This window comes from Pseudogemmobacter sp. W21_MBD1_M6 (assembly GCF_052119585.1).
Taxonomy (GTDB): domain Bacteria; phylum Pseudomonadota; class Alphaproteobacteria; order Rhodobacterales; family Rhodobacteraceae; genus JBGQOJ01.
The window spans coordinates 1-57671 of sequence record NZ_JBGQOJ010000020.1; the positions used below are offsets into that span (position 1 = coordinate 1).

Genomic DNA, 57671 nt, shown 5'->3' on the forward strand with positions numbered 1-57671 from the left:
TGACAACCAGCCTCCATCTCACACTGGCCCAATGTCTACACCGCCGTCAGATCAGGCGCAATTTTTAGAGGTGCCCTGATGTTTTACCGCAGCCTCATCGGCATCGTTCTTGTCCTGACAGTCGGCACGGTCACGGGCAGCCTGCGGCAAGTGACCACGCGCAGCCCGCACATCCACTTTATCCGCAACCTGTCGCATTTCGCGGGCCAGAACCTGTGGTTCTTTGCGATCACCGTGATCCCGCTGGCGCAGGTCTTTGCGCTGGAATTCACCTCGCCGCTTTGGGTCACGCTGCTGGCGCCGCTGGTATTGCAAGAGCGTCTGACCCGCACACGCGCGATGGCGGCGGTTCTGGGGTTCATCGGCATCCTGATCGTCGCGCACCCCGATCCGTCGAACCTTAGCCCCGGTGTGATCGCCGCCGCACTGGCCGCCGTGGGGTTTGCCGGATCGGCGCTGTTTACCAAGCTGTTGACCCGCACCGAAACCATCACCTGCATCCTGTTCTGGCTGACCATCATGCAGGCGGTGTTCGGCCTGATCTGCGCGGGCTACGACGGGGACATCGCACTGCCCTCTGCCACCACGGCGCCCTGGCTGCTGTTGATCGGTTGCGCGGGTCTGATTGCCCACTTCTGCCTGACCAAGGCCCTGTCCGTCGCCCCTGCCGTGGTCGTCATTCCCTTCGACTTTGCGCGTTTGCCGGTTATTGCCATCATTGGTATGGCTGTCTACAATGAACCACTAGATATGGCGGTTTTCTTAGGTGCCGGCCTTATATTCGCCGCAAATTATTCGAATATTCTAGCTGAATCGCGCAAACGGGTCGTGACGTGACGGCAGTCTGCCATATGACGAAGTCGTGACGCGGCGTTACGAATTGACCGAAGAAACGGGCACACTGTAGGTTTTTGGCATAACTATAAGTCTTGATGGGGATGAGGACATGAAGAATGTTGTAACCGGGGCAGTTGCCCTAGTGGTATCAGTAGGCGCGGCACACGCGGGAGGCATTGACCGCTCGGGGCAATCCGTCGCGGTTATTTTCGAAAAGGGCAACTACGCAGAATTGAGCTTTGGTTCGGTCAGCCCCGAGGTGTCGGGAACGGCTGTCGCAGTGCTGGGAGGCTTTTCGTCCGGCGATATGGCCGACAACTACAGCCAGGTCGGCGCCGCCTATAAGCACAGCTTTGGCAACGGGCTGGACGCGGCGATCATTTTCGACCAGCCATACGGTGCAAACGTCGTCTATCCGACAGGCACCAGTTACTACGCCACAGGGTCGACAGCAGAGCTGAAATCGAACGCGATCACCGGCGTTCTGAAATATACATTGCCGTCGAATGTCAGTGTTTATGGCGGCCTTCGCTACCAGACATTCGAGGCACAGGCAAAAATCCCGTTCGTGAACAACTACTCCGCAACCAGCAATAGCGATGCAGGCACCGGTTATCTTGTCGGTGCGGCATACGAGCGCCCAGACATCGCACTGCGGGTGGCGTTGACTTACAATTCCAAGATAAAGCACAACATCGAAACAACTGAAGGCACCACCGCGTTCGGTCAGGGGCGTGTTTCAAACACAGCTATAGAAACACCGCAATCGCTGAACCTTGAATTTCAAAGCGGCGTTGCGGCGAACACACTGGTTTTTGGTTCGGTGCGCTGGGTTGACTGGTCCGAATTCAAGATTTCACCAAAGGACTATGGAACGGTCACCGGCGGCACGTCGATCGTGTCCTACGATGACGACACAATCACCTACGCCCTTGGTGTTGGCCGCAAGTTCAACGATGCATGGTCCGGTGCGGTCACGGTCGGATACGAGAAGGCCGCCAGCGGCTCTTCCTCCAATCTCGGGCCGACCAACGGCAACAAAAGCCTTGGCCTTGGCGCCACCTACACCCGTGGCAATATGAAGATCACCGGCGGTGTGCGCTACGTCTGGATCGGTGACGCATATACCGAATTGGGTGCAACAAACCCTGCCGCCAACTTCACCGACAACCACGCGGTCGCTGTCGGCCTCAAGGTCGGGTATACCTTTTAGGCCAACCGCAAACCCAAGCCCCGAAAGCCCCGCCCGAACGCGGGGCTTTTTTTGTCTGAAACAGTGACGGACCAACCCCGGCGATCCTGTTCAGCCGTCTTTCCCAAGGCGCAAATCCCTGATAACAGGCAGGAAATGCCATCAGGGACCGCCACGATGATCTATGAAACTGCAACCGACTGGACCAGCGCCACCAATAAGCGCGTGCTGTTGTTTGGCATGTCAGGTCTGGGAAAAACGCATGTTTCCAATACCTTGCGCGCCTCTGGCACCTGGTTTCACTATTCCATAGATTACCGCATCGGCACCCGCTACATGGGCGAGCACATCGTCGATAATTTCAAACGCGAGGCGATGAAAACGCCGTTTCTGGCCGATCTTCTGCGGTCGGACAGCATTTACATTGCCTCGAACATCACCTTCGACAACCTTGCGCCGCTGTCCACCTATTTGGGCAAGCCGGGCGATCCGTCCAAGGGCGGCGTGCCGTTCGACGAATACATGCGGCGGCAGGAACAGCACCGTGTGGCGGAAACTGCGGCGCTGCTGGATACCGCCCATTTTATCGCGCGGGCCAAGGATCTGTATGGCTACGACAACTTTGTCTGCGACAGCGGCGGGTCGATCTGCGAAGTGGTCGAGCCTGACAATGCCGCCGACTCCGTCCTGACGGCCCTGTCCGACGCGACGCTGATGGTCTGGATCAAAGGCTCTGATGCGCATACCGCCGAACTGATCCGCCGCTTCGACAAAGCGCCGAAGCCTATGTATTATCAGCCCGACTTCCTGCGCCTTGCATGGAAGGAATATACATTTGAAAACAATGTGTCAGAGGACAAAGTTGATCCAGATGCCTTTGTCCGCTGGACCTACGCCCGTGCCCTTGCCCATCGTCAGCCGCGCTATGCAGCCATGGCCGAATGGGGCGTGACCGTCACCGCCGAGGATGTCGCCAAGGTCCAGACCGCCACCGATTTCGAAGCGCTGATCGCCGCCGCCCTTGAGGCGCGTTAACACATATCCTATCTACCCTGTCCCAAACCGGAGCTTTCGCCATGCCGATCAAACTTCCCTCTGACCTGCCCGCCTATGACATCCTGTCAAACGAAGGCGTCATGGTCATGTCGGACGATCAGGCGGCACATCAGGACATCCGGCCGCTTCAGATCGGCCTGCTTAATCTGATGCCGAAAAAAATCCAGACAGAAACGCAGTTCGCCCGCCTGATCGGGGCGACGCCGCTTCAGATCGAACTGACGTTGATCCGGATGACAGAGCATCAGACGCGCAACACATCGGTCCAGCATATGGATGCGTTTTATCAATCGTTTCAGGATATTAAACACCGAAAGTTCGACGGATTAATCATCACCGGTGCCCCGATAGAACATCTACCCTTCGAGGAGGTGACCTATTGGGACGAGCTGATCGAGGTGATGGAATGGACCCAGACCAACGTGCATTCGACCTTTGGCGTTTGCTGGGGCGGCATGGCGATGATCTATCATTTCCACCGAATCCAGAAACATATGCTGGATGCCAAGGCGTTCGGCTGTTTCCAGCACGCCAACCTGAACCCGGCGTCGCCTTATCTGCGCGGGTTCTCGGATAATTTCGTGATCCCCGTCAGCCGCTGGACGGAAATGCGCCAACCCGAGATCGACGCGGCGAAAGGGTTGAACACGCTGCTTGGATCAGAGGCGGCGGGCCCCTGTCTGGTCGAGGATTCCGCGCATCGCGCGCTCTATATCTTCAATCATTTTGAATATGACAGCGGAACCCTGAAAGAGGAATACGACCGTGACGTTGCAGCGGGCACGCCGATCAACGTGCCGATGAACTACTACCCCGATGACAATCCCGCGATGCCGCCCGAAAATCGCTGGAGAAGTCACGCGCACCTTCTATATGGCAACTGGCTGAACCAGATTTACCAGTCAACTCCATATGATGCGGAACACATTGGCCTATAACCTGATCACCATCACCCTTGCCGCTTCGGTCATTTCCGGCTGCGCCTATGTCGACAAACGCGCCACAACCCGCGAGACCGCAGCAGAACTGGCCTATCCGCCCGATGGCCGCATCCTGACGGTAAACGGCTCAAAGGTGCATGTGATTGTCACCGGATCGGGGCCGGATCTGGTGCTGATCCACGGTGCCAGCGGCAATACCCGCGACTTCACCTATGAATTTGTCAACCGGGTCAAGAACGACTACCGCGTCATCGTGTTCGACCGCCCCGGTCTGGGCTGGACCGACCGCCTGCCGGGTGCTGTGGGGCCGTTCAATACCAAATTTGAATCGCCCTACAATCAGGCTGATCTGCTGCATGCGGCGGCGCGGCAACTGGGTGTGAAAAAGCCGATTGTGCTGGGGCACAGCTTTGGCGGGGCGGTTGCCTTGGCCTGGGCGTTGCATCACCCCGAGGATACGGCAGCGCTTGTGCTGGTCTCTGCAGTGTCAAACCCCTGGCCGGGAGATCTGGGCGCGCTTTACACGATCAACGCCAGTGCGCTGGGGGGTGCTACAGTTGTGCCGCTGATCACCGCCTTCGCCCCGGATACGATGATCGAGGGCACCATCGCCAGCATCTTTGCCCCGCAGACCGCCCCTGACGGCTATGCGCAATTTGTGGGGGCCGGATTGACCGTGCGCCGCGAAAGCATGCGAGCGAACGCTCAGCAGGTGAACAACTTGCGTCCGCAAATCATTGAAATGTCAAAGCATTACGGCGAACTCACTATGCCGGTGGAAATTCTGCACGGCACCAAGGATACGATCGTTCCGCTGGATATCCACTCTGCCCCTTTGTCACACCAGATTGCCGGTGCGCATCTTACGCGACTGGACGGCATCGGCCACATGCCGCATCATGCCGCGCCACAGGCAGTGGTCGACGCGATTGACCGCGCCGCGCATCGCGCCGGATTGCGTTAGACCGCCAAAGCGCAATACTGTGGGGCCAACAATCACATTCAGGGGGCTTTCCCATATGCCAGTTCCATTCGACGGCGCCATCACCGAATATTTCGAATCCGAAGCCCCCGCCGATGTCCGCGTGGCCATCAAGACCACCGACAAGGACAATATCCTGTCGGATGATTTTCCCTATGACGCGCAAATGTCAGGCAAGAAAGCCGCCAAACAGATAGAGGCGCTTCAGATCGAGCTGACCAAATTGCAGGCTTGGGTCAAGGACAGCGGCGCGCGGGTCTGTATCGTGTTCGAAGGTCGCGATGCGGCGGGAAAAGGTGGTACAATCAGTCGGTTCTCAGAGTATCTTAATCCTCGTGTGGCCCGCGTTGTGGCCCTTCCAAAGCCTTCTGACCGCGAGGCGACACAATGGTATTTCCAGCGCTATGTGCAGCAATTGCCCGCCGGCGGCGAGATCGTGATGTTCGATCGGTCGTGGTATAACCGCGCTGTGGTCGAACATGTCTTCGGGTTCTGCACCCCGACGCAGCGCGATCATTTCTTTTCGCAACTTCCCCAGTTCGAAAAGATGCTGGTGGACGAAGGGATCTATGTCTTCAAACTCTGGCTGAACGTGGGCCGTGCAGAACAACTGCGGCGGTTCCTGAAACGCGAAAAAGACCCGCTGAAGCAATGGAAACTCAGCTGGATCGACATCGAGGGCTTGAAACGCTGGGATGCATACAGCGCGGCGATTAAGGAAACCTTCACCCGCAGCCATACCGGTCACGCGCCCTGGACGATCATCCGGTCCGACGACAAGAACCGGGCACGGATTGCGGCGATGCAAACCGTGCTGTCGGCGATCCCCTATGCCGAAAAGGACAGCAGTATCGCCTGTGCGCCCGATCCTGCGATCTGCGGCGGGCCGGACATCTGGAATGTCTAAACGCGGCTACCATCACGGCAATCTGGCAGAGGCACTGGTGAAATCCGCCCTTGTCCTGATTGAGGAAAAAGGCCCTACGGGCTTTACCCTGTCAGAGGCCGCGAAACAGGCGGGCGTCACCCCCGCCGCCGTCTACCGCCACTTCGAGGGCCGCGAAGACCTGATCGCCGAGGCCGCGCGTCAGGGCTACGAGATTTTCGGCGACCTGATGGAGCACGCCTACAACGGCGGCAAACCAACCGCCCTGGGTGCATTCGAGGCGACGGGCCGCGCGTATCTTGCCTTTGCCCGCCGGTTTCCGGGGCACTATGTCGCGATGTTCGAAAGCGGTATATCGGTCAACCGCACGCCGGAACTGGCCCGCGTCGCCAAACGCGCCCTTGGCGTGCTGGAAACTGCGGCGACAGAACTGTCGCAACATATTCCCGCCGACAAACGCCCCCCCGCCGCGATGTTCAGCGCGCATATCTGGGCGTTGAGCCACGGGGTGGTAGAGCTGTTCGCGCGGGGCAGTCCAGGTACGAAATCGCCGTTTCCGCCAGAGGATTTGTTGGAGACCGGCATCGGGATCTACCTGCGCGGGCTTGGCCTGATCGCCCCCGACGATTAGAAAAACCCCTGTCCGCCCATATCGGCAAAGCGGAACCCTTTGCGGTGAACCCGCGACAGAATATCCGGCAGCGCCGCCGCCCGATCGGCGATGCAGTTGTGATGTAAGAACCACGTCAGATATTTGGTATAGGGCCAGTGGCGCCCCAGCGCCGCCGTCAACGCCCCCGCCATATGTGCCGGATCTGTCAGGGTAACGGCGTTGTGCCAGAAATCGGTCTGCGCGGCCAGGATCACCGGCGTTTTGTGCAGGAACGCCTCGAACCCGACAGCAGACGACAAGGTCAGAACCACATCGGCGGCGGCCAGAAGATCATGGATGCTGGCCTGCGTGAAATACACGCCGTTTTCGGGCGCATGATAGGCGCGCAGCTTTGCAAGGTCCGCTTCGGGCTGGTTTGGGTGGGCCTTTATATACAGCGCACGCGCGCCTTTGACGGCAATCGCCGCCCTGATCATGTCATGCGCGGTCATGTAGTCGGGATAGTCGCGCGGCGGCCTGAAATCCTGTGCAAAGAACGCAAGACACCCCACCTGAATATCCGCCCCACGATCCGCTTGGGCATATTTCGAGAAATTGGTCACCACGAACTGCTCGACCAGCTTTTCATGAAACCTGTCCGCGAAGCTTTGGCTCATGGGGCGCGGATTGAACGGCAACAACCGGGTCGACGAATTATTGCGCGTCGCAAGCTCGTCAAAATACCAATATCCCCGCAGGTAAGCAGGCACGCAGTGGAAACAGTTCGGGGCAAAAACGGGCCGGTCTTCCATGAAAACATGCAAATGCTGGCGGGCATCAATCAGCCCGCGCGACGCCTCTGACGTGTGCAGCACCTCGACCCCGCGTCCCTTCCCCGCCGCGTATTCCGCAAAAGCGCCAAGCAGTTTGAAACGCCCCGCCACCAGCGACGTCGCCAGTTTTGGCCGCGCATGAAAGAACACCGATGGAGCAAGTGCCGCAAGATGTCCGGCGTTTGCATCCGTCACGGTCCAAGGCGTCGAGAAGGAAGTCACCCAAATAGAACCAGCGACCGCGCGTCCCATGTCACGCGACAGCGGTCGCCCCGTTCCAGAACCTTACGCCCGACAAGGTTCTTCATCGAGATCACCAGCGGCTTTTCCACACCGTCGAATTTGACGTCGTAATAGGTCATGTCGCCCAGATATTCGACCTCGGTCACCTGCCCTTCGGCAATGCGCTTGGCGGTGGTCTCGCCCTCGAACAGGATCGACATCATTTCAGGGCGGATGCCGATGCTGGCCTCGTCTTCCGGCACGCCGCCGGGGCATTGTTCCTCGTCCAGATCGACGTGGCCCAGCCCTTCGACATCGACCGAGACCATGCGCCCTGTCTGCCCCAGCACCCGGGCCTGCAAAAAGTTCATCACCCCGATGAAATCGCCGACCTTGCGGTTGACCGGACGGCGATACAATTGCTGCGGACTGTCCAGTTGCGCGATAGAGCCCTCGAACATCACCGCGATCCGGTCCGACATGATCAACGCTTCCTCCTGATCGTGGGTGACCAGAATAAAGGTGATCCCGACCTGCCGTTGCAAACGCCGCAGTTCCGATTGCATCTGCTCGCGCAGCTTTTTATCCAGCGCCGACAGCGGTTCGTCCAGCAACAGAACCTTCGGCTTCAGGATCAAGGCTCGGGCCAGCGCCACGCGCTGCCGCTGCCCCCCCGAAAGCGCATGCGCCGCACGCGCGCCGTAGCCCTTCAGGCCGACCATCTCCAGCGCCTCGTCAACGGCAGCGGCGATCTCGACCTTGGATTTCCCGGATTTGCGCAGGCCAAATCCCACGTTCTGCCCCACGGTCAGATGCGGGAAAATCGCGTAGGATTGGAACACCATATTGGTCGGTCGCAGGTTCGGTGGCACCCTGTCCATATCCTGACCGTCCAGCAGAACAACCCCGCTGGACACATCCTCGAATCCGGCAATGGTGCGCAGCAAGGTGGTCTTGCCGCAGCCCGACGGCCCCAGCAGCGAAAAAAACTCTCCCTCTTCGATGTCCAGCGTAATACCGCGCAACGCGTGGTAATCGCCGTAATATTTCTGCACATCGTGCAGCTCGATCAGCGGGCGGCGGGTGGTCATTGTATCCTTCAAAGGAAACCTCCGGTATCTTTGCCGCCCGCACGGCGGATACCGCGGCGACGGAAGTATTCAGCAACGGTCAACAACACGACAGAGGCCACGACAAGGATCGTGCCAAGCGCCATGACCACAGGGATTTTCGCGGGAAACCGAAGCTGGCTCCACAAATAGACGGGCAGCGTTGGTTCTGTGCCGGTCAGGAAAAAGGCGATGATGAATTCGTCCAGCGAGATGGTGAACGAGATCAGCAAGGCGGAAATGATGCCGGGCATGACCAGCGGCAGCGTGATCAGGCGGAACGTCGACCAACGGGTTTCGCCAAGGTCATAGGCGGCCTCCTCGAGCGAGGCATCGAGATTGCCGAAGGCAGAGTTCAGGATCGCGATGCAGAACGGCGTGCAGATCAACACATGCCCCATGATGACGGTCCAGCGCGTCAGGTCCAGCCCCAGTTGCAGCAGCACCACCAGCAACGACACCGCAACGATGATTTCTGGCAGAACCAGCGGCAGCATGATGAAACCGATGATGCTTTTCTTCAGCGGAAAGTTATATTTGGTGGCGGCGCGGGCCGCGCAAATACCCAATGTGACGGACAAAACAGACGTGATAACAGCGATATACAGGCTGTTCTTAACCGCACCATGCAGGGCGGTGATCTGCGTCAGTTCGGTGAACCACTGGGTTGTGAACCCCCTGAGCGGAAAGGCGATAACGGTCGCGTCGTTGAACGCGAACATCGGCAGCAAAAGGATCGGCAGGTACAAAAAGACCAGATAACCGATGGTGTATGATCTAAGCCAACCGCCGCCCTTCATTTGCGCCCCTTCAGGAATTTCCGGTTCACCACGATGAACGCCAGCGAAATGGCGGTGACGATCACCATGGCGATCACCGCCAGCGTCGCCCCCATCGGCGCGTTGTTCAGGCGCAGGAACTGGGTCTGGATCATGTTGGCAATCATCAGGCCATCCGGCCCACCCACAAGGCGCGGCGTTACATAGTCGCCGATTGTCGGGATGAACACGATCAGCGTCGCGGCCACCACCCCCGGCATCGCCAAAGGCAGCGTCACCCGCAGGAAGGTGACAATATGGTTCTCGCCCAGATCGCGGCTTGCCTCGAGGAACGAGCGGTCGATCTTTTCCAGCGCCACAAAAATAGGCAGAATGGCGAAGGGCGCATAGGCATGGGCCAGCGTGATCACCACGGCATTGGCGTTATATAGGATAAAGGTCAGCGGCTCGTCGATGATCCCCAGCCCCAACAGGCCGGAATTCAGCACGCCGTTATAGCCCAATATCACCTTCCACAGGAACACGCGGATCAGATAGCTGGTCCAGAACGGGATGGTGATCAGGAAAATCCACAGCGACTTGCGGTTCACTGGCACGTGGAAAGAGATGAAATAGGCCACCGGGAACGCCAGGATCACCGTCACCGCCGTGACCGCCAACGAGATGAATACTGACCGCCACATCAGCTGCATATACAGTGGATCGGTCAGCGCCTCGGTGTAGTTTTTCAAGGTGGGCGTCTTGTCGAAGGTCAAAAAGTCCTGCGTCCAGAAGCTGACGACGAAAATTGCGCCTAGCGGCACAAGCAATAGCAAAAGCGCGTAGATGGCCGTGGGGCTGACCAGCAAAAGCCCCGATGCGGCCTCTGTCCTGCTCCACCGTCGCAGACGTTCGCCAAGTATCATGCGTCTGGTTTCCCCTGCGCCGCCACTGTGACGCCGCCGTGGCGTCCGGTGCAAAGCATGTAAGGAATTCGCGACAACCTCAAGGGCTTAGATGCGGCTGCGCGCTATTCCCTTGCGGCCGCCTGAATTTCAGGCCGGCGTCAGGCGAACAGCTCGTGGCACAGCTCCAGCGCGTCGATCAGTACATCGACCTCGTCCACCGTGTTATACATGCCAAAGGATGCGCGGCAGGTGGCATTCAGCCCCAGATGCGTCATCAACGGCCCCGCACAATGCTGCCCCGCGCGAACTGCCACACCCCTTTTGTCAAGCACGGTAGAAATGTCATGGGCATGCGCCGCGCCGTCCAGCGTGAACGAGAATATCGCCCCCTTGTTTGCCGAATTTCCCTGCACTTGCAGCCAGTTAAGGCCCGAAAATCTGGACTGGGCATAGTCCCGCAACACGCGTTCATGCGCCGCGATATTGTCCATGCCGATGTCCATCATATAGGTCAGCGCCACGCCCAGACCGATGGTCTGCACGATACCCGGCGTCCCCGCCTCGAATTTCATCGGCGCGTCGTTATAGGTGACGAAATCCTTCTGAACCTCGCGGATCATATCGCCGCCGCCAAGGAACGGGCGCATCTCGGCCATCCGCGCGGCTTTGATATAGGTCGCGCCCGACCCCGACGGGCCGTATAGCTTATGCCCGGTCACCGCATAGAAATCGGCGTCGATATCACGCACATCGACCGGCATATGCACCGCCGCCTGCGACCCGTCCACCAACACCGGCACGCCCTTGCCATGGGCCCCCGCGCAGATGGCTTTCACATCCACCACCGTGCCCAGAACATTAGACATATGGGTCACCGCCACCAGCTTTGTCCTGGGGCCGATCGCGTCGATCACCGCCTGCGGGTCAAGATCGCCATTGGCATCCACATCGACCCATTTCAGCACGACACCCTGCCGCTCGCGCAGGAAATGCCAGGGCACGATATTCGCATGATGCTCCATCACACTCAGCACAATTTCGTCGCCTGCTTCCATGCGGGGCATGGCCCAACCATAGGCCACCAGATTGATGCCCTCGGTCGTGCCGGTGCCCAACACGATCTCGTCCTCAAGCCCTGCGTTCAGGAACCGCGCCACCGTGCCGCGCACTGCCTCGTATTTCTCGGTTGCCACATTAGAAAGATAGTGCAAGCCCCTGTGAACATTTGCATATTCATGTGAATAGGCATGGGTCACCGCATCAATGACACCCTGTGGCTTCTGCGAGGATGCGCCATTGTCCAGATAGACCAGCGGCTTGCCGTTCACCTGACGCGACAGGATCGGAAAGTCAGCGCGAATCTTTGTGACATCGAACATGGGTCAGACCCCTCCGGGAACAGAAAGCGAGATGAGCGCCAACAAAAGGCTCAGCCCGAAAATGACGCCGAAAATCGCGGCAATAATGATGATGAAAACCGAAGGAAGAGATTTAAACCCGTGAATCAGCGCCACAAAATGGGTCAAAAGCCAAAAGAATAAGACGATGCTGGCCAACCCCAAAAGCCCCGCCAGCATCGGCGCGATCGGCAACAATGCGGTCTGGATCACCTGCACGCAGACCATGATGAACTGCAACCAGATCACCATCGCCAGCGCGTCGTCGAACGCCGCCGTCCCGCCCATCGCGCGGCCGATCCAGTAAACGCAATAGACCATCAGAACCAACAGCCCCACCTGCACCACCCCCGTCAGCACAGGAGAGCCGATCACCTCGGTCATCAGCAGCGAGGTTCCGGGCATCAACATCACGCCCACATGCGTCAGCAGGGTGCTGATGACCACGGTCAGCACCAGCATCTTCCACAACACATCGCGCGGCAGGTTCAGATCAAGAACCTGCTGCGCCCCGTCGCGCGGATTAACTGCGGTGTAACGCGCCAGTCGCAGAAGGTTGGTCAGGGAAAAATCCATAAACGAGGCCTATATTGACGCAGGATCAGTGGAAGGACCGGACGGGAATTCCGCCTCAAGTAACCCGACCAACCATATGTAAAGAAATGAAATTCCCGTAACTGATCCGGTCAATGTCAAGGCAGCCCCCGGCCCGACGAACCCCGCGACCAGCCCGTTCAAAAGCCAGAACGGCGACGCCGCCAGCAGCGCCCAGAACATGGCAAGCCGGGCGGAAAACCAACTGCCCCGACCGCCAAACACCCGCATTATCGCATGGCTGAGCGCGGCCAACCCGTAAAACACCAAAGGAGCAAGGAACAACCATCCCAAAAGCGCGCTGGTGATCAACAGATCCAGCGTCAGTTCCGGCGTCTCGAAGGCCTGGCGTGCCAGACGCGGCCATTGACCCACAAAGATCAGCAGGCAGCCGACCATCAGGTAAACCAGCGCGCGGTCCTCTCTTGGACCTTGCCGCAACAGGTCGCGCACCACCGCGCGCGGAGCACGGTAACTGCGCAGGATATCCGTTGTCACCGGCATCGGCGCTTAACGACGACGGCGGGCAAGCCAGCCGTCCAGACGCCCCAGTATGTCGGCGGAAATATCGGGATCCTCGATCTCGTCGATCGCCTCGGCCAGAAATGCCAGCACAAGAAGATCCTGCGCCGCCGCCTCCGGCACCCCGCGAGAGCGCAGGTAGAACAGTGCGGTATCGTCGATGGCGCCAGTGGTGGAGCCATGGCTGCAAATCACATCATCGGCGTAGATCTCCAGCTCTGGCTTGGCGTAGAATTGACTGTCATCGTCCAGAAGCAATGACTGGCTGATCTGGTAACCATCTGTTTTCTGGGCATCTTTTTTGACAAGAATCTTGCCCTGAAACACGCCGACCGCGCCGTTGCGCAGCACCTTCTTGAACACCTGACGGCTTTCGCAATGCTGGGCGTCATGGGTGACAAAGACGGTGTCGTCATGCACGAACATACCGTCGCCGACCGCCGCACCGGCCACATGGGCCACGGCGTGATCACCAGTGAACTCGATGATCGCCTCGTTTCGCGTCAGCAGGCCGTTGACCGTGACGGTAAAGGATTTGAACGTCGACTCTGCACCAAGACGGGCGAACATATGCGTGACCGCACGGCGTTCGTGGTCGCGACCCTGGGCGCGAATGTGGTGAAAGGACGCGCCGTCGGCAACATCGACTTCCATCACCTTGTTGAGCCGCGCCGCCGCCGGACCGTTTTCAAGCAACGTCAGGTCAGCACCCGCATCAAGCTTAATGCAATGATGCAGGATCGCGTCAGAAGTCTCTGATTTATGGAGATAAACCAGCGAGACGGGCTTTGTGGCCTTCCCCGTCGCACGGATCACAATACCGTCCGAGGCAAAGGCCGTATTCAGCGCCGCTAGCGGGCGATGCACGGGCGTCTGGCCCCGTGTTTCCAAGGTGCCGTACAGGTCCTTGACCCAGTGAATATCGGCCGCCATCGCATCGGACAGCCGCTCTATCTCGATCCCTGCCAGCGCCAGATCATCCGACGCATCGGCGTCAAATACGCCGTCGACAAAGATGATCTTCAGCCGGTCGATGCTGTCGAAAACGGGTGTTTCTTCGGCCTTCAGCACAGCCGCACGCCCGGCTTCGGCGTCAACCAACGTGGTCGGGTTGGTGAATTTCCAGTATTCGTCGCGGCGCGACGGCAAGCCCATGGCCTGAACCCGCCCCAGTGCCTCGCGACGCAACGCCGTGGCCCAGGCCGCGCCTTCGGGCAAGGTCAGCGTGGCAAGCCGCGCGTCGGTTGCGTCCTGTTTGACTTGCGGCAGCGCCATTACACCGCCTCCGTCAACAGATCCGCATAGCCATTGTTCTCGACCTCCAACGCCAGTTCGGGTCCGCCGGTTTTGATGATCCGGCCATTGGCCATAATATGCACGACATCAGGTTTAATATGGTCGAGAAGCCGTTGATAATGCGTGATAACCAGAAACGACCGGCCCTCGGATCGCAGGGCGTTCACCCCCTCTGACACCAGCTTCATCGCGTCAACGTCAAGACCCGAATCCGTCTCGTCGAGGATGCACATCCTGGGCTCCAGCATCGCCATTTGCAGGATCTCGTTGCGCTTTTTCTCGCCGCCGGAAAAGCCGACGTTGACCGGACGCTTCAGCATCTCGGCGTCGATCTTCAGCGTTTTGGCTTTTTCGCGCACGACCTTCAGGAATTCGCCCGCCGACATCTCTTCTTGGCCGCGCGCCTTGCGTTGCGCGTTCACCGCGGTGCGCAGGAAGGTCATGTTGCCGACACCCGGAATTTCCACCGGATACTGGAACGCAAGGAACAGGCCCGCCGCGGCGCGCTCTTCCGGCTCCAACGCCAGAAGGTCGACATCGTCCAGCATCGCAGAGCCTTCGGTCACGTCATAGCCGCCCTTGCCGGACAGAACATAGGACAGCGTCGATTTACCGGACCCGTTCGGCCCCATGATCGCATGCACTTCGCCCGCGCCAATCGTCAGATCGACCCCCTTGAGGATCTGCTTGTCTTCTTCTTCAAGTTTGACGTGCAGGTTCTTGATATTCAACATTATTTTATCCGTTTATCTGCGTTCGTTTTGCACCGGAGCAGTCCCCGAATGCCTGAATTTCTATCCAACAGAGCCTTCAAGGCTGATCGCCACAAGCGCCTGCGCTTCCATCGCGAATTCCATCGGCAGGGCCTGTAAGACTTCCTTGCAAAAGCCGTTCACAACCAGCGCGACCGCCTCTTCCTCATCCATGCCACGGCTGCGGCAATAGAACAGCTGGTCGTCGTCCACCTTGGATGTGGTCGCCTCATGCTCGACCCGGCTCGAGTTGTTCTTGACCTCGATGTAGGGCACGGTATGCGCGCCGCAATTGCCCCCGATCAAAAGACTGTCGCATTGCGTATAGTTGCGCGAATTCTTCGCCTTCGGGTGCATCGACACAAGGCCACGATAGGTATTCTGCGCATGGCCCGCGCTGATCCCCTTGGACACGATCCGCGACTTGGTGTTCTTGCCCAGGTGGATCATCTTGGTGCCGGTATCGGCCTGCTGAAAGTTGTTGGCGATGGCGATCGAATAGAATTCGCCCTGACTGTCATCGCCGCGCAGGATGCACGACGGGTATTTCCACGTCACGGCAGAGCCAGTCTCGACCTGCGTCCACATCACCTTTGACCGGTCGCCACGGCAATCCGCGCGCTTGGTCACAAAGTTATAGATGCCGCCCTTGCCGTTCTCGTCGCCGGGGTACCAGTTCTGAACGGTGGAATACTTGATTTCCGCATCCTCCAGCAGCACCAGTTCCACCACCGCCGCATGCAGCTGGTTGGTGTCACGCTTGGGGGCGGTGCAGCCTTCCAGATAGGACACATAAGCACCCTTGTCGGCGATAATCAGCGTTCGCTCGAACTGGCCGGTGTTTTCGGCGTTGATCCGGAAATAGGTCGACAGTTCCATCGGGCATTTCGTTCCGGGCGGAATGTAGACAAACGACCCGTCGGTAAAGACCGCCGAATTCAACGTCGCGAAATAGTTGTCGGTCACGGGAACGACCGTGCCAAGATATTGCCTGACCAGTTCTGGATGCTCGCGGATCGCTTCCGAGATCGAGCAAAAGATCACGCCGGCCTTCTTCAGTTCCGCCTGAAAGGTCGTGCCCACGGAAACCGAATCGAACACCGCATCGACAGCGACCTTGCGACCCTCGGCAGGGGCATTCTCTGCCCCCTCGACGCCCGCCAGAATCATTTGCTCCTTCAGCGGAATACCCAGTTTCTTATAGGTTTCCAACAGCTTGGGGTCGACATCGTCCAGCGACTTCGGCTTCTCTGCCATAGATTTCGGCGAGGCGTAGTAATACTGGTCTTGATAGTCGATCTTGGGGTAGTTCACCATGGCCCAGTCGGGCTCTTCCATCTTTTCCCAACGCTCGAACGCCGCCAGACGCCAGTCGGTCATCCACTGCGGCTCGCCGTTCTTGGCCGATATCAGCTTTACGATGTCGCGATTCACGCCCTTGGGGGCATAATCCATCTCGATGTCCGTCGCCCAGCCGTATTTATAGCTGCCGGACAGGCCGCGCACCGCATCGACCGTGTCCTGATCAACGCCTTCTTTTACGTCTGTTGTGTCCAAAGCTGCCATCATCGTCTCCGTTCTATCCATCATGCCGCACGCGCGCGAAACTTCGCATGTTGCGCCAGCCAGGCCTCTGCAAAGCGCAGCACCTGCTCCTTGGTTGTGTCCAGCCCCAGCGACACGCGGATCGCACTGGCGGCCTTCGCCTCGTCAAAGCCCATGGCCATCAAAACGCGGCTGGCCTTTACCTTTCCGCTGGAACAGGCCGAACCCGCCGAAACGGCGAACCCGGCAAGGTCCATCTGCATCACTTGCGTCTCGCCCTTCCAGCCGGGTGTCAGCATATAGGACGTGTTCGGCAAACGCCGGTTGCCACCTTCCACATCTTTCCCGACAAAAATAGTCTTATTTGCAGAAGCCTCAATACTTAATTCTAGAATATTTCTAAGTTTCTCGATTTCCGCCCACCGTCCGTCGGCCAAATCCCGCGCTGCGGCCTCGGCTGCGGCCCCGAATCCCGCAATTCCGATGATGTTTTCCGTGCCGGACCGCCGCCCCATCTCCTGGCCGCCGCCCCTGATCTGCGCCGGCACATCCAGTCCGCGCTTCAGAACCAGCGCACCAATGCCCTTTGGCCCGCCCAGCTTATGAGCAGAGATCAGCGCCATATCGGCACCGCACCAGTTAAAGGCAACCGGCAGCTTCCCGAAGGCCTGCGTTGCATCCGTCAGGGCCAGCCCGGCGGGCAGATCCTGCACAACCCCGGTCTCGCTATTGGCCATCTGCAACGCGGTTGCCGCAGGATCCGCAACCGCGACCCGCCCCATCCGGTCCACCGGCAGATCTGCCTGCGCCCAGGCCAGCACGGCGTCATGCTCTACCGCGCCACACCGCAAACCCCGCCCTGCACACCCCAGCGCCGCACTTTCCGTCGCCGAAGAGGTGAAAACAATATCCGCCCCCTCTGCCCCGAACGCTGCCGCAATCTGACCCCGCGCCCGCTCGACAATGGCCTTGGCCGCGCGCCCCTCGGCATGAACGCTGGACGGATTGCCAACCGCATCCATCGCCGCAATCATCGCGGCCCGCGCCTCGGCCCGCACAGGCGTCGTCGCATTATGGTCAAGATAAACGCGGGACATCACTTTACCGTTCTTTTTGGAAAAAATATCCGCGCCGCAGGCAAATCCCGAGGGCCCGCAAGGGCCCGAGACAAGAGCAATCGCGCGGCACGCGCGCCCTTCGGATCACGCCACCTCATCCCTCGTCCACCACCGTGAACAAGGTCGGCACCGCCGGACATGGCGTCAGATCGTTCTGCACGATGTCGGACAGCCGCGTCTGGTGCAAAAACACATAGACATGCGCGCTCAGGCTTTCCCACAGGCGGTTGGTCAGCGATTGCGCCCGCGTGCCCGATGACCCGCCCGACGCCCCCGCCCCCTGATGCATCGCGCTGACCGTCTCGTCCACCGCCTCCAGAATATCTGACACCCGGATCGCATCCGGCGACCGCGACAGACGGTATCCGCCCCCCGGACCACGCACAGAATCCACCAGCCCCGCCCGCCGCAACTTGACGAAAAGCTGCTCCAGATAGGGCAAGCTGATATCCTGACGTTTGGAAATTTCCGCCAAAGACACCAGTGCCTCGTCCTTTTGTGTCGCCAGATCGGCCAGCGCAACCATCGCGTAACGGCCCTTGGTGCTCAGTTTCATGGGTTATTCCCTGCAATACGCCTGTAAAATCATTGACGAAAGCAAACGGGACGCTTACGTCCTGTCCACCCCGATCCGGCATTCCCGCCAGAGATTAGAATAGTTCTAAGGTAGTCGACCGATTTCGTCAAGAATGTCGGCGTCACCCCGATCAGAAAGACAGGGACATCAATGCCCGAAGTAATTTTTCCTGGCCCCGAAGGCCGACTGGAAGGCCGCTATCATCCGCAAAAGGAAAAGGACGCGCCGATTGCGATCGTGCTGCATCCCCATCCGCAATTCGGCGGAACGATGAACAACCGCGTCGTCTACAACCTGCACTACGCGTTCTACAAAATGGGGTTCACCGTTTTGCGGTTCAATTTCCGTGGCGTGGGCCGCAGCCAGGGCGAATACGATCAGGGCATCGGCGAGCTTTCGGATGCGGCATCGGCGCTGGATTACCTGCAATCCATGAACCAGAACTCCAAGCATTGCTGGGTTGCCGGCTTCAGCTTCGGGGCCTGGATCGGTATGCAGCTGCTGATGCGCCGCCCCGAGATCACCGGCTTCATCTCGGTCTCTCCGCCCGCCAACATGTATGACTTCAGCTTCCTTGCGCCCTGCCCCGCGTCGGGTCTGGTGATCAACGGCAGCGCCGACCGCGTGGCACCGCCCAAGGACACGGTCAACCTGGTCGGCAAACTGCACGAGCAAAAAGGCATCACCATCACACACCAGACGATCGAGGGGGCCGGTCACTTTTTTGAAGAGCCGCATATGGACACGATGATCGGCAACGTCGATCAATATGTGCGCCGCCGTCTGACAGAAACCTCGCGCTAGGGTCCGCCCCCTATCGCCGCCCTGACACTCGGGGCGGCGCCTTTCCAGACAGGAGCCGCACAGATGGACTATGTCATCGCAATGGCCGACGAACTTGCGGTCGAAGCCATCGAAATTGCCAAACGCACCGGCGACGACCTGTTGGTCGACCAGATCGCAGAGGTTGTCGGCGCCTCGTCCTCGACCCTGCAGGAGGCTTTCATGACCGCCGTCCGCGTCCGCCGCGCGGAAGAGCGTGCCCGCGCCATTCTAGCCGACCGCGCCAGCAAGGCCGCAAAGCAGACACCGGCGCGGTAGATCGCCTGTTTTCCGCACGCTTATTTACCGTATACCACCGTATACCGACTTCCCAATTCGATCCCTTTAGGCTATGACGCCCGCAATGCGTGATTCAGCCATGTAAGGGACGCCTCTCCATGATCAAGATCAAAGTTGCAAACCCCGTCGTCGAGCTTGACGGCGACGAAATGACCCGGATCATCTGGGATATTATCAAGCAAAAGCTGATCCTTCCCTACCTCGACCTTGATCTGAAGTATTACGATCTGGCCATGGAAGTCCGCGACGAGACCAACGACCAGATCACCATCGACGCGGCCGAGGCGATCAAGACATACGGCGTTGGCGTCAAATGCGCCACGATCACGCCGGACGAGCAGCGGGTCGAGGAATTCGGCCTCAAGAAGATGTGGAAGTCGCCCAACGGCACAATCCGCAACATTCTTGGCGGTGTTGTGTTCCGTGCGCCGATCATCTGCAAAAATGTGCCCCGCCTTGTGCCCGGCTGGACCCAGCCCATCGTCATCGGCCGTCACGCCTTTGGCGACCAGTACAAAGCCACCGATTTCCTGATGCCCGGCCCCGGCACCCTGACGATGAAATTCGTCGGCGAAGACGGTCAGGTGATCGAGCATGAAGTGTTCAAAGCCCCCTCTTCGGGTGTGGCCATGGGCATGTACAACCTTGATGACAGCATCATGGATTTCGCCCGTGCTTCGCTGAACTACGGCCTGAATCTGGGCTGGCCGGTGTATCTGTCCACCAAGAACACCATCCTTAAGGCCTATGATGGACGCTTCAAGGATCTGTTCCAGAAGGTGTTCGAGGAAGAATTCGCCGACAAATTCAAAGCGAAGGGCATCACATACGAGCATCGCCTGATCGACGACATGGTTGCGTCCGCGATGAAATGGTCGGGCGGTTTTGTCTGGGCCTGCAAAAACTACGATGGCGACGTGCAGTCGGACACCGTGGCACAGGGCTTTGGCTCGCTTGGGCTGATGACCTCGGCGCTGATGACACCCGATGGCAAGGTCGTCGAGGCAGAGGCCGCGCACGGCACCGTCACGCGCCACTACCGCCAGCACCAGAAGGGCGAGGCCACATCGACGAACTCTATCGCGTCGATCTTTGCCTGGACCGGCGGCCTGAAGCACCGTGCGAAACTGGACAACAATGCCGAACTGATGGCCTTTGCAGAGACGCTGGAGAAGGTGACCGTCGACACTGTGGAAAGCGGTTTCATGACCAAGGATCTGGCACTTCTGGTTGGTCCCGATCAGAAATGGTTGACCACAGAGGGCTTCTTGTCGAAGGTGGATGAGAACCTTAACAAAGCCATGTAATATGATGTAAAGTAATGAAAAAGGCGGGAATTTACCCCGCCTTTTTCATGCCTGCGGCGCGGATATTTTTACCAAAAAGAGGATCAGGACGCGGGCGCGAAGGGTTCGATCGCAACACGGTCCCCGTCAAAGGTGCAAAAGCTGCCCGGCGGCACGGCCTGCCAGTCGTCTTCGCCGTCTTGCAGCGGTTCGGACACAACCGCGCGACCACGGCGCGTCTCGCTCCATTTATGGAACAGGGTCGGGGCCTTATCGTCCGAGGCGTAGCGCACCGCATAAAGCTTTTGCCCGTCCGACAACGCCGCCGTCAGGCGCATATGCGGCGCGGCACCGACGGCCTTCGACATCGTCTCGACCCGGCCTACGGCCCGCTCCAGTGCGCCCCTGGGGTCTGTCGCCAGCCCTTCTCCCAGGGCCAGCAGAAACAATGCCTCGCTGTCAGTCGCGCCTTTGCGGTGCGGGTATAGCGCGTCCGGGATCGCCATATCGGCCTGTTTGCGGAACATATCGAAGCCGCCGATCTGGCCGTTGTGCATGAAGGACCAGGCGCCCGAGACAAAGGGATGGCAATTGTTGCGGCTGGTTGCGGTGCCGGTTGACGCGCGGACATGGGCCAGAAACAGCGCCGATCGCACCTGGCTGGCCAGCGACCGCAGATTAGGGTCCGACCATGCCGGATAGACATCGCGGTACAGGCCCGGCTCTGCCCGCTGGTCATACCATGCGATCCCGAAGCCGTCGGCATTGGTCGACGTCGTGCACCGCGATGCGTTCTGCGACTGGGCGATCAATGAATGATCCGGGTCTGAGACGATCTCTGACAAAAAGATCGGGGAGCCAATATAGGCGGCCCATCTACACATTCACTGGCCTCTGCTCGGCTATGGGGATCGGGTTATTGCCCCCGATTATGGGTCTTGGCGTAAAGTCCGGCGATGATACCGCTTGCGGTCTTCTCGAACAAGCAAGGGATGATGGCATGGACCATCGCCGCCCCCGCCGCCGCAAAGAGTTTCAGCGAAAAGCTGCCGGCAAAGCGGGCGTGTTCCAGATAGGTCTCGTCGACCTTTTGTGGATGATCGAGGAAAATGCGGTTGATCATGTGCGTTTGTCCCATGCGGCATGTGGTTAAGGGGAAACATACACCGGGCGGGGCGGGATGTTTTCTCAAACATCGGGGGAAAATAATTTATATTGGGATATTTTCTGTTATAGGCTGTCCAGATGGAGACAATCGACCCGCTAGACCGCAAAATCCTTGGAGAACTGCAACGCAACGCGGATACCGCGCTTGAAGTGTTGGGCGAACGTGTGGGCCTGTCGCGCAATGCCGTCTGGCGCCGCGTCAAGGCGATGGAGGCACGCGGACTGATCCGCGCCCGCGTGGCGCTGCTGGACCCTGTGCAGCTGGGCCTTGGCCTGTCGGTGTTTATCCTGATCCGCACCGCGCGGCATGACCCCGAATGGCTGGCGGCCTTTGCCGCGGCAACGCGGGATATGCCGGAAATTCTGGGCGCTTACCGGATGACCGGCGATCTGGACTATCTGATCCGCGCCCGCGTGTCGGATGTGGCGGACTACGACGCGCTGTATCAAAGGCTGATCCGGCGGGTCGAGATGAAGGATGTCTCAGCCAGCTTTGTGATGGAAGAGATCAAGGAAACGACGCAGTTGCCACTGTGACGCTGGACAATCCCCCTGCGCTTTGTCAGCACTGTGGCCATGTCGCAAAATCACAACCACTCCCCGATCGAAGATGCCCAGGCCTTTGTCCTTGGCACCGCCCTATGCGCGTTAAGCGTGACAATGCTGACCCATCTGGGGCTGATCACCGGACAGACGGCGGGCCTTGCGGTGTTGCTGTCCTATGTTGGCGGGTGGTCGTTCGGGCCGGTTTTCTTTGTGATCAACCTGCCGTTCTATCTGCTGGCCTATCTTCGGATGGGGCCAAGGTTTACCGCGAAAAGCTTTGTCGCCGTCGGGCTTTTGTCGGTCTTTGCCCAGGTGATGCCTAGCCTTGTGCGGTTCGAACATCTGGATCCGGCCCTGGGGGCCTTGTTGGCTGGGGCGATTGCGGGGCTTGGCCTGATTGTGCTGTTCCGCCACGGGGCCAGTCTTGGCGGGGTGGGCGTTCTTGCGCTTTATCTACAGGACAAGACAGGGTTTCGCGCGGGCTGGACGCAACTGGGCTTTGACGCCATCCTGTTTTGCGCCGCTTATTTCCTTCTGGATGCGCGCATCGTCGCCTATTCGTTACTCGGGGCGGTGATTGTCAATCTTGTGATCGCGGTCAACCACCGCAAAGACCGTTACATCGCAACATAAGGGGCCGACCATGCCGACGCAGTATATCTATCTGGTGATTGCCGTGATGTTCGAAACCTTCGGCACCTCGTGCCTTCAGGCCAGCCAGCAATTCACGCGGTTCTGGCCCTCTGTCGGGGTGGTTGTGGGATTTGCCGGTGCCTTTGTGTTCCTCAGCCTGACGCTGAAATATATGCCTGTCGGAATCGTCTATGCGCTTTGGTCGGGACTGGGGATCGTTCTGATCGCGTTGATCGGGTTGGTGGTTTTTGGACAAAAGCTGGATTTACCCGCAATTTTCGGGATGACGCTTATTGTATCTGGTATTTTAGTCATTAATTTCTTCTCAAACAGCGCCACGCACTAGAACCGGCACTATGCCCCTAGCCTTTCGGGGGATTCAACGGTATGGCGCACCCAAATACATCCAAATCCAGAACAGGCGCCCTTTCATGGACCTTAGAAATATTGCGATCATCGCACACGTTGACCACGGCAAAACGACGCTGGTGGACGAGTTGCTGAAACAATCCGGTGCATTCCGCGAGAATCAGGCTGTGGCCGAACGTGCCATGGACAGCAACGACCTGGAGCGCGAGCGCGGGATCACCATTCTTGCGAAAGCCACCAGCCTTGAGTGGGGCGGCCTGCGCATCAACATCGTCGACACCCCCGGCCACGCCGACTTTGGTGGCGAAGTAGAGCGGATCCTGTCCATGGTGGACGGTGTTGTTCTGCTGGTTGACGCCGCCGAAGGCCCGATGCCACAGACCAAATTCGTGACCGCCAAGGCGCTTGCCCTTGGCCTTCGCCCGATTGTTGTCCTGAACAAGGTCGACAAGAACGACGCCGAGCCTGATCGCGCCCTGAACGAGGTCTTCGACCTGTTCGCCAACCTTGGCGCAGACGACGACCAGCTTGATTTCCCGGTGATGTATGCATCGGGCCGGTCCGGCTGGGCCGATATGGAACTGGACGGCCCGCGCAAGAACCTTGATGCCCTGTACAAGCTGATCGTGGATCACGTGCCCGCCCCCGCGCAGGTCGCGGCCCGCGCAGAGCCGTTCCGCATGCTGGCAACGACCCTTGGGTCCGACCCGTTCATCGGCCGCATCCTGACCGGTCGCGTTGAAAGCGGCACATTGACCGTCGGCGAGACGATCAAGGCCCTGTCGCGCACGCATGAAAAGATCGAGCAGTTCCGCGTCACCAAGATCATGGCGTTCCGCGGTCTGGGCCAGCAGGCAATCGACGCCGCCGAAGCAGGCGATATCGTGACCATCGCCGGCATGTCCAAATGTACCGTTGCCGACACGCTGTGCGCGATGGAACTTGACGTGGCCCTGCCCGCCCAGCCCATTGATCCGCCAACAATTTCGGTGACCTTCGGCATCAACGACAGCCCGCTGGCTGGCAAGGACGGCAAAAAGGTCCAGTCCCGCGTCATCCGCGAGCGTCTGATGAAAGAGGCCGAATCCAACGTCGCAATCCACGTCGAGGATTCGCCGCAGGGCGACTCGTTTATCGTGTCGGGCCGTGGCGAATTGCAGATGGGCGTTCTGATCGAAAACATGCGCCGCGAGGGTTTCGAACTTTCGATTTCTCGCCCGCAGGTGCTGTTTCAGGACATCGACGGCGTCCGGAACGAGCCGATCGAAGAAGCGACCATCGACGTGGATGACGAATACTCCGGCGTTGTGATCGAGAAACTGACCGGCCCGCGCAAAGGCGAACTGGTCGAGATGAAGCCGGCAGGCGTCGGCAAGACCCGCATCATCGCCCATGTGCCATCGCGCGGCCTGATCGGTTATCACGGCGAATTCCTGACCGACACGCGCGGCACAGGTGTTCTGAACCGTGTGTTCCACGCCTGGGCACCGCACAAGGGTGTGATCCCCGGTCGTCGCGCCGGTGTGCTGATCTCGATGGAATCGGGCATTTCGGTTGGCTACGCGATCTGGAAGCTGGAAGATCGCGGCAAGTTCTTCATTGGTGTTCAGGAACCGGTCTATACTGGTATGATCATCGGCGAGCACAACCGCGAGAACGACCTTGAGGTCAATCCGCTGCGTGCCAAGCAGTTGACCAACGTGCGCGCCTCGGGAACAGATGAAGCGACAAAAACAACCACGCCGGTTCGCCTGTCGCTGGAGCAAGCCATTGCCTATATCGACGATGACGAGTTGGTCGAGGTGACCCCGTTGGTTGTTCGGATGCGCAAGCGCTTCCTTGACCCGCATGAGCGCAAGCGCCAGTCGCGCGCGGGCTGATCGCAGGGCATAGAATACGAAAACGGCGGGTCATTGACCCGCCGTTTTTTTGTGTGGCAATCGCAGGATGACTGCGGCGCGGATATTTTCAGAACAAAGAAATCAAAGTTCTTCGACGATCACCAGATCCCGCTCGGACGCGCCGCGCGCATGGCTCAATGCCTCCTGATAGGCGGGCGAATTATAGCAGTCATGGGCGGCCTGAAGGCTTGGAAAACGGGCGACGACATTGCGCTTGCGATCATTGCCCTCGAGTTGCTCGTATTTTCCGCCGCGCACAAGAAACACGCCGCCGTGATCGGCAATCGCACCGGTCGCCAGCGCCGCGTATTTGCCGTAGGCCTCTTCATTGGTCACATGCACATGGGCAATCCAAAGTGCGGTCATCTCAACCCTCCATCACGGCAATCGCCGCCTTGATTGCGGCCTCGGCATTCGATGCATCCGCACCACCAGCCTGCGCCATATCGGGACGGCCACCGCCCCCTTTGCCGCCAAGCTCCGCTGCTGCGACCTTGACCAGATCTACTGCCGACACCCGCGACGTCATGTCATCAGTCACCCCGGCCGCAACAGCCGCCTTGCCACCCGCATCCGCGATCAACAAAACAGCGCCTGACCCCATCCGGGCCTTGTGCGCATCAATCAACGCCGGAAGATCCTTGCCACTCACGCCGGAAAGAACTTGAGCTATGAATGGTATACCATTGATTTCATTCATTTCTACCCCGGCTTGCCCCCCGCCAGACATGGCAAGTTCCCGGCGAAGCTGCGCAACCTCGTTCTGAAGGGCCTTGCGTTCCTCCATCATTATGCGGACCCGTGCAGGCACATCGGCAATCGGGGATTTCAGCGAGGTCGCAATGTCGGACAATGCCCGCTCCTGCGCCCGCAGATAGTCCAGCGCAGCCTGACCTGTCAGCGCTTCGATCCGACGCACGCCGGCAGCCGACGCGCTATCGCCAAGGACGACCAGAACCCCAATGTCGCCGGTTTGGCGCACATGGGTGCCGCCGCACAGCTCCAGCGAATAGGTCATGCCGTCGGCCCCCTTGCCCGATCCGCGCTCGCGCCCCATAGAAACCACACGCACCTCGTCGCCGTATTTCTCGCCGAACAGCGCCTGTGCACCCAAGGCGCGAGCGTCATCTGGAGACATGATCCGCGTGTCGACGGGGGTGTTTTGCCGGATATAGTCGTTCACCTCGGCTTCGACCTGCGCCAGCTCGGCCTCGCTCATCGCCTTGGTGTGGCTGAAATCGAACCGCAGGCGGTCATCGGCATTCAATGATCCGCGCTGCGCCACATGGGTACCAAGCGCGTTGCGAAGTGCCTCGTGCAGCAGATGCGTGGCCGAATGGTTGGCACGAATCGCCGACCGGCGCGCGTGATCCACAACCAGTTCAGCACCCTGCCCGACCTCTATGGCGCCTTTGGTAATTTCGGCTATATGCATGAAAACACCCGCAGATTTCCGAGTTTCAATGATGCGCGCGGCACCACCTTCAACCTTCATCTCGCCGCTGTCCCCCACCTGACCGCCACTTTCCGCATAAAACGGCGTCTGGTTCAGGACAATCGCAATCCTGGCACCCAGGCCCGCGCGATCAACCGGCTTGCCATCCTTGACGATGGCAAGAATTTGCCCCTCTGCCACTTCGGTGTCGTAGCCCAGAAACTCGGTCGGGCCATGTTTGTCGGCCAGATCGAACCAGATCGCCGCATCGGCGGTCTCGCCCGATCCCGACCAGGCGGCCCGTGCCTTGGCCTTTTGCTCCTGCATGGCTGCGTCAAAGCCCGCGATGTCAACCGCCCGGCCTTTTTCGCGCAACGCATCCTGTGTCAGGTCAAGCGGAAAGCCATAGGTATCGTAAAGTTTGAACGCCGCCGCCCCCGGCAAGGCCGCGCCTTCGGGCAGCCGCGCCAGTTCGTCGTCCAGCAGGTGCAGACCGCGGTCAAGCGTCTGCTTGAAACGGGTTTCTTCCAGCCTCAACGTTTCCTCGATCATCGATTGGGCGCGGCCCAATTCGGGAAAGTGCGCGCCCATCTGGCGAACCAATGCCGGCACAAGGCGGTGCATCAAAGGCTCTGTCGCGCCCAAAAGATGTGCATGCCGCATAGCACGACGCATAATCCGGCGCAGCACATAACCCCGACCCTCGTTCGATGGCATCACACCATCCGCCATAAGAAAAGATGTGGATCGCAGGTGGTCGGCAATCACGCGATGATGCACCTTGCCAGGACCATCTGGATCAACCGAGGTCGCATGGGCAGATGCCTCGATCAGGCTGCGCATCAGGTCCGTATCATAGTTGTCGTGCTTGCCCTGCAACAATGCCCCGACCCGCTCCAGCCCCATGCCGGTGTCGATCGACGGCTTTGGCAGCGCCTCGCGGCGGCCATCTTCGAATTGCTCGAACTGCATGAACACAAGGTTCCAGATCTCAATGAACCGGTCGCCATCCTCGTCTGGGCTGCCCGGAGGGCCACCGGCAATATGGTCACCGTGATCGTAGAAAATCTCGGTACACGGGCCACACGGACCAGTCGGCCCCATCGACCAGAAGTTGTCATTGGTCGGAATACGGATGATCCGGTCGTCCGGCAGGCCAGCGTATTTCTTCCAGATGTCCGCCGCCTCGTCATCTGTGTGGTAAACGGTAACCAGCAGGCGGTCTTTGTTAATGCCGAATTCTTTGGTTATCAGGTCCCAGGCATAGGGAATTGCCTGTTCCTTGAAATAATCGCCAAAGCTGAAGTTCCCGAGCATCTCAAAAAAAGTGTGGTGGCGCGCCGTGTAGCCGACATTGTCCAGATCGTTATGCTTGCCGCCGGCGCGAACGCATTTTTGACTTGTCGTCGCGCGTGAATAAGGACGGTGCTCGACGCCGGTAAAGACGTTTTTGAACTGAACCATGCCAGAATTGGTGAACATCAACGTCGGATCATTGCGCGGCACCAGTGGAGAGCTGTCCACCACCGCGTGATCGTTTTTTGCGTAAAAATCAAGGAAGGTGGAGCGAATATCGTTCAGGCTTGGCATGGGGCAAGGTCTCTGCGCGTTGGATCAGGGGTTGGGTCGGTCTATCCCCGCAATCTAAGCCTGTCCACCATAAGAAAAAAGGTCGAAGCAGCATTTGCTTCGACCTATTGTTCTTAATTTACAGAAATGCGGTCAACCTTCGACTAGATCATCGCCATTATCGCTATCATCGCCACCGCTGCTGTCAAACTCCAGCCCATGCGATGCGCGGATCTTATCCTCGATTGCAATTGCGATATGCGGATTTTCTTTCAGGAAGGTCTTCGAGTTTTCCCGGCCCTGCCCGATACGCTCGTCCCCGTAAGAGAACCATGCACCGGATTTCTCGACCACACCGGCCTTTACACCAAGGTCAAGCAACTCGCCTGTCTTGGAAATGCCTTCGCCGTACATGATGTCGAACTCGACCTGTTTGAAGGGCGGTGCCACCTTGTTTTTGACGACCTTAACCCGGGTTGCGTTGCCTACAACCTCGTCCCGGTCCTTGATCGCGCCAATCCGGCGAATATCAAGCCGGACCGAAGAATAGAATTTCAGCGCATTGCCACCAGTTGTCGTCTCGGGGCTACCGAACATCACGCCGATCTTCATGCGAATCTGGTTGATGAAAATCACCGTGCATTTGGTCCGGCTGATCGACCCGGTCAACTTGCGCATTGCCTGACTCATCAGTCGGGCGTGAACACCAACACTGCTATCACCCATATCGCCCTCAAGCTCTGACTTCGGCGTCAGGGCCGCGACAGAGTCGATGACGATCATGCTGACCGCGCCGGAACGCACCAGCGTATCGACGATTTCCAGCGCTTGTTCGCCCGTATCGGGTTGAGAGATCAACAATTCGTCAAGATTGACCCCCAATTTCTTGGCATATCCCGGATCAAGCGCATGTTCCGCGTCAACAAAAGCGCATACGCCGCCTTTCTTCTGCTCTTCTGCGATGCAATGCAGAGTCAACGTCGTCTTGCCCGAACTTTCCGGGCCATAAACTTCGACAACGCGGCCCTTTGGAAGGCCACCGATTCCAAGGGCGATATCGAGCCCGAGGGAACCAGTCGACGTAGATTCAATTTCCTGAACCGCGCCGTTCTGCCCCAGTTTCATGATCGAGCCTTTGCCGAACTGACGTTCGATCTGGGCCAGCGCAGAATCGAGCGCCTTTTGCTTTTCGGAATCGCGCTTGGTATTCATGCTGAGGAGTTCTGCCGTTGCCATTTTAATTCAGTCCCTTATTCCACACCCTGGGTCGGGCGGCAATGATTGCCTTTGTTCTTCTCTTGTTCTCATTTCTTATGGGATCAAAAGAAGAACATTTCAACATATTTCTTCATGACCCATCTTTTTCCCAAATAGGTTAAGGAGTAGTTTACAGTGCAGTGACGGTGTGGAATTTTGTGAGAGTTGGACTGCTATATGCTTGTTTTCTGGAAGGAAAATCTGGTTCTTCTGGCCGTGCCGAAGACCGGAACCACCGCCCTTTCCGAGGCATTGGCACCACATGCATCGACGATCATATCGGATCCACCCATCCTGAAACACGCACCCATCTATCGGTATAACCGGTTTTTACGCCCGTTTTTCGAGGGTGTCGGCGGGCAAGAAATTGAAACCGTGGCGATGATCCGGGAACCCGTCGACTGGCTGGGCAGTTGGTACCGGTATCGCAGGCGACCGCATTTGAACGGCAACCCGAACAGCACAGCCGGGATCAGCTTTGATACCTTTGTCGACGCCTATCTGATGGGCAAGCGGCCCGCGTTCGCCGAGGTCGGATCGCAGGCGAAGTTTGTCACAGGAGCAGACGGCGCGGTGGGTGTCGACCATCTGTTTTGCTACGAACAACCTGACCGGCTGATCCGGTTTCTGGAGGATCGCCTTCAGATCACCCTCGTCCTGCCCCGCAGCAATGTCTCGCCCCGAATGGATGTAACACTTTCACCCGAGATCGAAGCACGTCTGCGCCGAAAGCGCGCCGACGAATTCGCCATCTGGGAGGCGTCGCGTCGCCGCCTGTAACGCGGATTGTCCGCGATACACCGCCTATTGCAGTTGGTTTTGCACGGTCAGCGTCAAATCTTTCAGCGAGAACGGTTTGGGCAGGAACACAGAGTTCGGAATGCTGATCTGCGCATCGGCAAAGGATTCCTCGGCATAGCCCGAGACGAACACCACCTTGACCCCCGGCCTGTCCATCAATGCCTTTTTCACCCAGCTTGGTCCGTCCAGCCCCGGCATGATAACATCGGTCACAAAAAGATCGACGGTCAGGTTCTTGTCCTCGAGGGTGCGCAGCGCCTCCTCGGCATTTTCGGCCTCCAGCACGGTGTAGCCCCGCATCCTTAGCGCCCGGGAGGCAAAGGCGCGGACCGGCGCCTCGTCCTCGACAAGCAGCACGACCCCCTCCTGCGGGGTGCCCATATTCGGCACAGAAGTTACGGCACGCTTGGCAACAGGTTCGATGGGGCGGTCAAACACCGGGAAATACAGGGAAAAACACGACCCCGTGCCAATGGCACTGTCGACAAAAATAAACCCGCCGGATTGCTTTACAATTCCATAGGCCGTGGACAGGCCCAAACCGGTTCCCTCTCCCTGTCGTTTTGTCGTGAAGAACGGTTCGAAAATTTTTGGAATCTGGTCCGGGGGAATTCCCGTTCCCTGGTCGGTCACAGTGACCAAAACGTAATTTCCCGCCGGCACAACCACACGGTCACGGGCCAACGGCACGACAAGACGGCGGGTTTCCGTTTCGATCCGGATATCGCCCCCCGCAGGCATGGCGTCCCGTGCGTTGACCACCAGGTTCATCAGCACCTGTTCCAGCTGTCGCTTGTCCGCGCGGATCGGCAAAAGCGCCGGATCATGCGTTAGGGAAAGCGAGACCGTCTCGCCCACCAGCCGGTTCAGAAGATGCGTCAGATCGGCCAGCGTGTCGCGGAGGTCAAGAACTTGCGGCTGAAGGTTCTGTTTGCGCGAAAATGCCAGCAACTGGCCAACAAGCGAGGCGGCGCGATTGGAATTCTGGCTGATCTGCACAAGATCGCCGTATTCGGGGTCATTCTCGTCGTGGCGCAGCATCAGCAGGTCGCAGTGGCCTGAAATCGCGGTCAACAGATTGTTGAAATCATGCGCCACGCCCCCTGCCAACTGGCCAATCGCCTGCATTTTCTGGCTTTGGACAAACTGGGCCTCCAGTGTCTTCAACTCTGTCGCGTCCACCAGCACCGCGACCAGCATCGGCTGATCGTCCTCGATCACCCGGCCAAGCGTCACCTGCAGGTACACCTCGGACGGGGGCCGGGTGGCGCGCAGAACCTCTGGATGGTTCAGCCCGCGCCCGGCCGCGGCATCCTGCAACCAGTCCGCGACACTGCGCCCCAATCCCTCGACAAGGTCCGACAGAACCGTTTCTGGTGCGACCGGATCATCCAGCAAGGCCCGTGCCAACCGGTTTGCCATCCTGATCTTTCCATCAGGCGCTATTTTCAACATAGGAACAGGCAGTTCATCGAAGAATTGCCAATCCACAACCGCGCTTTGGGTCGCAGTTCCGCGCAGAATATAGATTTCGCGCCGACCTGCGGCGCTGTCGTATTCCGCCACCACAGCATGGCATTTGCCCTCTGCCGACGAAATCTCGTTCAGCTGGCCCGACCGCAACGGCAGACCCGGAAAGATCCGGTCAAGCGTCTTGGGCCGCCCCCCCAGCATCTCCCGCATCGCCTCGTTCATGAACAGGACGGTTCCGGATTTACTGGCCGTCAGCATCGGAACGGTCAGGGCATCTGTGCTGCGGGCGGGTCCGCGATCGGCGATGTCCTCGACCCGCCACAAATATCCGCTTTGGCCGATCTGATGCACGGAGAGGCGGATATGGCCGCGCTTGGTCACAGAATCTTCTGTCGCGGCACCAAAGGCGCTGGCGCGGTTTTGAAGCCGGAACACGATCTCTGTCGGATTGGCGAAGAAATCCGCGATACATCCGGCAAGGCTTTGACCGGGTGTGGTTCCGAACCGGTCCTTTGCCGAGGCGTTGCAATAAAAGACCTCGCCATCGGGATCAGCCAAAAATCCCGGAGAGGCGTCATGCGCAATGAACAATGCCGTCGTGCTGCAAAGCTGTTGATGGCTGCGGTTCTGGTGTGCGCTCAGCACCCGCACAGCCAGCACCGCCACCCCAAAACTGACCCCGGTCGCCAATAGCACCAACCCGATCAAAACGTCGGGAACTATGACCGAAGCACCAAGAAGAACGGTCGAAAACACGGCCAGAAGACCTGATCGCGGTGCCAGCCTGCCAGAGACCCGCGTCAGTTCTGGCATCAGATCCGCCGGATGCGCCACGCTCAACCCTTTCTTCGATTCGTTCGACCGCAATTCTCGGTCCCAAATCGTTAAGCGCCGATTAAGTCGAAAAATTGAGCGAAAAAAACCATTCCAGGTTGATTATTCAGGAATTCACACACGCGTCAATAGTGCGATAAAAAAGCCGTCCCCGCCGTCAATCGGTGTAAGGCGCCGTTTTTCAAGCAATTTCCAACCCGCGCGATGTGACAGAAAGGCGTCGATCTGCGACGCGTTCTCGTCCTTGAGCAACGAGCAGGTCGCGTAGGCAAGAACGCCACCTTTCGCCACATAACCCGCTGCTTTATCTAGTATTTCTCCTTGCAACCGGACCAATTGGCGCAACCGGTCATCAGTCAGCAGCCATTTCGCCTCGGGCGCGCGCCGCCACGACCCGCTGCCCGAACAAGGCACATCCAGAAGGACCAGATCAAAGGGCGCGTGGCCGGCGATGTCGGAGGTGCGCAAACGGGTCACCTCGACGCCCGCACGCGCGGCGCGCACGGGCAAATCGGCCATGCGGCGGGATTCTATGTCATGGGCAAAGAAGGTGGCATCGGCACGGGCCGCCATCGCCAAAGTCTTGCCGCCGCCCCCCGCACAATAGTCCAGAACGCGGGCGCCGGTGCGCAGCGGCAGCATATCCGTTATCGCCTGAGACGCAGCGTCCTGCAATTCGACCAGCCCCAGGGTATAGGCCTGTGAGTTCTGGATTCTTCTTGCGTTTTCAGTGACATCCAAGGCGGTGTTCGACAAGGGATGCGGCACTGTGACAATGCCCTCGGCGGCCAGTGATGCGACGGCATCGTCGCGGGTTCCCGCGCGTAGATTGACTCGCAAAAACACAGGCGCACGGTGGCGCAGACTGTCGCACACCGCCTCGAAATCCCCCGACAAAGAGGCCATCAACGGCGGTGCGAGCCAGTCGGGAATGTCCAGCCGCACATTGCGCGGCATCTCGGTGCGGGGCGGCTGTTGCTCTGCCTCGCTCTGGGGCGCGGGCGCGTGCCCTTCGCCATTGAAAAACAACGCAGGATCAGCGCCTTGCGCGCGTAAGCTGCCAAGCATCACGGCGCGGCCATCCGCCCCGCCGCCCAGAAAGGCGCAGGACCTGCGGCGGCGCAGCGCGTCGAATACATGATCGCGCACGGCGGCACGGTCTTTTGACCCGGCAAAACGGCTGCCACGCGCCCAGTTCGTCAGCGCGCGTTCAGCCGCATAGCCTTTGGCGACCTGATCCAGAACCTCGATTGCGGCACTGATCCGCGCGGCGGGCGTCACGCGCCGAACCTGGCATTAAGAAAAACACTCAAGCCACTGATATTGATTACGTCTATCATCATAAATTCCGGATTCCGGTTTCCGTTTTGCAGGTCGAACCCTTGGCCTTCTTCCGCGCCCGATCATTTGGGCCGCGTGTTCTTGCCGCCGTTCTATCGCTATACCAGCCCGAATAAAAGACCACGCCGACCGGCGCAAGACACGCGAAGCCATCGATAAGACCGGAAAACAGCGGCTACTTGGAAAACAGCACCGGCACCTTTGCCTTCTCCAGCAGGTCGCGCGTGACGGCCCCGATCACAAAGTCATAGGCGCGGGAATGTCCGAACGCCCCCGATGCGATCAGGTCCGCGCCCTGCTCGAATGCGACCTCCATCAGGACATCACCTGTGCCGGACCCCGCCTTGGGCCGGGTTATCATGTTCACCTTGTAGCCGTGCCGGTCCAGCGCCGCAGCCAAATCCTGTCGCAAGACAGTTTCGCCGTGCGTGCTGTTGCCCTCGGGGCCGACGAAAAGAATATCGACCGCCGCACCGGGAGACAGAAGTGCAAGTGCCTCGTGGGCGGCACGGGTCGCCTCGCGGGTATTGCTCCAGCCGATCAACAGGTGCCGGACGACGCCAAACTCGGTCTTGCCCCGTGGCAACACCAGCACCGGACGCCCCGACTCACGGATCGCCTGTTCCTGTAGGCGGGTCTGGTCGCGTTGGCCGGTTTCGGGGTCCACTTGCCCCATGACGACCAGATCGGCGGCTCGCAGATGGTTCAGCAGGAAATCTCCCGCCCCGATCATGGTCACATCCTGCTCTCGCCAGCCCGACACGAAATCCTCGAGCCGCGTGAAATGGTCGAACGTCTTCTTGATCGCGGCGGTCTCTTCCATCTGCCATTCAAGGAACATCGGCCCGACAAGGTCAGGCACCCCCATATCGGCCCCCGAATAGGGCACAAACGGCTCTACCGGATGCACGCCGATCAGATGCGCATCCCATGTTTCAGCCAGCGCGCAGGCCGCTGGCACCAGCCATTCGGCCTCAGGGGCGGTCATAAGTCCGACGGCGATTGTCTTGATCGGCATATCAATGTCCTTGGCGCGGCCCGGGGTCGGCGATGGCCGGTTCGGGGGTGATGGTCATAGCGGGGTTAGCGTTAGATAAGTGACACACTATCCGCACCCCGCGCGCCCGCATTGACAGCAATCAATCGCGATCCGGCGAACCGACCTTGCGAACTGAGGCCCGCTTTGCCGCCGTCTTGCGCCGCAGGGGCGGGAAATCGTCGGGTGTCAGGCTTTCAAGGGTCAACAGCATCGCCGCACCGGCCAACAGATCTGCCTTTCGCGCGGTCAGGATCGCAGTGGCCCGCCCATAGCTTTCGGCGATCAGCGCACGAACGGCAAGATCGACCTCGCGGGCGGTCTCTTCGGAATAGTCCTTTGGCCGCGCGTCAAAGTTTTTGTCGCCCAGCCATCTCAGCGGGCGATCCTCCAGAACGACATTCCCGATATCCTTTGCCATGCCGAACCGCGTGACACATTCGCGGGCAATATCGGTCACCTTTGCCAGATCGTCGGCGGCACCGGTCGAAATCTCGTGGAATACCAGCTGTTCGGCAGCCCGCCCCGCCAAAAGAACGACCATCCGGTCCTTCAGGTCGGAAAGGGTGATCAGAAACCGGTCTTCGGTCGGGCGTTGCAAGGTATACCCCAGCGCCCCGACAGATCGCGGAATGATCGACACTTTGTGCACCGGATCGGCGCTTGGCAAGGACGCGGCGGCAAGCGCATGACCCATTTCATGATGCGCGACGCGGGTCCGCTCGTCGGGGTTCATCAGCCGCGTCCGGCGCTCTGCCCCGGCAATGATCCGCTCGACCGCTGCGGTGAAATCGTCAAGCGAGACGGCACCCGCCCCGCGCCGCGTCGCGATAATCGCGGCCTCGTTCACCAGATTGGCAAGGTCCGCACCGGTAAAGCCTGTGGTGATGCCGGCAATCTGGTCAAGGTCCAGCCCCTTGTCGGCCTTGACCTTGCGCATATGCACCCGAAGGATCTGTTCGCGGCCTTTCCGTTCGGGCCGATCCACGACGATTTGCCGGTCAAACCGGCCAGAGCGCAGCAAGGCCGGGTCAAGGATTTCGGGGCGGTTGGTTGCGGCCAGCAACACGATGCCTACTGTGGGGTCGAACCCGTCCAGTTCCGACAACAGCTGGTTCAGCGTCTGCTCTTTTTCATCGTTGCCGCCAAACCCGGACACCGCCGATCGCGCCCGCCCCAGCGCGTCCAGTTCGTCCACGAAAATGATGCAGGGCGCCGCCTTTCGCGCCTGATCGAACAGGTCACGCACGCGGGCGGCACCGACGCCCACGAACATCTCGACAAACTCGGCCCCCGAAATCGAGAAGAACGGCACCCCCGCCTCGCCCGCGATGGCCCGCGCCAGCAGCGTCTTGCCGGTGCCCGGCGGCCCCACCAACAAAATCCCCTTGGGAATGCGTGCCCCGAGACGGCCATAGGTGTCGCGGTCATTCAGGAAGGATACGATCTCCTGCAACTCTGCCTTGGCCTCGTCCACCCCGGCCACATCATCAAAGGTCACGCCGGTATCACGCTCGACATAGACCTTGGCGCGTGACTTTCCGATATTGACCAGACCGCTGCCCCCCTGTTGGGCGGCGATGCGGCGGAACAGCACCGACCAAATCCCGAAAAACACCAGCGTCGGCAGGATCCACGACAAGGACGCGCCAAGCCAGGTCTGGTCGCTTGCGCCGCCTATGGTCACGCCGTATCGTTCCAGCCTCTCGGCAAAATCGGGATCGACCCGCGTGGTGACGAACTGGTCTATGCCGTCCATCGGAACGGTGAAACGGCCCGTGATCTGGGTTTCCGTCACCGTGACAGAGGCAATCTCGTGCGCCTCCAGATGGGCGATGAAATCGCTGTAATCAATGACTGCGGTGGTGCGATAGGCGATCCAGTACTGGAACCCCAGCATCAGAACAGCCACGGCCACCGCATAGCCGATGCTGAACTTTAGCTTCTTTTCCATCCGTCCGACCCCCGTGGCGCCATCGCCCGTATGCACCACGCAGCATGACCGCGTTCGGGGTGCCGCGCCTTGATATCGGTCAAACCGGAAACCGCCTGCCGTTGACCCGCGTCAATGCACAGGCTGCGGATCTGCGTGCCTTAATGGGCGCGACTTGCCCCTGACGGAAAGGACCCCGATGCATCTGTCGTTTCACGGTGCCGCATCCGAAGTGACAGGATCCTGTCACCTGCTGGAGGCCGCCGGCAAAAAGGTTCTGGTCGATTGCGGGCTGTTTCAGGGCAGCGACACGCAAGAGGCCGCCAACCTGGCCGATTTCGGGTTCAATCCCGCAAAGATCGACATCGTGTTGCTGACCCACGCGCATCTTGATCACTGCGGGCGCATTCCCTTGCTGGTCAAGCGCGGCTTTCGCGGGGAAATCATCTCCACCGCCCCCACGCGCGAGCTGGCAAAGCTGGTGATGCTGGACGCCGCCCATATTCAGGAAGAGGACGCCAAACATGCGTCAAAGCACCGGCAACGTCAGGGCGGACAGCCGGTGGCCCCGTTGTTCGATGAACAAGACGTGCTGCGTGCGCTGGATGCCTTTGGTCGCATCGCCGTCTTGGATCGGCCGATCGAACTGGCCAAAGGGATCAGCGCGGAATTTATCAATGCGGGGCATATCCTTGGCGCGGCCTCTATTGTTTTGGATGTGACAGAGGCGCAAAAAAGCCGCCGCATCGTATTTTCCGGCGATCTTGGCAATTCGGGCCGGCCCGTGCTGCACGATCCGACGCCCCCGCCCAAGGCGGATTACGTCATTATGGAAACCACCTACGGCGACCGCAATCACAAGGCCTTTGATGCCACGGTCACGGAATTTCTGGATGCCGTCCGTCAAACCCTTGCCCGTGGCGGCAACGTCGTCATCCCGACCTTCGCACTGGAACGGTCGCAGGAAATCCTGTTCCACCTTGCGCAAGCGGTCGAGCAAGATCAGTTGCCACGGAATTTGCCGGTCTTTCTGGACTCGCCCATGGCCATTTCCGCCACCGGCATATTCAGGCAGTTCCCCTACGCGTTCAAAGACGCCTTTCGCACCCAGATCATGTCCGGCAAAGACCCGTTCGCCCTGCCCAATCTGCAATTCACCCGTCAGGTCGAGGAATCAAAGCAGATCTCGCGCATCCGGCAAGGCGCGGTCATTCTGGCGGGATCGGGGATGTGCAGCGGTGGCCGCGTGCGCCACCACTTGCGCAGTAATCTGTGGCGACCGGAATCGAGCGTGATTTTCGTGGGTTTCGCTGTCGAAGGCACGTTGGCGCGCCAGATCATCGACGGTGCGCAACAGGTCAGCCTGTTTGGTGAGGATGTCGTCGTAAATGCCAGAATTCACTCAATAAACGGGTTTTCCGCCCACGCGGACCAGACAGAGCTTTTGTCATGGCACAGCCAGACCGGCACGCCGGGAACAACGTTTCTGGTCCACGGCGAACCGGCCACGGCGATGCCCGCCATGGCGGACTGCCTGAAAAAGCGCAACGCGGCGACGCTGATCCCGACCCTTCATCAACGGGTGACGCTTGACTAGGCCCGGCGCATCCTCTCTGTCGGGCGCCGGATTTCTTTGCTATTGGTCTGCCTCTTGCAGTTCAGCAGGGGCGCTTTGTGACCATACTATCGACCCTATTCGTGCTGTTTTTCAGCGCCTTTACCTCTGCCACGCTGTTGCCGGGATCATCCGAGGCGGTGCTGCTGGCGTTTCTGGTCGCGGACCAGTCGCAGGTCGCCCTGCTGGTTCTGGTCGCGACGGCGGGAAACGTGCTTGGCTCTGTGGTGAACTGGTGGATCGGCGGCTTTTTGTCGGGCTATCGCGACCGCAGCTGGTTTCCGGTGAAACAGGCCGACTTCGAGCGGGCGAAACTATGGTATGCTCGTTACGGTGTCTGGTCCTTGCTGATGTCCTGGGTGCCCGTCATCGGCGACCCGCTAACCGTGGTCGCAGGGGCCATGCGGATAAATATAGCGCAATTTCTGATGCTTGTGACCCTTGGCAAGGGGTTTCGCTATAGCCTGATCGCATTGGCCTATATGCACTGGCAGGGAGTTTAGGCCTGCTGACAAAGCAAGTTCGACCGCGTGGGCACAAGCCGGACAATGGTTCATATTTGCCATCTTTAGACGGCGCGAAGACCCTCGCGCCGTCTAAGTGTTTGTTCGTCTACCCGATCCGGTAGTTCGGGCTTTCGCGTGTGATCTGCACGTCATGCACGTGGCTTTCCTTCAGCCCCGCACCGGTGATCCGCACAAAGTTGCAGTTCCGGCGCATCTCGGCGATGGTGCCGTTGCCGGTATACCCCATCGCGGCCCGCAAACCGCCGACCAGCTGATGCACAACCGCACCGGCAGAGCCTTTGTAGGCCACCTGCCCCTCGATCCCTTCGGGCACCAGCTTGTCGCTGGCCGCATCCTTTTGGAAATAACGGTCGGCAGAGCCGCGCGCCATCGCACCAAGGCTGCCCATGCCACGGTAGCTTTTGAAGGTGCGGCCCTGATACAGAATAACCTCGCCCGGCGACTCGTCCGTGCCGGCAATCATCGAACCGACCATTGCGCAAGACGCGCCCGCCGCGATCGCCTTTGCAAAATCGCCCGAGAATTTAATCCCGCCGTCGGCAATAATCGGCGTGCCCGTGTCGTCGCCCGCCTTGGCGCAATCCATGATCGCGGTCAGCTGCGGCACACCCACACCGGCCACCATGCGCGTGGTGCAGATGGAACCGGGGCCGATGCCGACCTTGATCGCATCCGCGCCCGCGCCGATCAATGCACGTGTGGCCTCGGCTGTGGCGACGTTGCCGGCCATGACCTGCACATTGCTTGACAGCGCCTTGATCCGTGCGACGGCAATCGCAACGCCTTCGGAATGGCCATGCGCGGTGTCGATCACGATCAGATCGCAGCCCGCGTCGATCAACGCCTGCGACCGCTCGAAACCCGCATCCCCCACGGTCGTCGCTGCGGCAACCCGCAGGCGCCCCATCTCGTCCTTGCAGGCATGGGGGTTCAGAACGGCGGTTTCGGTGTCTTTCAGCGTCAAAAGGCCGGTCAACTTGCCCTCGGCATTGGTGACCAGCAGCTTTTCGATGCGCCGCGCCTTCATCAGCGACTTGGCACTATCCAGATCGGCAGGCTCGCGCAGCAGGGCCAGATTGTCGGCGGTCATCATCGCGTGCACCGGCGTTTTGTCGTCGGTGGCAAAGCGCATGTCGCGGTTGGTGACGATGCCGACAACGCGCCCCGCTTCGTCGACCACAGGAAACCCGGTGACGTTATAGCGGGCCTGAAACGCCTTGGCATCAGCCAGCGTCTGGTTCGGCGTCAGGGTGATCGGGTTGAAGACAACACCGGATTCAAACCGTTTGACGCGGCGCACCTCGTCGGCTTGCTCTGCCACGTCCAGATTGCGGTGCACAACGCCGATGCCCCCCGCCTGCGCCATGGCAATGGCCATTTTGGACTCGGTCACTGTGTCCATCGCCGACGACAAAAGCGGGATCGTCATGCGGATGGATTTGGTGACAAAGGTGGATGTATCTGCCGTGGACGGCAGAACAGAACTTGCGGCCGGAACCAGCAAAACATCGTCAAAGGTAAATGCCTCGCGAATCTCCATTGGGGTCTCCTTGGGAGTTTTCGTTTGACAAGTTCCTATTTCACGAAGTCCCGGCGGGGGAAACCCTATAATAGCGCTACAGTCCGCCCGACATGCCGGATTTTCCGGCGGCAGCGGTTGATGTGACCTGCCCCGACCTCATCTATTACATCAAGATAACAGTCTAACCAGCTGCGTTCTTTGCACGATCTGCCAATCCGCGCAGCGCTGCCGCGAACAAAGGCACATCACCGCCCACCCCAAGGAAGGTCACGCCAAGGCGCCTGTAATAGCCGAACTGGTCCTCGTTGAAGGTGATAATGCCCGCCACCTTGCCCGCCGCCCTGATCCGGGTGATCACGTGCTCGATAGCCGCGACAACCTCTGGCGCGCTGGCATTGCCCAGAAACCCCATATCGGCGGACAGATCGGCGGGACCGATGAACACCACGTCGATCCCCTCGGTGCCGGCAATGGCGTCGATGTTGGCGACCGCGGCGGCGCTTTCGACCTGCACCATCAGACAGATCTGCTGATTGGCGGTTTTTGCGTAGTCGCCGATGGCATTGAACCCCGACGCGCGGGCAAGCGCAGACCCCAGGCCCCGCACCCCGTCGGGCGCATAGCGCACCGCCCGAACCATCGCGGCGGCCTGTTCGCCGGTGTCAACCATCGGTACCAGAACCGACTGCGCCCCCAGATCCAGCACCTGTTTCAGCATCCACGCCTCGCCCACGGGCACCCGAACCACGGGTTGCGCGGGGGCGCCGTTCATCGCCTGCAATTGCGCCAGAAAGGTCGTGACCGTGTTCGGCCCGTGTTCTCCGTCGATCAGGCACCAGTCAAAACCCGCGTGCGCGGCAATCTCGGCCACGATCGGATTGGCCAGCCCCATCCAAAGACCGACCTGCATTTCGCCGCGCTGCAATGCGGCTTTCAGGGTGTTGATCGGTGCCGGCATCTGGTTAGCCCTTTCTTGAAATGTCTTACATAAATATCGTGGAATCTCATCATGTGCAGTTTTTTGTCTGGACCTGACGGCAGGTCTCGGTAGTTTAACGTCAATAAACATAAAAATCTGGGAGGATCTACACATGAAGAAACTGCTTTCTCAAGCAGCGGTGGCGGCATTGGCCGTTTCGTTCGCAGGCGAAGCCATGGCAACCGAATGGAACGTGTCCCTGTGGGGCAAGCGCCGCGCCTTTACCGAACATGTTGAAAAGCTGGCGGAACTGGTTTCGGAAAAAACCAATGGCGAGTTTACCCTGAACATCAGCTATGGCGGCCTGTCCAAGAACACCGAAAACCTTGATGGTATTTCGATCGGCGCCTTCGAGATGGCGCAATTCTGTTCCGCCTATCACCCCGACAAAAACCCCACCCTGATGGTGCTGGACCTGCCGTTCCTTGGCGTCGAGACGCTGAAGCAGGAAGGCGATCTGGATCTGGCGCTGTATCAGCATCCTGAGGCCGTCAAGGATCTGGCGCGCTGGAATGCGCAGGCCATTTTGGCGTCGCCGCTGCCGCAGTATAATCTGGCCGGTGTCGGCGAGGCGCCAAGAACGCTGGAGGCATTCGTCGGCCACCGCGTCCGCGCCACGGGCGGTATCGGTCAGGCGATGGCCAAGATCGGCGCCGTGCCCACCTCTGTCACCTCGGCCGAGGCCTATACCGCACTGGAAACCGGCGTTGTGGATTCCGTGGCCTTCGCCCCCCATGCGCATCTGTCGTTCCGCACCATCGACATCGCCAAATGGTGGACCGCCAACCTGAACCCCGGTTCGGTGAACTGCCCTGTCGTGGTCAATATCGATGCGATGGCCGCCCTAAGCGACGCCGAGCGCGAGGCGCTGACCTCGTCTTTTGACGCCTCGATGGACCGCTATTACGAGGCCTATGACGAGACCTATGTGAAATGGGACCAGACCCTGAAAGACAAGAACATCGAGGTCGTCATGCTGGATGACGGCGTTGTCGGTGCGATCAAGGCCGCCGCAGCCGACCCTGTGCGCGACGAATGGATCGCGGATATGGCCGGCAAGGGCCTGCCCGGACAGGCGCTTTACGACTTTACCGTCGCCAAGCTGGACGAACTGAAAAAGATGTAAGTCAAACGCCCCCGCCTTGCGCGGGGGCGATCCTTTCGGGCGGGGTTCCCACAGATGTCTTCTGCACATAACGTGCGCGAGGACGGCACTTGGCTTAGCCGTGCCGACCGGGCGTTGTTCTATATCGAAACCAAACTGACCCTTCTGGGTGGCATGGCGATTATGGCCGCGATGCTGATCTCGGTCGCCAATATCCTTGGGCGCAAGCTGTTCAATATTCCGGTGCCGGGTTACGTCGCGCTGATGCAGCAGATCGTGCCGGTCATGGCCTTCATGGGTCTGTCCTATTGCCAACGCCTTGGCGGGCACATCCGCATGGACCTTGTGGCGGGCAAGCTGAAGGGGCGCCGTCTGTGGCTGGCAGAGGTGATCGGCATTCTGGTGATGCTGATCCTGTCGCTGGCGCTGCTTTACGGCGCGACGGATCACGCGATGCGCGCCTACAGGCTGGGCGACACCACCGATGATCTGGGGCTGCACACATGGCCGGTGAAAACTGTCGTGCCGGTGATGTTCTGCTTTCTGATCGCGCGGCTGGTGCTGCAACTTTGGGGATATCTGCGGGCGATGCGCACCGGCGAAGACTTCCCCGTCGCCGTCCCGATGATCGAGGACGCCGCGACCCAAGCCCTGAACGAGGCCCGAACCGTGTCCTCCCGCGATGAGGAGATGACCCGATGACCACAATCGAAATTGCAATGCTGCTATCCGGTGTGCTGATTGTGCTGGTCGTGATCGGGGTGCGCGTGGCCTTTGCGACGGCTGCGATCGGCATCACCGGAATGTTCCTGTTCTACACGATGGACAAGGGCATGGACCCGGTGCGCGCGATCACCGTGACGCTGAAGCTGTCCGGGCAGATCCCGCATTCCAAAACCGCCAGCCATGTTCTGGGGTTGATTCCGGTCTTCATCCTGATCGGCTATCTTGCCTATTTTGCGGGCCTGACCAAGGCAATCTTCGAGGCGGCAAAACGCTGGGTCGGTTGGTTGCCGGGCGGCATGGGCGTGGCCACGGTGTTCGCCACCGCGGGGTTTGCCGCCGTGTCTGGTGCCTCTGTCGCCACCTCTGCGGTTTTTGCCCGCATCGCTATCCCCGAAATGCTGGCGCTTGGCTACGACAAGCGGTTCGCGGCGGGGGTTGTGGCGGCGGGTGGCACGCTGGCCTCTTTGATCCCGCCCTCTGCCATTCTGGTGATCTATGCGATCATCACCGAAAGCTCTGTCGGGAAACTGCTGATGGCCGGATTCCTGCCCGGTGCCGTATCTGCGCTGATCTATGCGGTGATGATCATGGGCATGGCAAAGCGGAACCCGAAGCTGGGCCCGCCCGTCACCGGTTTCACCTGGACCGAGCGGTTTGCCTCGCTTCCCCCCGCGATGCCGATCTTTTTCGTCGTGGCGATCATCATGTATTGCATCTACGGCGGCTGGGGCACCCCCACCGAGGCAGGCGCGCTGGGCGCCTTTGTGGTGCTGTGCATGGCGATCTACAAAGGCATGCGCTGGAAGGATCTGTCCGGCGCGCTGATCGAAAGCGCCAAGCTGACCGCGATGATCTTCACCATGATCTGGGGCGTGTTGATCTTTGTGCGCTATCTGGGCTTTGCCGATCTGCCGAATACCTTTGCCGCCTTCATTACCGGGCTGGAGCAGCCTGCCATCGTGACGCTGCTGATCATTCTGGGCGTCTATGTGGTGCTGGGGATGTTCATGGATGCGATCGGCATGCTGATCCTGACCCTGCCGGTGACCTTTCCGGCGGTGATCGCGCTGAACGGGGGGCTTGATGTCACCCGCGAGGCCAGCACACTGGGCATGTCGGGCGAGGAATGCGGCGTCTGGTTCGGGATAATCGTGGTGAAAATGGCCGAACTTTGCCTGATCACCCCGCCCATCGGGCTGAACTGCTTTGTGGTGGCGGGCGTGCGCCCGGATATTTCCGCGCAGGATGTGTTTCGCGGTGCCTCGCCGTTCTTCATCGCGGATGTGGTGACCGTGGGTGTGCTGATCGCCTTCCCCGGTATCGTGCTCTGGCTGCCCAGCTTTCTTTGACCCCACTTGGCAGACCGCAAAAAGGCCCCGCGTCACAGCGGGGCCTTTTCCGGTTCAAAGCACAGCATCCTGCTACTTTTTCGATTTGGCCGGTGCCTCGCCGATGTTCAGGCGCTGGGGCTGTGCTGCGGTCACTTTGACCTTTTCCTTCTTCGGCTTCTTGGTTTCTTTGTTGCCGCGTATTTGACCTTTGGCCATGATATACATTCCAGTTCCGCCGGGGTGTCCCTGTTCTGACAGGCAGGCCGCGATGCGGAATGGCGCTGGTCGATGATCGACCCGTGCGCGCGGCCTGTTTCAGACATGGGGATGATACACCCCCGCTGTCATCCCCCCTAGCGTAAAATAGATGCCGCGCGATGCCATGCCTCGCCCCCGCAAGGGCGGGAGCTCAGGCTTGCCTGCGGCGCGGATATTTTTGCCAACAAGAGGGGCTACTTTGTTCTTAAAATACTCATTACGCGCCGTATCAGTCGCGATACCGCAGGGATTGGCCCTTGTGGAAGATCTGCACCTTGGCGGGGTCTGCGGTCATGGGCACGGTCGTTCCCCGCAATCCGGTGTGAATGCCGGGCAATTTTCCGATCACGCCCTGATCTGCGCCCTGGGCGTGGAAATACAACAGCGTGACCTCGCCCAGAGCTTCTGTGATGTTGACCTTGCCTTCGAACAAAAAGGCATCGCCCTGTGCCCGCACCAGATCCTCTGGCCGGACGCCGATATTGACCTTCATGCCCTTGTCTGCCGCTGTGGTCGGGATTGAAGAGACCGCCGTGCCGCCGCCCGCAAGGGTGACGGTCGTGGTCTTACCCGTTCCCGTCACCTCGCCTGCCAGAAGGTTCATCGCCGGAGAGCCGATGAATTGCGCGACAAACTCGTTTTCCGGGGCCTCGTAAAGCTCCAGCGGGGTTCCGACCTGCGCGATACCCTTGTTCGCCAGAACCACGATCCGCGTCGCCAATGTCATCGCCTCGACCTGATCGTGGGTCACGTAGATCATCGTCGAGTCCGGCATCGCCTCTTTCAACTGCGCGATCTCGATCCGGGTCGCGACGCGCAGGGCTGCGTCGAGGTTCGAGAGCGGCTCGTCGAACAGATATACCTTTGGGTCGCGCACAATCGCGCGGCCGATGGCAACGCGCTGGCGCTGACCACCGGACAGGGCCTTTGGCAGGCGGTCAAGGTAGTCGGTCAGTTGCAGCTTGGCCGCCGCCGCCTCGACCGCTTGCTTGATCTCGGGTTCGGATTTCTTGGCGATCCGCAGGGCGAAGGCCATGTTGTCGCGCACGGTCATATGCGGGTAAAGCGCGTAGGACTGGAACACCATCGCGATCCCACGCTCTGACGGGGGGACATCGTTGACAACCTGCCCGTCGATCTGCAACTCGCCGCCGCTGATCCGTTCCAGCCCGGCAATCATCCGCAACAGCGTGGACTTGCCGCACCCCGAGGGGCCGACAAAGACGATCAACTCGCCCTGCTTGATGTCGAGGTTGATGTTCTTCAGTACCTCGACACTGCCGCCATAGGTCTTGGCGACGTTGGTCAGTTTAAGATCAGCCATGTCCTGCCCCTTTTCGTATGTCTTATGATTTCAATGCAATACAGGCCTGCCATGCGGCCAGATCTGCTTTGCCTGCGGATAAATCCGCTGTGTTCAACTCTTGCCCGATTGCCCGCCAGATGCCTGCGGGCAACGTGACCTGCGCGGGCGTGTCCGACAGGTTGAAGGCGCAGAAAATCATCTCGGACGCGGTCTCGCGGGTAAAAGACACCACCGATCCTTGCGCCAGCATGCCGCTGTGCGCCCCCTTGACCAGCGCGGGATGCGCGTGGCGCAGGGCGATGGCGTGACGATAATGCGCCAGAAGCGCGTTCGCGTCGCCCTCTTGTTTCGCGACCGCCAAAGGCAGATGTGCTGCGGCCACGGGCAGCCACGGCGTGCCGGTGGTAAAGCCGCCCGTGCTGTTCGACGGCTCCCAGACCATTGGCGTGCGGCAACCGTCGCGGCCCTTGAATTCCGGCCAGAACTGGATGCCATAGGGGTCTTGCAGGTCGGCATAGGCGACGTCGGCCTCGGGCAGGCCCAGCTCTTCGCCCTGATAGATGCAGACCGATCCGCGCAGACACATCATCAGCGTCGTGAACAGGCGGTGTGCGGCATCCGATAGGGTCCAGCGGCTGGTGTGACGCACCACGTCGTGGTTTGAAAACGCCCAGCACGCCCAGCCATCGGGGGCAGCGCTGTCCAGCCGTTGCATCACCTCGGCCACGCGCGGCGCGGTCAGGCGGTCTTTGGCAAGGAATTCAAAGGCGTAGCACATGTTCATCAGGTCATCGCCGGCGGTATACTGCCCCAGAATCTCCAGCCCGCGCTGTGCGTCGCCCACCTCGCCCACGGCGGCGGCGTTGTAGGGCTTCATCACGGCACGCAATTTTCGAAGGAATTCAAGGTTTTCCGGCTGGCTCTTCGAGTGGATGTGATCCTGCCAGTTGTAGGGATTCACCGCAGGTGCTGTGTCGTCGTTGCGCAACTCGACCGGCAAGGCCGGATTGTCGCGCAGCTGCTTGTCGGCAAAGTAGAAGTTGATCGTATCAAGGCGGAACCCGTCCACCCCCCGTTCCAGCCAGAACCGCGCGACATCCAGCAGCGCGTTCTGAACGTCTTTATTGTGGAAATTCAGGTCGGGCTGCGACACAAGGAAGTTGTGCAGGTAATACTGCATCCGCCCGCCGTCCCACTGCCAGGCAGAGCCGCCAAAGATCGACAACCAGTTGTTCGGCGGCGTGCCGTCGGGTTTCGGGTCGGCCCAGACATACCAGTCGGCCTTGTCGTTTGTGCGGTCCTTCCGCGAGGCTTTGAACCACGGGTGCGCGTCGGCGGTATGGGACAGCACAAGGTCGATCATCACCTTGACGCCCAGTGTGTGCGCCGTGTCGATCACCGCATCGAAATCAGCCAGCGTGCCGAACATCGGGTCGACGTCGCAGTAGTCAGAGACGTCATAGCCGAAGTCCTTCATCGGCGAGGTGAAGAACGGCGATATCCAGACCGCATCGACGCCAAGGCTGGCGATATAGGGCATGCGACGCACGATGCCCGCAAGATCGCCGATGCCGTCGCCATCACTGTCCTGATAGCTGCGCGGATAGATCTGGTAGATCACGGCACCGCGCCACCAATCCGGGTCGGTTGCCTGTGTCCTGTTCGAAGTATTGCTCATTTCGGTCATTCTATCTGTTATCCACCTTTGACGGAGCCAGCCAGCAGGCCGCGCACCAGAAATCTTTGCATCGAGAAGAACACCAGCAAAGGCACCGCGATCGACACGAAGGCAGAGGCGGCAAGGATTTCCCAATCGCCCCCACGGCTGCCCAGAAGTTCGCGCAGACGGCCCGTCATCACCAGTTGTTCCTCGTTATTGCCAAGGAACACGGTCGCGACCAGCAGATCGTTCCAGACCCAAAGGAACTGGAAAATCGCGAAAGAGGCCAGCGCCGGAAAGGACAGCGGCAGGACGATGCGCCGGAAAATGTCGAAATCCGTGGCACCATCGACCCGCGCGCTTTCGATAATCTCACGCGGGAGACCCGCGATGTAGTTGCGCAAAAGGTAAATGGCCAGCGGCAGGCCAAATCCGGTATGCGCCAGCCATATCCCCAGATAGGCCTTGCCGATCCCGATGGAATTATGCAGCTTAAGCAAGGGGATAAGCGCCATTTGCAGCGGCACCACCAGCAACCCGACGACGATGGCGATCAGCAATGCACGACCCGGAAATTCCATCCAGGCCAACGCGTAGGCGGCAAAGGCTGCGATCAAAATCGGGATCACCGTGGCAGGAATGGTCACCGTCATCGTATTGATGAACGACTTGCCGATCCCTTCGGAAAACAGCACCGTCTTATAGTTGTCCAGCGTGAACTTCGGCGGCGTCACCGAGGTGACGAACAGGCGCATCCCGCGCGTGCCGCTGAACGGTTCCGCCTGCGCGATGCGGTAATCACCGTTGGCCATAACGGTGATCTCGGTCGCCTTGTCTGTCACCACGGCACCGGGCGCGAAATACTCGGGGTTGTTCGAGGTGATCCAGAAGGTCGTCACCTCGCCTGCGCCGCCGTCAAAGACATTGCCGCTGATCACGAATTGATCGCCCTCGGGCACGGCCTTGTCGCCGCCGTCGGCGCGGTAGGTGATGTTGCGTTCCGACGCGCTTAGCGCTGTCCACCAGCCCGACGCGGAAATCTGGTCGCGGTCGCGGAACGACGACACCAGAAGGCCGATGGTCGGCAGGGTCCACAACAGCACCAGAAGGAAGGCGCAGATATTGACGGTCCAGGTCAGGCTGGATTTGGTTCCGGCAATGTTATCCATTATTGCATCTCCTTGCGGGCGTTGCGAATGTTCCAGACCATGATCGGCGTCACCAGCAGCATGATCACCAGCGCGATGGTCGACGCCCGGCCAAAGTCGCCGCCGCGGAACATCCAGTCGAACATCAGGTTCGCCAGAACCTGACTGCCCCACTGGCCGTTGGTCATGGCCAGCACGATGTCGAACACCTTCAGCACCAGAATCGTGATGGTCGTCCAGACCACGGCGATGGTGCCCCAGATCTGCGGGATCTTGATTTTCCAGAAAATCTGTAGCGGCGAGGCCCCGTCCAGAATGGCGGCCTCGATGGTTTCCTCGGAAATCCCGCGCAAGGCGGCAGACAGGATCACCATGGCAAAGCCTGTCTGGATCCACACAAGGATCAGCATCAGGAAAAAGTTGTTCCAGAACGGCACCGTGATCCAGGCCTGCGGCGTGCCGCCCATCGCCACGATTATCGCGTTCAACACCCCGATCTGCTCCATCCCCTCGCCCCGGTAATCATAGACGAATTTCCAGATGACAGAGGCACCGATGAACGAAATCGCCATCGGCATGAAGATCAGGGATTTGGCCAGATTGCCCCATTTGATCCGGTCGGTCAGTGCGGCGGCGATCAACCCGAAAAAGGTCGAAAGCGCGGGCACGACAACCAGCCAGAACAGGTTGTTGCGCATGGATTCAAGGAACTTCTCGTCACCGACAAGCCATTTCCAGTTGTCCAGCCCGACGAAATTCTCTGTGCGCGCATCGTTCAGCGACAGCCAGACGGAATTGATCACGGGATAGATCAGATACACGCCCAGAACGAAGATCGCCGGAAACAGGAACAACCAGGGCCGTATCGCATTGGCGCGGTTGATGTTGCGGCCCGCATTGGGGCCACGGGCGGGACAGGCGCGATCGAGCGCGAGGTTCGAGAAAAAGAAATAGGCGACGCATCCGAAGACGCCGGTCACCATTGTAAAGAAAGCCCAGAAAAGCTGTTCCATGCAGTCATCCCCCCTGCGTCAGCGGCCCGTTCTTACGTAAGGGCAATGTCTGTCCGGCGCGATACTCTGCGCCAGACAGGGTTGCGGTCCGTGAGTGGACATCCCTTACTTGATCGAGTCCCATGTGGACTGGATCGAGGTTGTGACCTCTACGGCGGACTTGCCACCGACGTAATCGACCATGCCGGTCCAGAACACACCGGCACCGATCGGGCCGGGCATCAGGTCGGACCCGTCAAAGCGGAAGGTATCTGCGTTCAGCAAAATGCCGCCCATCTTTTTCAGGGTGTCGTCGCCATAGAGGTCAACATTGACGCCCTTGTGCGGGGTCAGAAAGCCCTTTTGCGCCATCCAGATCTCATGCGCGATCGGCGACTTCAGGAACTCCATGAAGGCACGGGTGCCCTTGCTGTCCTTGGTGATGCCCCAGACCGTGCCGGCCCCCAGAACCGGCTTGCCCAGGTCCTTGTTCGCATAGGACGGGAAGTAAAAGAAATCGGCGTCCTCACCGACAACGGTGCCTTCGGGAAAGAACGCCGGAATGAACGATGCCTGCTTGTGCATGAAGCACTGCGGCGGCGACGAGAACAGGCCCTTGGGGCTGTCGCGGAAATCGGTCGAGGCAACGGCGCCGACACCACCGGCCACATAGGCCTCGGTCTTGGCAAAAGTCCCGAATTCTTCGATGGCACCGACAACGGCAGGATCGTTGAACGGGATCGTGTTGGCGACCCACTGATCATAGATGGCAGGCGGCTGTGTGCGCAGCATCATGTCCTCGACCCAGTCGGTCGCGGGCCAGCCGGTTGCGCCACCGGACCCCAGACCGATACACCAAGGCGTGCCGCCATCGGCAACAATCTGGTCCGTCAGTGCCAGCAGATCTTCCATCGAGGCCGGAACCTCGTAGCCTGCGTCGGCAAAGTTGTCGGGCGAATACCACACAAGCGACTTTACATCGACCTTGTAGAACATGCCGAACAACTGGTCATTGCCGGCCTTGTCCTTGCCGCTGCCCAGATCAACCCAGGATTGACCGGCGGCATAATTTTCCTTGATCCAGGCGGCATCGTCGGCGGTCAGCGGCGCGATCAGACCCTTGGATGCCAGATCCTTCAACAGGCCGGGCTGCGGGAAGACGGCGACGTTCGGCGGACTGCCTGCCTCTGTGTCGATGACGATCTGCTGCTCGAAACTGTCAGAGCCGGAATACTGCACGTCGGCACCGGTTGCCTCCTCGAAATAGGCCACCACGCTTTCGACAAGTTCCTTGTCCGGACCCAGCCAGGGACCGAAGACGCTGATCGTTTCGCCCTTCAGGTCCATTGATTTCAGGGCCTCATAACTGGCCCAGTTGAATGCACCCTCGCCCGGCGCAAAAACCATTTCGGCATTCGCGGCACCTGCGGTCAGGGCAACTGCTGCCACACCGGCATACAGTACATGTTTCATTGTCGTCCTCCCAGTAATCCACGTTTTATTACGCAGTCCTCAATCCGGCGCCATCTGAACACAATCTGGAATCAGTTCCAAAGCGCTTTGGATGCTTCGAAACTCGTTCATATCCGGAATTCTGTCAACAGTCCTGACAGCACATACCGGTTTTTATGGGCAATTTCGCAATTGCAGCAATTCACACCTGTCGAATTTCCGTTTTGACGCCGACGCCAAGCCCCGCTAAGGTTCCCAAAAATTGAAAGCGCTTTGGAACAGCTAACCCCCATGAATCTCAAGGAACTCGCACGGATTCTCGGATTATCCCAAACCACGGTTTCGCGTGCTTTGAACGGCTATCCCGAAGTCAACGAGGCAACGCGCCTGCGGGTCGAGCGTGCCGCGCAGCAGCATGACTATCGCCCGAACACTCGCGCCAAGGGGCTTGCCACGGGCCGCTCTATGGCCATCGGGCATATCATCCCGATTTCAACCAAGCACGAGATCGTAAACCCTGTATTCGCCGATTTCATTGCCGGTGCCGGAGAGGCCTATTCGCGCAAGTCCTACGACATGCTGCTTTCGGTGGTGCAAGACGCGGACGAGGACCGGATCTACCGGGAATTCAGCGCCAAGGGCGCCGTGGACGGGATTATCGTCCATGCCCCGCGCGCGGGCGACCCAAGGATAAAACTGCTCAGGGAAATCGGCCTGCCCTTCGTCGTGCATGGCCGCGCCTCGACAGAGGTCGACGATTATTCCTGGCTGGACGTCAACAACCGCAGGGCGTTCGAGCGCGCCACGAATTTCCTTCTGGACCTCGGGCACCGCCGCATCGCGCTGATCAACGGCCTGGAGGTGATGGATTTCGCCTTTCGCCGCCGCGAAGGCTATGTCCGCGCCCTGACCGAACGGGGAATTGCCCCGGACCCTGCCCTGATGCGCAGCGACGAGATGACCGAAACCTACGGCTACAACTCTGTCCGCACGATGCTGGCGATGCCCGATGCGCCCACCGCGTTTCTGACATCGTCGATCATCACCGCCATCGGCGTGCGCCGCGCGATCGAGGATCTGGGGATGAAAATGGGCCGCGACATTTCGGTGATCACCCATGACGACGAACTGTCCTACCTGCGCAATGGCGACGACGTGCCGATCTTTACCGCGACGCGGTCCTCGGTGCGCGAGGCGGGCCGCCGCGCCGCCGAGATGCTGCTGCGCAAGATCGCCGATCCCGACCTTCCGTTCCAGCACGAGCTGATGGAGGCAGAACTGACCGTCGGCCTGTCGACCGGCCCCGTCCGCAAAAAAGGCTAAGCCATGAATTTTACGCGAAAAGATTTCCCAGAGGGTTTCCTGTTCGGGGCAGCCACATCCAGCTACCAGATCGAAGGGCACAAGTTCGGCGGCGCGGGGCGCACCCATTGGGACGATTTCGCGGCGACCCCCGGCAATGTGGTGCGCGCCGAAAACGGTGATCTGGCCTGCGACCATTACCACCGCTACGCGCAGGATCTGGACCTGCTGAAGGACGGGAATTTCGACTGCTACCGCTTTTCCACGTCCTGGGCGCGGGTCATGCCAGAGGGGCGCGGCGCGGTGAACCAGCAGGGGCTCGATTTCTACGACCGCCTTGTGGATGCGCAGCTGGAACGCGGCCTGAAACCCTGCGCCACGCTCTATCATTGGGAACTGCCCTCGCCACTGGCCGACCTTGGCGGCTGGCGTAACCGCGACATTGCCGGATGGTTCGGGGATTTCACCGAAGTTATCATGGGCCGCATCGGCGACCGCCTGTTCAGCGCGGCACCGATCAACGAACCCTGGTGCGTCGCGTGGCTGTCGCATTTCATGGGCCACCACGCCCCCGGCCTGCGCGACATCCGCGCCGCGGCCCACGCGATGCACCACGTCCTGCTGGCGCATGGCACCGCGATCGAGCGGATGCGCGGGCTGGGCATGTCGAACCTTGGCGCGGTCTGCAATTTTGAATACAGCCAACCCGCCGACGACACCCCCGAAGCGAAACAGGCCGCGACGCTGTATGATGGGATCTACAACCGGTTCTTCCTGTCGGGCATCTTCGATAAATCCTACCCCGAGGACGTGATGGCGGGCCTGGCCCCCCATATGCCAAAGGGCTGGCAGGATGATTTCGACACCATCGGCACCCCTGTCGACTGGGTTGGCATCAACTACTACACACGCAAACTGATCGGCCCGGCGGATACCCCCTGGCCAGCCCTGGCAGAGTGCCCCGGCCCCCTGCCCAAAACGCAGATGGGATGGGAGATTTACCCCGACGGGCTGCACCATTTCCTGACACGGGTGAACCGCGACTACACCCGTGGCCTGCCGATCTATGTCACCGAAAACGGCATGGCCAACGACGACCCCATGGTCAACGGTCAGGTCAACGACCAACCCCGCATCGCCTATCTTGACGCCCATCTGGCGGCCTGCCGTCGCGCAATTGACGAGGGCGTCCCGCTCAAGGGCTATTTCGCATGGTCGCTGCTGGACAACTACGAATGGTCGCTTGGCTACGAGAAACGCTTCGGCCTCGTGTATATAGACTTCGAAACCTTGCAGCGGACCCCGAAAGCATCCTATGAGGCATTAAAGCTGGCGCTGCAAAGATAAGGACGCCTTATGACGACCCGCCCCACCAACCGTCTGTCGCTTGTTGCCGATATCGGCGGCACAAATACCCGCGTCGCGCTGGCCGAGGGCGTGCGCCTGCTGCCCGACAGCATCCGCCGCTATTCCAACGCCAAATACCCCGGCCTTGAAACCGTCCTGCGCACCTATATCGCAGAGGAAGGCGGCGTCGATTGCGCCGGTGCCTGTGTCGCGGTCGCGGGCCCTGTGCGCGACGGCGTCGGCATCATGACCAATCTGGACTGGGCAATGGACAAGGCAACGCTGGCGCGCGCCACCGGCGCGGAAACCGTCGCAATCCTGAACGACCTTCAGGCGCAGGGCCATGCCCTTGGCCATCTGGACGACAGCGTCCTGCGCCCGATCGTGACCGGCCCCGATGCCGGACCATCGGCGGCGAAACTTGTGATCGGCGTCGGCACCGGATTCAACGCGGCACCCGTGTTCGAAACCGCCGCCGGCCGTCTTGTAACCCCCGCCGAATGCGGCCACGCCAACCTGCCGATCCGCACCGAGGCGGAACTGCGCCTGTGCAAATTCGTCGAAACCGCCCATGGCTTCCCCGCCGTCGAGGATGTCCTGTCGGGCCGCGGTCTGGAACGCGTCTACGCCTTCCTTGGCGCCGAGGCGAACGACCCGACCGAAGTTGCCGCCGCCGACATCATGACCGCCCTGACCAACGGCACCGATCCACGCGCAACGCAGGCCGCGCAATTGTTCGTGCGTATCCTTGGCACCGTCGCGGGCAACCTCTCGCTTAATTTCCTGCCCTTCGGCGGGGTGTTCCTTGTGGGCGGCGTGACCCGCGCCTTTGCGCCGCATCTGCAAACCTTCGGCTTTGCCGAGGCGTTCCGCGACAAGGGCCGGTTCGCGGGCTTCATGCAGAACTTTCCCGTCACCGTGATCGAGGACGACTATGCCGCGCTGACCGGCTGCGCTACGCATTTGGTGGCCCTGTCGGCCTAGACCCGCTACTTTGTTCCCGAAATACTCGATCCAACGATTCCGTCCCGCACAATCCACTGGTCACCGGGCGCAACCGCGCTACAGTCCTCGCATCTTTGGGAGGACACCTATGACAACCGCAAAAACCGTGATCATCGAGGCCTTCGGCGGCCCTGAGGCCCTGAAACTCGTCGACCTGCCGCTGGGCGAACCGGGACCGGGCCAGATCCGCATCCGCCACCATGCCAGCGGGCTGAACTTCATCGACGTCTACCAACGCTCCGGCGTTTATGCGCTGCCCCTGCCCAGCCCCATGGGGATGGAGGCCGCAGGCGTGATCGAGGCGGTGGGCGACGGCGTCACGCATCTGAAGGTCGGCGACCGTGCCGCCTATGCCAGCCAGCCCCCCGGCTCCTATTCCGAGGCGCGCGTGATGCCCGCAGCTCAGGTCTGCCCCTTGCCCGACGCGATTTCCTTCGAGGACGGCGCCGCGATGATGCTGAAAGGCATGACCGTGCAGTATCTGTTCCGCCGGACGCTGCCGATCCCCAAAGGCTCTACCGTTCTGTTCCACGCCGCAGCCGGTGGCGTCGGCCTGATTGCCTGCCAATGGGCCCAGTCAGAGGGGATCACCCTGATCGGCACGGCGGGTTCTGACGAAAAATGCGCGCTGGCCAAGGCAAACGGCGCCGCCCATGTCATCAACTACCGCACCGAGGATTTCGCGTCCCGCGTCAAGGACATCACCGGCGGCAAGGGTGTCGATGTGGTGATGGACGCGGTCGGCGCCGACACCTTCGAGGGGTCGATCAACGCGCTGCGCCCGCTTGGCATGTTCATCAGCTTCGGCGCCGCCTCTGGCAAGCCACCGCTGATCGATTTGAACATGCTGGCCGCCAAAGGCTCGCTTCAGGTCACGCGACCGACGATTTTCACCCATATCGGCAACCACAAGACCTGCCAGCAGATGGCGAAAGAGCTGTTTGAAAAGGTTCTGTCCGGCGATGTGAAAATCCAGATCGACCAACGCTTTGCACTTGCGGATGTGGCCGAGGCGCACCGCGCACTCGAGGCGCGCAAGACCACCGGCGCCACGATCCTGACGATCTGAACCAAAACGGGCGCCAGATGACCTCTGGCGCCCGTTTTCGTCTGCCATCACAAAGGTTTAGACCTTCAACGCCACTTCCAACATATCTAGACCCTCGTCCAGATGGGCCATATCGATGGTCAGCGGCGCCAGCAAGCGGATCGTATTGGCATAATATCCGCAGGACAGCAGGATCAGACCGGCCTTCAGCGCTGCGGCTGTCACTGCCTTGGTCGCATCGGGGTCCGGCTCGTTTCCACCGCGCTCCTTCACCATCTCGAAGGCCACCATGGCACCCAGGCCGCGCACATCACCGATGGGTCGCAAGCTGTTGGATTGCTTGAACTTCTCGATCCGCGCCAACATTATCCCGCCAATCGTATCGGCCCGTTCGCACAGCTTTTCCTCGTCGATCACATCCAGCACCGCCAGCGCCGCCGCACAGGCGATCGGATTGCCGGCATAGGTGCCACCCAACCCGCCCGGCTCTGCCGCATCCATGATATGCGCCTTGCCGATCACGCCGGAAATCGGAAAACCGCCGCCAAGCGCCTTGGCAACGGGGATCAGGTCAGGCTCGATGTCGTAGTGCTCGATCGCAAAGATCTTGCCGGTGCGGGCAAAACCGGTTTGCACCTCGTCGGCGACCAGACAAATTCCGTGTTCATCGCAGATCCGGCGCAGCTCCGTCATGAACGCCTTGGGGGTCTGATAAAACCCGCCCTCACCCTGCACAGGCTCGATCACAATCGCCGCCACGTCCTGCGGGCCGACATCGGCCTTGAACACGTTGTGCAACGCATGCAGCGCATCCTCTTCGGTGACGCCGTGATGCGCAATCGGGAACGGGACGTGAAAAATACCAGCCGCCAGCGGCGTGCCGCGTGTGCGGTAGGGCACCGCCTTGCCGGTCATCGCCATGGTCAGCTGGGTGCGGCCATGAAACGCACCGGTAAAGGTGATAACGGCCTGTCGCCCCGTATAGGCACGCGCAATTTTCACTGCGTTTTCCGTGGCTTCCGCGCCGGTCGTAAAGAAAATCGACTTCGCGTCATTGATCGGCGCAAGATCGTTCAGGCGCTCGGCCAGTTCAACATAGCCCTCATATCCGGTAACCTGAAACGCGACATGGGCAAACTTTTCGGACTGCGCGGCGGCGGCGGCCATGATTTTGGGATGACGGTGGCCGGTGTTCGTCACTGCGATGCCGGACCCAAAATCGACATAGCGGTTGCCTTCCACATCCCACATCTCGCCGTTCAAGGCGCGATCCAGAAAGATCGGCGCCCCCGTCACAACACCACGGGGAACGGCCTTTTGGCGGCGGGCAAGCAGGGATGCATTCGTTGTCATTTCAAGGACCTCGGCAAGACAGAGAAAGGAAATTATGACGCCACGGATCCGCCGGACGGCGGGTATCTCGGGTCAGAACACCGTGACCATAGGCGGCTTCATTCCACGGAACAAGGGGGGCATTTTCGCGCCTGCTCCTTGCGCCCGGACGTTTCAAACCCCTGTCGGTTCTTCT

General features: G+C 59.9%; 54 protein-coding genes. 24 read left to right on the forward strand and 30 right to left on the reverse strand.

Going from position 1 to position 57671, the window contains the following annotated elements; all coding sequences use genetic code 11:
- The first annotated feature begins 78 nt into the window (after positions 1-78).
- The 7 genes from ACEN2R_RS16140 to ACEN2R_RS16170 all read left to right on the forward strand — a co-directional run bounded on the left by ACEN2R_RS16140 (position 79) and on the right by ACEN2R_RS16170 (position 6525).
- Positions 79-837, forward strand: a complete 759-nt coding sequence (locus ACEN2R_RS16140; protein WP_442043708.1) for a DMT family transporter — start codon at positions 79-81, stop codon at positions 835-837.
- A 109-nt stretch (positions 838-946) separates the two neighbouring features.
- Positions 947-2050 (forward strand): OmpP1/FadL family transporter, encoded by a 1104-nt coding sequence (locus ACEN2R_RS16145; RefSeq protein ID WP_442043709.1) that lies wholly within the window; start codon positions 947-949, stop codon positions 2048-2050.
- 156 nt (positions 2051-2206) lie between these two features.
- Positions 2207-3064, forward strand: a complete 858-nt coding sequence (locus ACEN2R_RS16150; protein WP_442043710.1) for an ATPase — start codon at positions 2207-2209, stop codon at positions 3062-3064.
- Between the two features lie 41 nt (positions 3065-3105).
- The gene (metA, locus tag ACEN2R_RS16155) at positions 3106-4023 is read left to right on the forward strand and encodes a homoserine O-acetyltransferase MetA (protein ID WP_442043711.1); all 918 of its coding nucleotides are present in this window, start codon (positions 3106-3108) and stop codon (positions 4021-4023) included.
- The gene (locus ACEN2R_RS16160) at positions 4001-4990 is read left to right on the forward strand and encodes an alpha/beta fold hydrolase (protein WP_442043765.1); all 990 of its coding nucleotides are present in this window, start codon (positions 4001-4003) and stop codon (positions 4988-4990) included. Before metA ends, ACEN2R_RS16160 begins: the two co-directional genes overlap by 23 nt.
- A 55-nt stretch (positions 4991-5045) precedes the next feature.
- The gene (gene ppk2 / locus ACEN2R_RS16165; RefSeq protein WP_442043712.1) at positions 5046-5915 is read left to right on the forward strand and encodes a polyphosphate kinase 2; all 870 of its coding nucleotides are present in this window, start codon (positions 5046-5048) and stop codon (positions 5913-5915) included.
- Positions 5908-6525 (forward strand): TetR/AcrR family transcriptional regulator, encoded by a 618-nt coding sequence (locus ACEN2R_RS16170; protein ID WP_442043713.1) that lies wholly within the window; start codon positions 5908-5910, stop codon positions 6523-6525. Before ppk2 ends, ACEN2R_RS16170 begins: the two co-directional genes overlap by 8 nt.
- Here the strand turns inward: ACEN2R_RS16170 and ACEN2R_RS16175 are convergent.
- From ACEN2R_RS16175 to ACEN2R_RS16230, 12 genes are all read right to left on the reverse strand, one after another.
- Positions 6522-7514 carry a hypothetical protein gene (locus tag ACEN2R_RS16175; protein ID WP_442043714.1) on the reverse strand — a complete coding sequence of 331 codons (993 nt, stop codon included), beginning with the start codon at positions 7512-7514 and terminating at the stop codon, positions 6522-6524. The genes ACEN2R_RS16170 and ACEN2R_RS16175 overlap by 4 nt on opposite strands.
- 23 nt (positions 7515-7537) lie before the next feature.
- On the reverse strand, positions 7538-8632 hold the full coding sequence (locus ACEN2R_RS16180; RefSeq protein WP_442043715.1) for an ABC transporter ATP-binding protein: 1095 nt from the start codon (positions 8630-8632) through the stop codon (positions 7538-7540).
- An 8-nt stretch (positions 8633-8640) separates the two neighbouring features.
- Entirely contained in the window at positions 8641-9450 is an 810-nt protein-coding gene (locus tag ACEN2R_RS16185; RefSeq protein WP_442043716.1) for an ABC transporter permease, read from the reverse strand.
- A complete protein-coding gene (locus tag ACEN2R_RS16190) occupies positions 9447-10334 on the reverse strand; it encodes an ABC transporter permease (protein ID WP_442043717.1) in 888 nt (295 codons plus the stop codon). The genes ACEN2R_RS16185 and ACEN2R_RS16190 overlap by 4 nt, the downstream gene beginning before the upstream one ends.
- A 140-nt stretch (positions 10335-10474) precedes the next feature.
- On the reverse strand, positions 10475-11695 hold the full coding sequence (locus ACEN2R_RS16195; RefSeq protein WP_442043718.1) for a cysteine desulfurase: 1221 nt from the start codon (positions 11693-11695) through the stop codon (positions 10475-10477).
- 3 nt (positions 11696-11698) lie between these two features.
- The gene (locus ACEN2R_RS16200) at positions 11699-12289 is read right to left on the reverse strand and encodes a Yip1 family protein (RefSeq protein ID WP_442043719.1); all 591 of its coding nucleotides are present in this window, start codon (positions 12287-12289) and stop codon (positions 11699-11701) included.
- A gap of 9 nt (positions 12290-12298) precedes the next feature.
- Entirely contained in the window at positions 12299-12811 is a 513-nt protein-coding gene (locus tag ACEN2R_RS16205; protein ID WP_442043720.1) for a YIP1 family protein, read from the reverse strand.
- A gap of 6 nt (positions 12812-12817) precedes the next feature.
- Complete coding sequence (gene sufD / locus ACEN2R_RS16210; protein ID WP_442043721.1) at positions 12818-14104, reverse strand: Fe-S cluster assembly protein SufD; 1287 nt, start codon at positions 14102-14104, stop codon at positions 12818-12820.
- Positions 14104-14859, reverse strand: a complete 756-nt coding sequence (gene sufC / locus ACEN2R_RS16215; protein ID WP_442043722.1) for a Fe-S cluster assembly ATPase SufC — start codon at positions 14857-14859, stop codon at positions 14104-14106. Before sufC ends, sufD begins: the two co-directional genes overlap by 1 nt.
- A gap of 60 nt (positions 14860-14919) precedes the next feature.
- A complete protein-coding gene (gene sufB / locus ACEN2R_RS16220; protein WP_442043766.1) occupies positions 14920-16443 on the reverse strand; it encodes a Fe-S cluster assembly protein SufB in 1524 nt (507 codons plus the stop codon).
- Between the two features lie 20 nt (positions 16444-16463).
- Complete coding sequence (locus tag ACEN2R_RS16225; RefSeq protein ID WP_442043723.1) at positions 16464-17519, reverse strand: cysteine desulfurase family protein; 1056 nt, start codon at positions 17517-17519, stop codon at positions 16464-16466.
- Between the two features lie 115 nt (positions 17520-17634).
- On the reverse strand, positions 17635-18096 hold the full coding sequence (locus ACEN2R_RS16230; RefSeq protein ID WP_442043724.1) for an Rrf2 family transcriptional regulator: 462 nt from the start codon (positions 18094-18096) through the stop codon (positions 17635-17637).
- Between the two features lie 171 nt (positions 18097-18267).
- Here ACEN2R_RS16230 and ACEN2R_RS16235 point away from each other — a divergent pair, with 171 nt between their 5' ends.
- The 3 genes from ACEN2R_RS16235 to ACEN2R_RS16245 all read left to right on the forward strand — a co-directional run bounded on the left by ACEN2R_RS16235 (position 18268) and on the right by ACEN2R_RS16245 (position 20546).
- On the forward strand, positions 18268-18921 hold the full coding sequence (locus tag ACEN2R_RS16235) for an alpha/beta hydrolase (protein ID WP_442043725.1): 654 nt from the start codon (positions 18268-18270) through the stop codon (positions 18919-18921).
- Positions 18922-18984: 63 nt separating this feature from the next.
- Positions 18985-19218, forward strand: a complete 234-nt coding sequence (locus tag ACEN2R_RS16240; protein ID WP_442043726.1) for a hypothetical protein — start codon at positions 18985-18987, stop codon at positions 19216-19218.
- Between the two features lie 119 nt (positions 19219-19337).
- Positions 19338-20546: an NADP-dependent isocitrate dehydrogenase gene (locus ACEN2R_RS16245; protein ID WP_442043727.1), complete on the forward strand. Its 1209-nt coding sequence runs from the start codon at positions 19338-19340 to the stop codon at positions 20544-20546.
- Positions 20547-20629: 83 nt separating this feature from the next.
- On the opposite strand, the gene ACEN2R_RS16250 is transcribed toward ACEN2R_RS16245, so the two are convergent.
- Both ACEN2R_RS16250 and ACEN2R_RS16255 read right to left on the reverse strand, forming a co-directional pair.
- Complete coding sequence (locus tag ACEN2R_RS16250) at positions 20630-21409, reverse strand: class II glutamine amidotransferase (protein ID WP_442043728.1); 780 nt, start codon at positions 21407-21409, stop codon at positions 20630-20632.
- 32 nt (positions 21410-21441) lie between these two features.
- A complete protein-coding gene (locus ACEN2R_RS16255) occupies positions 21442-21648 on the reverse strand; it encodes a DUF6356 family protein (RefSeq protein ID WP_442043729.1) in 207 nt (68 codons plus the stop codon).
- A 122-nt stretch (positions 21649-21770) separates the two neighbouring features.
- Here ACEN2R_RS16255 and ACEN2R_RS16260 point away from each other — a divergent pair, with 122 nt between their 5' ends.
- From ACEN2R_RS16260 to typA, 4 genes are all read left to right on the forward strand, one after another.
- Complete coding sequence (locus ACEN2R_RS16260; RefSeq protein ID WP_442043730.1) at positions 21771-22229, forward strand: Lrp/AsnC family transcriptional regulator; 459 nt, start codon at positions 21771-21773, stop codon at positions 22227-22229.
- Positions 22230-22268: 39 nt separating this feature from the next.
- On the forward strand, positions 22269-22871 hold the full coding sequence (locus ACEN2R_RS16265) for a YitT family protein (RefSeq protein ID WP_442043731.1): 603 nt from the start codon (positions 22269-22271) through the stop codon (positions 22869-22871).
- Between the two features lie 10 nt (positions 22872-22881).
- Positions 22882-23217: a DMT family transporter gene (locus ACEN2R_RS16270; protein ID WP_442043732.1), complete on the forward strand. Its 336-nt coding sequence runs from the start codon at positions 22882-22884 to the stop codon at positions 23215-23217.
- A gap of 85 nt (positions 23218-23302) precedes the next feature.
- Complete coding sequence (gene typA / locus ACEN2R_RS16275) at positions 23303-25120, forward strand: translational GTPase TypA (protein ID WP_442043733.1); 1818 nt, start codon at positions 23303-23305, stop codon at positions 25118-25120.
- A gap of 102 nt (positions 25121-25222) precedes the next feature.
- On the opposite strand, the gene ACEN2R_RS16280 is transcribed toward typA, so the two are convergent.
- From ACEN2R_RS16280 to recA, 3 genes are all read right to left on the reverse strand, one after another.
- Positions 25223-25507 carry a DUF1330 domain-containing protein gene (locus ACEN2R_RS16280; RefSeq protein ID WP_442043734.1) on the reverse strand — a complete coding sequence of 95 codons (285 nt, stop codon included), beginning with the start codon at positions 25505-25507 and terminating at the stop codon, positions 25223-25225.
- Between the two features lies 1 nt (position 25508).
- Complete coding sequence (gene alaS / locus ACEN2R_RS16285; protein WP_442043735.1) at positions 25509-28166, reverse strand: alanine--tRNA ligase; 2658 nt, start codon at positions 28164-28166, stop codon at positions 25509-25511.
- 132 nt (positions 28167-28298) lie between these two features.
- Entirely contained in the window at positions 28299-29381 is a 1083-nt protein-coding gene (gene recA / locus ACEN2R_RS16290) for a recombinase RecA (protein ID WP_442043736.1), read from the reverse strand.
- Between the two features lie 198 nt (positions 29382-29579).
- Between recA and ACEN2R_RS16295 the strand changes: the two genes are divergently transcribed.
- Complete coding sequence (locus ACEN2R_RS16295; protein WP_442043737.1) at positions 29580-30182, forward strand: gamma-glutamyl kinase; 603 nt, start codon at positions 29580-29582, stop codon at positions 30180-30182.
- 24 nt (positions 30183-30206) lie between these two features.
- Here the strand turns inward: ACEN2R_RS16295 and ACEN2R_RS16300 are convergent, their stop codons facing one another.
- The 4 genes from ACEN2R_RS16300 to ftsH form a co-directional block, all read right to left on the reverse strand.
- Positions 30207-32489, reverse strand: coding sequence for an ATP-binding protein (locus ACEN2R_RS16300; protein ID WP_442043767.1), 2283 nt, complete (start codon positions 32487-32489; stop codon positions 30207-30209).
- 135 nt (positions 32490-32624) lie between these two features.
- Positions 32625-33791, reverse strand: coding sequence for an RsmB/NOP family class I SAM-dependent RNA methyltransferase (locus ACEN2R_RS16305; protein WP_442043738.1), 1167 nt, complete (start codon positions 33789-33791; stop codon positions 32625-32627).
- A gap of 235 nt (positions 33792-34026) precedes the next feature.
- Complete coding sequence (locus ACEN2R_RS16310) at positions 34027-34869, reverse strand: universal stress protein (RefSeq protein WP_442043739.1); 843 nt, start codon at positions 34867-34869, stop codon at positions 34027-34029.
- A gap of 121 nt (positions 34870-34990) precedes the next feature.
- Complete coding sequence (gene ftsH, locus ACEN2R_RS16315) at positions 34991-36841, reverse strand: ATP-dependent zinc metalloprotease FtsH (RefSeq protein WP_442043740.1); 1851 nt, start codon at positions 36839-36841, stop codon at positions 34991-34993.
- A gap of 178 nt (positions 36842-37019) precedes the next feature.
- Here ftsH and ACEN2R_RS16320 point away from each other — a divergent pair, with 178 nt between their 5' ends.
- Together ACEN2R_RS16320 and ACEN2R_RS16325 are read left to right on the forward strand one after the other, a co-directional pair.
- Entirely contained in the window at positions 37020-38417 is a 1398-nt protein-coding gene (locus tag ACEN2R_RS16320; protein WP_442043741.1) for an MBL fold metallo-hydrolase, read from the forward strand.
- A 77-nt stretch (positions 38418-38494) separates the two neighbouring features.
- The gene (locus ACEN2R_RS16325; RefSeq protein WP_442043742.1) at positions 38495-38938 is read left to right on the forward strand and encodes a YqaA family protein; all 444 of its coding nucleotides are present in this window, start codon (positions 38495-38497) and stop codon (positions 38936-38938) included.
- A gap of 109 nt (positions 38939-39047) precedes the next feature.
- On the opposite strand, the gene guaB is transcribed toward ACEN2R_RS16325, so the two are convergent.
- Together guaB and ACEN2R_RS16335 are read right to left on the reverse strand one after the other, a co-directional pair.
- Positions 39048-40502, reverse strand: a complete 1455-nt coding sequence (gene guaB, locus ACEN2R_RS16330; protein WP_442043743.1) for an IMP dehydrogenase — start codon at positions 40500-40502, stop codon at positions 39048-39050.
- A gap of 163 nt (positions 40503-40665) precedes the next feature.
- On the reverse strand, positions 40666-41442 hold the full coding sequence (locus tag ACEN2R_RS16335; RefSeq protein WP_442043744.1) for an HpcH/HpaI aldolase family protein: 777 nt from the start codon (positions 41440-41442) through the stop codon (positions 40666-40668).
- Positions 41443-41575: 133 nt separating this feature from the next.
- On the opposite strand from ACEN2R_RS16335, the gene ACEN2R_RS16340 reads away from it, so the two are divergent.
- The 3 genes from ACEN2R_RS16340 to ACEN2R_RS16350 are packed head-to-tail and all read left to right on the forward strand — an operon-like array spanning position 41576 to position 44643.
- Complete coding sequence (locus ACEN2R_RS16340) at positions 41576-42589, forward strand: C4-dicarboxylate TRAP transporter substrate-binding protein (RefSeq protein WP_442043745.1); 1014 nt, start codon at positions 41576-41578, stop codon at positions 42587-42589.
- Positions 42590-42643: 54 nt separating this feature from the next.
- On the forward strand, positions 42644-43270 hold the full coding sequence (locus ACEN2R_RS16345; protein WP_442043746.1) for a TRAP transporter small permease subunit: 627 nt from the start codon (positions 42644-42646) through the stop codon (positions 43268-43270).
- A complete protein-coding gene (locus tag ACEN2R_RS16350; RefSeq protein ID WP_442043747.1) occupies positions 43267-44643 on the forward strand; it encodes a TRAP transporter large permease in 1377 nt (458 codons plus the stop codon). The genes ACEN2R_RS16345 and ACEN2R_RS16350 overlap by 4 nt, the downstream gene beginning before the upstream one ends.
- Before the next feature lie 72 nt (positions 44644-44715).
- On the opposite strand, the gene ACEN2R_RS16355 is transcribed toward ACEN2R_RS16350, so the two are convergent.
- From ACEN2R_RS16355 to ACEN2R_RS16380, 6 genes are all read right to left on the reverse strand, one after another.
- Complete coding sequence (locus ACEN2R_RS16355; protein ID WP_442043748.1) at positions 44716-44841, reverse strand: hypothetical protein; 126 nt, start codon at positions 44839-44841, stop codon at positions 44716-44718.
- Positions 44842-45112: 271 nt separating this feature from the next.
- Positions 45113-46207 carry an ABC transporter ATP-binding protein gene (locus ACEN2R_RS16360; RefSeq protein WP_442043749.1) on the reverse strand — a complete coding sequence of 365 codons (1095 nt, stop codon included), beginning with the start codon at positions 46205-46207 and terminating at the stop codon, positions 45113-45115.
- A 22-nt stretch (positions 46208-46229) separates the two neighbouring features.
- Positions 46230-47876, reverse strand: coding sequence for an alpha-amylase family glycosyl hydrolase (locus ACEN2R_RS16365; protein WP_442043750.1), 1647 nt, complete (start codon positions 47874-47876; stop codon positions 46230-46232).
- 8 nt (positions 47877-47884) lie between these two features.
- Entirely contained in the window at positions 47885-49018 is a 1134-nt protein-coding gene (locus ACEN2R_RS16370; RefSeq protein WP_442043751.1) for a carbohydrate ABC transporter permease, read from the reverse strand.
- The gene (locus ACEN2R_RS16375; RefSeq protein ID WP_442043752.1) at positions 49018-50010 is read right to left on the reverse strand and encodes a carbohydrate ABC transporter permease; all 993 of its coding nucleotides are present in this window, start codon (positions 50008-50010) and stop codon (positions 49018-49020) included. The genes ACEN2R_RS16370 and ACEN2R_RS16375 overlap by 1 nt, the downstream gene beginning before the upstream one ends.
- A 105-nt stretch (positions 50011-50115) precedes the next feature.
- Positions 50116-51462 carry an ABC transporter substrate-binding protein gene (locus ACEN2R_RS16380; RefSeq protein ID WP_442043753.1) on the reverse strand — a complete coding sequence of 449 codons (1347 nt, stop codon included), beginning with the start codon at positions 51460-51462 and terminating at the stop codon, positions 50116-50118.
- Between the two features lie 270 nt (positions 51463-51732).
- Here ACEN2R_RS16380 and ACEN2R_RS16385 point away from each other — a divergent pair, with 270 nt between their 5' ends.
- The 4 genes from ACEN2R_RS16385 (at position 51733) to ACEN2R_RS16400 (ending at position 56164) form a co-directional block, all read left to right on the forward strand.
- Positions 51733-52764, forward strand: coding sequence for a substrate-binding domain-containing protein (locus ACEN2R_RS16385; protein ID WP_442043754.1), 1032 nt, complete (start codon positions 51733-51735; stop codon positions 52762-52764).
- Between the two features lie 3 nt (positions 52765-52767).
- Positions 52768-54090: a GH1 family beta-glucosidase gene (locus ACEN2R_RS16390; protein WP_442043755.1), complete on the forward strand. Its 1323-nt coding sequence runs from the start codon at positions 52768-52770 to the stop codon at positions 54088-54090.
- Between the two features lie 9 nt (positions 54091-54099).
- Positions 54100-55074 (forward strand): glucokinase, encoded by a 975-nt coding sequence (locus ACEN2R_RS16395; protein WP_442043756.1) that lies wholly within the window; start codon positions 54100-54102, stop codon positions 55072-55074.
- 109 nt (positions 55075-55183) lie between these two features.
- Positions 55184-56164 (forward strand): quinone oxidoreductase family protein, encoded by a 981-nt coding sequence (locus tag ACEN2R_RS16400; RefSeq protein WP_442043757.1) that lies wholly within the window; start codon positions 55184-55186, stop codon positions 56162-56164.
- Positions 56165-56221: 57 nt separating this feature from the next.
- On the opposite strand, the gene gabT is transcribed toward ACEN2R_RS16400, so the two are convergent.
- Positions 56222-57496, reverse strand: coding sequence for a 4-aminobutyrate--2-oxoglutarate transaminase (gabT, locus tag ACEN2R_RS16405; protein ID WP_442043758.1), 1275 nt, complete (start codon positions 57494-57496; stop codon positions 56222-56224).
- Positions 57497-57671 lie beyond the last annotated feature (175 nt).

Bases quoted from the DNA above. Each gene is read 5' to 3' on its own strand.
- ACEN2R_RS16140 (WP_442043708.1), top strand. From the start codon at position 79: ATGTTTTACCGCAGCCTCATCGGCATCGTTCTTGTCCTGACAGTCGGC.
- ACEN2R_RS16145 (WP_442043709.1), top strand. From the start codon at position 947: ATGAAGAATGTTGTAACCGGGGCAGTTGCCCTAGTGGTATCAGTAGGC.
- ACEN2R_RS16150 (WP_442043710.1), top strand. From the start codon at position 2,207: ATGATCTATGAAACTGCAACCGACTGGACCAGCGCCACCAATAAGCGC.
- metA (WP_442043711.1), top strand. From the start codon at position 3,106: ATGCCGATCAAACTTCCCTCTGACCTGCCCGCCTATGACATCCTGTCA.
- ACEN2R_RS16160 (WP_442043765.1), top strand. From the start codon at position 4,001: ATGCGGAACACATTGGCCTATAACCTGATCACCATCACCCTTGCCGCT.
- ppk2 (WP_442043712.1), top strand. From the start codon at position 5,046: ATGCCAGTTCCATTCGACGGCGCCATCACCGAATATTTCGAATCCGAA.
- ACEN2R_RS16170 (WP_442043713.1), top strand. From the start codon at position 5,908: ATGTCTAAACGCGGCTACCATCACGGCAATCTGGCAGAGGCACTGGTG.
- ACEN2R_RS16180 (WP_442043715.1), bottom strand. From the start codon at position 8,632: ATGACCACCCGCCGCCCGCTGATCGAGCTGCACGATGTGCAGAAATAT.
- ACEN2R_RS16185 (WP_442043716.1), bottom strand. From the start codon at position 9,450: ATGAAGGGCGGCGGTTGGCTTAGATCATACACCATCGGTTATCTGGTC.
- ACEN2R_RS16190 (WP_442043717.1), bottom strand. From the start codon at position 10,334: ATGATACTTGGCGAACGTCTGCGACGGTGGAGCAGGACAGAGGCCGCA.
- ACEN2R_RS16195 (WP_442043718.1), bottom strand. From the start codon at position 11,695: ATGTTCGATGTCACAAAGATTCGCGCTGACTTTCCGATCCTGTCGCGT.
- ACEN2R_RS16200 (WP_442043719.1), bottom strand. From the start codon at position 12,289: ATGGATTTTTCCCTGACCAACCTTCTGCGACTGGCGCGTTACACCGCA.
- ACEN2R_RS16205 (WP_442043720.1), bottom strand. From the start codon at position 12,811: ATGCCGGTGACAACGGATATCCTGCGCAGTTACCGTGCTCCGCGCGCG.
- sufD (WP_442043721.1), bottom strand. From the start codon at position 14,104: ATGGCGCTGCCGCAAGTCAAACAGGACGCAACCGACGCGCGGCTTGCC.
- sufC (WP_442043722.1), bottom strand. From the start codon at position 14,859: ATGTTGAATATCAAGAACCTGCACGTCAAACTTGAAGAAGAAGACAAG.
- sufB (WP_442043766.1), bottom strand. From the start codon at position 16,443: ATGGCAGCTTTGGACACAACAGACGTAAAAGAAGGCGTTGATCAGGAC.
- ACEN2R_RS16225 (WP_442043723.1), bottom strand. From the start codon at position 17,519: ATGTCCCGCGTTTATCTTGACCATAATGCGACGACGCCTGTGCGGGCC.
- ACEN2R_RS16230 (WP_442043724.1), bottom strand. From the start codon at position 18,096: ATGAAACTGAGCACCAAGGGCCGTTACGCGATGGTTGCGCTGGCCGAT.
- ACEN2R_RS16235 (WP_442043725.1), top strand. From the start codon at position 18,268: ATGCCCGAAGTAATTTTTCCTGGCCCCGAAGGCCGACTGGAAGGCCGC.
- ACEN2R_RS16240 (WP_442043726.1), top strand. From the start codon at position 18,985: ATGGACTATGTCATCGCAATGGCCGACGAACTTGCGGTCGAAGCCATC.
- ACEN2R_RS16245 (WP_442043727.1), top strand. From the start codon at position 19,338: ATGATCAAGATCAAAGTTGCAAACCCCGTCGTCGAGCTTGACGGCGAC.
- ACEN2R_RS16250 (WP_442043728.1), bottom strand. From the start codon at position 21,409: ATGTGTAGATGGGCCGCCTATATTGGCTCCCCGATCTTTTTGTCAGAG.
- ACEN2R_RS16255 (WP_442043729.1), bottom strand. From the start codon at position 21,648: ATGATCAACCGCATTTTCCTCGATCATCCACAAAAGGTCGACGAGACC.
- ACEN2R_RS16260 (WP_442043730.1), top strand. From the start codon at position 21,771: ATGGAGACAATCGACCCGCTAGACCGCAAAATCCTTGGAGAACTGCAA.
- ACEN2R_RS16265 (WP_442043731.1), top strand. From the start codon at position 22,269: ATGTCGCAAAATCACAACCACTCCCCGATCGAAGATGCCCAGGCCTTT.
- ACEN2R_RS16270 (WP_442043732.1), top strand. From the start codon at position 22,882: ATGCCGACGCAGTATATCTATCTGGTGATTGCCGTGATGTTCGAAACC.
- typA (WP_442043733.1), top strand. From the start codon at position 23,303: ATGGACCTTAGAAATATTGCGATCATCGCACACGTTGACCACGGCAAA.
- ACEN2R_RS16280 (WP_442043734.1), bottom strand. From the start codon at position 25,507: ATGACCGCACTTTGGATTGCCCATGTGCATGTGACCAATGAAGAGGCC.
- alaS (WP_442043735.1), bottom strand. From the start codon at position 28,166: ATGCCAAGCCTGAACGATATTCGCTCCACCTTCCTTGATTTTTACGCA.
- recA (WP_442043736.1), bottom strand. From the start codon at position 29,381: ATGGCAACGGCAGAACTCCTCAGCATGAATACCAAGCGCGATTCCGAA.
- ACEN2R_RS16295 (WP_442043737.1), top strand. From the start codon at position 29,580: ATGCTTGTTTTCTGGAAGGAAAATCTGGTTCTTCTGGCCGTGCCGAAG.
- ACEN2R_RS16300 (WP_442043767.1), bottom strand. From the start codon at position 32,489: ATGCCAGAACTGACGCGGGTCTCTGGCAGGCTGGCACCGCGATCAGGT.
- ACEN2R_RS16310 (WP_442043739.1), bottom strand. From the start codon at position 34,869: ATGCCGATCAAGACAATCGCCGTCGGACTTATGACCGCCCCTGAGGCC.
- ftsH (WP_442043740.1), bottom strand. From the start codon at position 36,841: ATGGAAAAGAAGCTAAAGTTCAGCATCGGCTATGCGGTGGCCGTGGCT.
- ACEN2R_RS16320 (WP_442043741.1), top strand. From the start codon at position 37,020: ATGCATCTGTCGTTTCACGGTGCCGCATCCGAAGTGACAGGATCCTGT.
- guaB (WP_442043743.1), bottom strand. From the start codon at position 40,502: ATGGAGATTCGCGAGGCATTTACCTTTGACGATGTTTTGCTGGTTCCG.
- ACEN2R_RS16335 (WP_442043744.1), bottom strand. From the start codon at position 41,442: ATGCCGGCACCGATCAACACCCTGAAAGCCGCATTGCAGCGCGGCGAA.
- ACEN2R_RS16340 (WP_442043745.1), top strand. From the start codon at position 41,576: ATGAAGAAACTGCTTTCTCAAGCAGCGGTGGCGGCATTGGCCGTTTCG.
- ACEN2R_RS16345 (WP_442043746.1), top strand. From the start codon at position 42,644: ATGTCTTCTGCACATAACGTGCGCGAGGACGGCACTTGGCTTAGCCGT.
- ACEN2R_RS16350 (WP_442043747.1), top strand. From the start codon at position 43,267: ATGACCACAATCGAAATTGCAATGCTGCTATCCGGTGTGCTGATTGTG.
- ACEN2R_RS16355 (WP_442043748.1), bottom strand. From the start codon at position 44,841: ATGGCCAAAGGTCAAATACGCGGCAACAAAGAAACCAAGAAGCCGAAG.
- ACEN2R_RS16360 (WP_442043749.1), bottom strand. From the start codon at position 46,207: ATGGCTGATCTTAAACTGACCAACGTCGCCAAGACCTATGGCGGCAGT.
- ACEN2R_RS16365 (WP_442043750.1), bottom strand. From the start codon at position 47,876: ATGACCGAAATGAGCAATACTTCGAACAGGACACAGGCAACCGACCCG.
- ACEN2R_RS16370 (WP_442043751.1), bottom strand. From the start codon at position 49,018: ATGGATAACATTGCCGGAACCAAATCCAGCCTGACCTGGACCGTCAAT.
- ACEN2R_RS16375 (WP_442043752.1), bottom strand. From the start codon at position 50,010: ATGGAACAGCTTTTCTGGGCTTTCTTTACAATGGTGACCGGCGTCTTC.
- ACEN2R_RS16380 (WP_442043753.1), bottom strand. From the start codon at position 51,462: ATGAAACATGTACTGTATGCCGGTGTGGCAGCAGTTGCCCTGACCGCA.
- ACEN2R_RS16385 (WP_442043754.1), top strand. From the start codon at position 51,733: ATGAATCTCAAGGAACTCGCACGGATTCTCGGATTATCCCAAACCACG.
- ACEN2R_RS16390 (WP_442043755.1), top strand. From the start codon at position 52,768: ATGAATTTTACGCGAAAAGATTTCCCAGAGGGTTTCCTGTTCGGGGCA.
- ACEN2R_RS16395 (WP_442043756.1), top strand. From the start codon at position 54,100: ATGACGACCCGCCCCACCAACCGTCTGTCGCTTGTTGCCGATATCGGC.
- ACEN2R_RS16400 (WP_442043757.1), top strand. From the start codon at position 55,184: ATGACAACCGCAAAAACCGTGATCATCGAGGCCTTCGGCGGCCCTGAG.
- gabT (WP_442043758.1), bottom strand. From the start codon at position 57,496: ATGACAACGAATGCATCCCTGCTTGCCCGCCGCCAAAAGGCCGTTCCC.